41 protein-coding genes and 1 pseudogene are annotated in these 42,082 nt (G+C 68.3%); 24 read left to right on the top strand and 18 right to left on the bottom strand.

Annotation, left to right across the window (positions count from 1 at the left end):
- On the top strand, positions 1-93 hold a 93-nt coding region (locus tag ACFWAY_RS41100; RefSeq protein WP_378514571.1), incomplete at its 5' end, for a hypothetical protein.
- A gap of 67 nt (positions 94-160) precedes the next feature.
- Here the strand turns inward: ACFWAY_RS41100 and ACFWAY_RS41095 are convergent.
- The gene (locus tag ACFWAY_RS41095) at positions 161-793 is read right to left on the bottom strand and encodes a hypothetical protein (protein WP_378455393.1); all 633 of its coding nucleotides are present in this window, start codon (positions 791-793) and stop codon (positions 161-163) included.
- 184 nt (positions 794-977) lie between these two features.
- Here ACFWAY_RS41095 and ACFWAY_RS41090 point away from each other — a divergent pair, with 184 nt between their 5' ends.
- Entirely contained in the window at positions 978-2,753 is a 1,776-nt protein-coding gene (locus tag ACFWAY_RS41090) for a multicopper oxidase family protein (RefSeq protein WP_378514570.1), read from the top strand.
- Between the two features lie 4 nt (positions 2,754-2,757).
- Here ACFWAY_RS41090 and ACFWAY_RS41085 read toward each other — a convergent pair whose 3' ends face one another.
- From ACFWAY_RS41085 to ACFWAY_RS41065, 5 genes are all read right to left on the bottom strand, one after another.
- Entirely contained in the window at positions 2,758-3,906 is a 1,149-nt protein-coding gene (locus tag ACFWAY_RS41085; protein ID WP_378455479.1) for an MFS transporter, read from the bottom strand.
- 61 nt (positions 3,907-3,967) lie between these two features.
- Complete coding sequence (locus ACFWAY_RS41080) at positions 3,968-5,212, bottom strand: dihydrolipoamide acetyltransferase family protein (protein WP_378455392.1); 1,245 nt, start codon at positions 5,210-5,212, stop codon at positions 3,968-3,970.
- Between the two features lie 30 nt (positions 5,213-5,242).
- Positions 5,243-6,226 carry an alpha-ketoacid dehydrogenase subunit beta gene (locus ACFWAY_RS41075; RefSeq protein ID WP_378455391.1) on the bottom strand — a complete coding sequence of 328 codons (984 nt, stop codon included), beginning with the start codon at positions 6,224-6,226 and terminating at the stop codon, positions 5,243-5,245.
- A complete protein-coding gene (pdhA, locus tag ACFWAY_RS41070; protein ID WP_378455390.1) occupies positions 6,223-7,320 on the bottom strand; it encodes a pyruvate dehydrogenase (acetyl-transferring) E1 component subunit alpha in 1,098 nt (365 codons plus the stop codon). The genes ACFWAY_RS41075 and pdhA overlap by 4 nt, the downstream gene beginning before the upstream one ends.
- Positions 7,321-7,563: 243 nt before the next feature.
- Positions 7,564-7,932: a DoxX family protein gene (locus tag ACFWAY_RS41065; RefSeq protein WP_378455389.1), complete on the bottom strand. Its 369-nt coding sequence runs from the start codon at positions 7,930-7,932 to the stop codon at positions 7,564-7,566.
- Between the two features lie 115 nt (positions 7,933-8,047).
- Here ACFWAY_RS41065 and ACFWAY_RS41060 point away from each other — a divergent pair, with 115 nt between their 5' ends.
- The gene (locus ACFWAY_RS41060) at positions 8,048-9,076 is read left to right on the top strand and encodes a phosphotransferase family protein (RefSeq protein ID WP_378455388.1); all 1,029 of its coding nucleotides are present in this window, start codon (positions 8,048-8,050) and stop codon (positions 9,074-9,076) included.
- A 22-nt stretch (positions 9,077-9,098) separates the two neighbouring features.
- Here ACFWAY_RS41060 and ACFWAY_RS41055 read toward each other — a convergent pair whose 3' ends face one another.
- Complete coding sequence (locus tag ACFWAY_RS41055; protein WP_378514569.1) at positions 9,099-9,560, bottom strand: acyl-CoA thioesterase; 462 nt, start codon at positions 9,558-9,560, stop codon at positions 9,099-9,101.
- A 58-nt stretch (positions 9,561-9,618) separates the two neighbouring features.
- On the opposite strand from ACFWAY_RS41055, the gene ACFWAY_RS41050 reads away from it, so the two are divergent.
- The 3 genes from ACFWAY_RS41050 to ACFWAY_RS41040 are packed head-to-tail and all read left to right on the top strand — an operon-like array spanning position 9,619 to position 12,600.
- The gene (locus ACFWAY_RS41050; RefSeq protein WP_378455386.1) at positions 9,619-10,809 is read left to right on the top strand and encodes a benzoate/H(+) symporter BenE family transporter; all 1,191 of its coding nucleotides are present in this window, start codon (positions 9,619-9,621) and stop codon (positions 10,807-10,809) included.
- Positions 10,810-10,816: 7 nt separating this feature from the next.
- Entirely contained in the window at positions 10,817-11,326 is a 510-nt protein-coding gene (locus tag ACFWAY_RS41045) for an O-acetyl-ADP-ribose deacetylase (RefSeq protein ID WP_378514568.1), read from the top strand.
- Positions 11,323-12,600, top strand: coding sequence for a cation:proton antiporter (locus ACFWAY_RS41040; RefSeq protein ID WP_378455384.1), 1,278 nt, complete (start codon positions 11,323-11,325; stop codon positions 12,598-12,600). Before ACFWAY_RS41045 ends, ACFWAY_RS41040 begins: the two co-directional genes overlap by 4 nt.
- 57 nt (positions 12,601-12,657) lie before the next feature.
- Here the strand turns inward: ACFWAY_RS41040 and ACFWAY_RS41035 are convergent, their stop codons facing one another.
- The 6 genes from ACFWAY_RS41035 to ACFWAY_RS41010 all read right to left on the bottom strand — a co-directional run bounded on the left by ACFWAY_RS41035 (position 12,658) and on the right by ACFWAY_RS41010 (position 17,349).
- Positions 12,658-14,109, bottom strand: coding sequence for a nucleobase:cation symporter-2 family protein (locus ACFWAY_RS41035; protein WP_378514567.1), 1,452 nt, complete (start codon positions 14,107-14,109; stop codon positions 12,658-12,660).
- 10 nt (positions 14,110-14,119) lie between these two features.
- The gene (gene pucL / locus ACFWAY_RS41030) at positions 14,120-15,013 is read right to left on the bottom strand and encodes a factor-independent urate hydroxylase (protein WP_378455382.1); all 894 of its coding nucleotides are present in this window, start codon (positions 15,011-15,013) and stop codon (positions 14,120-14,122) included.
- A 2-nt stretch (positions 15,014-15,015) separates the two neighbouring features.
- Entirely contained in the window at positions 15,016-15,360 is a 345-nt protein-coding gene (gene uraH, locus ACFWAY_RS41025) for a hydroxyisourate hydrolase (RefSeq protein ID WP_378455381.1), read from the bottom strand.
- Positions 15,357-15,866 (bottom strand): 2-oxo-4-hydroxy-4-carboxy-5-ureidoimidazoline decarboxylase, encoded by a 510-nt coding sequence (gene uraD, locus ACFWAY_RS41020; RefSeq protein ID WP_378455380.1) that lies wholly within the window; start codon positions 15,864-15,866, stop codon positions 15,357-15,359. The genes uraH and uraD overlap by 4 nt, the downstream gene beginning before the upstream one ends.
- A gap of 198 nt (positions 15,867-16,064) precedes the next feature.
- Positions 16,065-16,532 carry a DUF6328 family protein gene (locus ACFWAY_RS41015; protein ID WP_378458245.1) on the bottom strand — a complete coding sequence of 156 codons (468 nt, stop codon included), beginning with the start codon at positions 16,530-16,532 and terminating at the stop codon, positions 16,065-16,067.
- Position 16,533: 1 nt separating this feature from the next.
- A complete protein-coding gene (locus tag ACFWAY_RS41010; protein ID WP_378458246.1) occupies positions 16,534-17,349 on the bottom strand; it encodes a shikimate 5-dehydrogenase in 816 nt (271 codons plus the stop codon).
- A gap of 85 nt (positions 17,350-17,434) precedes the next feature.
- On the opposite strand from ACFWAY_RS41010, the gene ACFWAY_RS41005 reads away from it, so the two are divergent.
- On the top strand, positions 17,435-19,009 hold the full coding sequence (locus tag ACFWAY_RS41005) for a molybdopterin-dependent oxidoreductase (protein ID WP_378514566.1): 1,575 nt from the start codon (positions 17,435-17,437) through the stop codon (positions 19,007-19,009).
- 20 nt (positions 19,010-19,029) lie between these two features.
- On the opposite strand, the gene ACFWAY_RS41000 is transcribed toward ACFWAY_RS41005, so the two are convergent.
- From ACFWAY_RS41000 to ACFWAY_RS40990, 3 genes are all read right to left on the bottom strand, one after another.
- On the bottom strand, positions 19,030-19,734 hold the full coding sequence (locus ACFWAY_RS41000; RefSeq protein ID WP_378514565.1) for an HNH endonuclease family protein: 705 nt from the start codon (positions 19,732-19,734) through the stop codon (positions 19,030-19,032).
- Positions 19,735-19,798: 64 nt separating this feature from the next.
- Positions 19,799-20,116 carry a hypothetical protein gene (locus ACFWAY_RS40995; protein WP_087558530.1) on the bottom strand — a complete coding sequence of 106 codons (318 nt, stop codon included), beginning with the start codon at positions 20,114-20,116 and terminating at the stop codon, positions 19,799-19,801.
- Positions 20,117-20,189: 73 nt separating this feature from the next.
- Positions 20,190-21,092: an NADP-dependent oxidoreductase gene (locus tag ACFWAY_RS40990; protein WP_378458266.1), complete on the bottom strand. Its 903-nt coding sequence runs from the start codon at positions 21,090-21,092 to the stop codon at positions 20,190-20,192.
- Between the two features lie 372 nt (positions 21,093-21,464).
- Between ACFWAY_RS40990 and ACFWAY_RS40985 the strand changes: the two genes are divergently transcribed.
- The 7 genes from ACFWAY_RS40985 (at position 21,465) to ACFWAY_RS40955 (ending at position 31,482) form a co-directional block, all read left to right on the top strand.
- A complete protein-coding gene (locus ACFWAY_RS40985; protein ID WP_378458251.1) occupies positions 21,465-24,296 on the top strand; it encodes a DEAD/DEAH box helicase in 2,832 nt (943 codons plus the stop codon).
- Complete coding sequence (locus tag ACFWAY_RS40980) at positions 24,293-25,066, top strand: SWIM zinc finger family protein (protein WP_378514564.1); 774 nt, start codon at positions 24,293-24,295, stop codon at positions 25,064-25,066. Before ACFWAY_RS40985 ends, ACFWAY_RS40980 begins: the two co-directional genes overlap by 4 nt.
- Before the next feature lie 59 nt (positions 25,067-25,125).
- On the top strand, positions 25,126-28,149 hold the full coding sequence (locus tag ACFWAY_RS40975; protein ID WP_378514563.1) for an ATP-binding protein: 3,024 nt from the start codon (positions 25,126-25,128) through the stop codon (positions 28,147-28,149).
- Positions 28,150-28,198: 49 nt separating this feature from the next.
- A complete protein-coding gene (locus ACFWAY_RS40970; protein WP_378514562.1) occupies positions 28,199-29,632 on the top strand; it encodes an FAD-binding oxidoreductase in 1,434 nt (477 codons plus the stop codon).
- Between the two features lie 10 nt (positions 29,633-29,642).
- Complete coding sequence (locus ACFWAY_RS40965) at positions 29,643-30,074, top strand: YkvA family protein (RefSeq protein WP_378514561.1); 432 nt, start codon at positions 29,643-29,645, stop codon at positions 30,072-30,074.
- Positions 30,075-30,121: 47 nt separating this feature from the next.
- Positions 30,122-30,625, top strand: coding sequence for a DUF1990 family protein (locus ACFWAY_RS40960; RefSeq protein WP_378458267.1), 504 nt, complete (start codon positions 30,122-30,124; stop codon positions 30,623-30,625).
- Between the two features lie 113 nt (positions 30,626-30,738).
- Positions 30,739-31,482, top strand: a complete 744-nt coding sequence (locus tag ACFWAY_RS40955; protein ID WP_378458256.1) for a GntR family transcriptional regulator — start codon at positions 30,739-30,741, stop codon at positions 31,480-31,482.
- 19 nt (positions 31,483-31,501) lie between these two features.
- Here the strand turns inward: ACFWAY_RS40955 and ACFWAY_RS40950 are convergent, their stop codons facing one another.
- A complete protein-coding gene (locus ACFWAY_RS40950) occupies positions 31,502-31,966 on the bottom strand; it encodes a PTS glucose transporter subunit IIA (protein ID WP_378458257.1) in 465 nt (154 codons plus the stop codon).
- A complete protein-coding gene (locus ACFWAY_RS40945; protein WP_005563039.1) occupies positions 31,963-32,193 on the bottom strand; it encodes a glucose PTS transporter subunit EIIB in 231 nt (76 codons plus the stop codon). The genes ACFWAY_RS40950 and ACFWAY_RS40945 overlap by 4 nt, the downstream gene beginning before the upstream one ends.
- 247 nt (positions 32,194-32,440) lie before the next feature.
- On the opposite strand from ACFWAY_RS40945, the gene ACFWAY_RS40940 reads away from it, so the two are divergent.
- From ACFWAY_RS40940 to ACFWAY_RS40895, 10 genes and pseudogenes are all read left to right on the top strand, one after another.
- Positions 32,441-33,700, top strand: coding sequence for a PTS transporter subunit EIIC (locus ACFWAY_RS40940; RefSeq protein WP_378458258.1), 1,260 nt, complete (start codon positions 32,441-32,443; stop codon positions 33,698-33,700).
- Entirely contained in the window at positions 33,697-33,972 is a 276-nt protein-coding gene (locus ACFWAY_RS40935) for an HPr family phosphocarrier protein (protein WP_378458259.1), read from the top strand. The genes ACFWAY_RS40940 and ACFWAY_RS40935 overlap by 4 nt, the downstream gene beginning before the upstream one ends.
- Complete coding sequence (gene ptsP / locus ACFWAY_RS40930; RefSeq protein WP_378514560.1) at positions 33,972-35,651, top strand: phosphoenolpyruvate--protein phosphotransferase; 1,680 nt, start codon at positions 33,972-33,974, stop codon at positions 35,649-35,651. Before ACFWAY_RS40935 ends, ptsP begins: the two co-directional genes overlap by 1 nt.
- The gene (locus tag ACFWAY_RS40925) at positions 35,648-36,832 is read left to right on the top strand and encodes an N-acetylglucosamine-6-phosphate deacetylase (RefSeq protein WP_378458261.1); all 1,185 of its coding nucleotides are present in this window, start codon (positions 35,648-35,650) and stop codon (positions 36,830-36,832) included. Before ptsP ends, ACFWAY_RS40925 begins: the two co-directional genes overlap by 4 nt.
- On the top strand, positions 36,820-37,599 hold the full coding sequence (gene nagB / locus ACFWAY_RS40920) for a glucosamine-6-phosphate deaminase (protein ID WP_378458262.1): 780 nt from the start codon (positions 36,820-36,822) through the stop codon (positions 37,597-37,599). Before ACFWAY_RS40925 ends, nagB begins: the two co-directional genes overlap by 13 nt.
- Positions 37,600-38,313: a copper homeostasis protein CutC gene (locus ACFWAY_RS40915; protein WP_378514559.1), complete on the top strand. Its 714-nt coding sequence runs from the start codon at positions 37,600-37,602 to the stop codon at positions 38,311-38,313.
- Between the two features lie 79 nt (positions 38,314-38,392).
- Positions 38,393-39,708, top strand: a pseudogene (locus ACFWAY_RS40910) (HNH endonuclease).
- A 36-nt stretch (positions 39,709-39,744) separates the two neighbouring features.
- The gene (locus ACFWAY_RS40905; RefSeq protein ID WP_378458264.1) at positions 39,745-40,236 is read left to right on the top strand and encodes a pyridoxamine 5'-phosphate oxidase family protein; all 492 of its coding nucleotides are present in this window, start codon (positions 39,745-39,747) and stop codon (positions 40,234-40,236) included.
- Positions 40,237-40,474: 238 nt separating this feature from the next.
- Positions 40,475-41,977: a CoA-acylating methylmalonate-semialdehyde dehydrogenase gene (locus ACFWAY_RS40900; RefSeq protein ID WP_378458265.1), complete on the top strand. Its 1,503-nt coding sequence runs from the start codon at positions 40,475-40,477 to the stop codon at positions 41,975-41,977.
- A 10-nt stretch (positions 41,978-41,987) separates the two neighbouring features.
- Positions 41,988-42,082 (top strand): acyl-CoA dehydrogenase family protein (locus ACFWAY_RS40895; protein ID WP_378458268.1); only part of this gene is annotated, 95 nt, incomplete at its 3' end.

The raw sequence follows: 42,082 nt of genomic DNA, 5'->3' as shown, positions 1-42,082 counted from the left end.
AACCCACTGTTCTTCGCCGACACCACCTCCATGCTGTTCGGGGACGCGAAGAAGTCGGTCGCCGAGGTCACCGAGGAACTCAAGGCCCTGTAGGCCCTCCGGCCCGTGCGCCTTTTTGGTAGCACCAACTACCAGAAAGGCGCACGGGCGGCGAAGCCGCCTACAGCCGCAGACTGCCGCGGTGCCGGGAGAAGGCGATGGCCGCGGTGTCGGGCCGTCGCTCTTCACGCTCGGCGGCGACGGGGGAGTACAGCATCAGGGTGGACGCCAGCGCCCACCAGATCGCCGAGATGATCAGGCTGGCCGCGAGGCCGAAGATGCCGATGGGCTCGACGAGCGCCGCGGCACCCGCGACACCGAGGACGACGGCGAAACCCAGGCCCGCGATGACGGGCCGGAACCGCGGCGCCGACACCAGCAGCGCCGAACCGTACAGCGCGGTGACGGCGACGACGTGCCCGCTCGGCAGGAGCACGGACGGCGCATCCGATTCCCAGGCCCGGACTGCGGCGCTGGTGAGATTCGCGCCGATACACAGCAGCAGTACCGCACCCATGCCGTACGAAAGTTTTCGCACCGCCGCGACGATGGCGAGGACGACGGTCGCTGCGAGCACCGTGGTGACGTCGATCGCCTGGATCACAGGATCGGCGACGGGTCGGAGTGCCTCCGGGAGGACGAGACCCGACGATTCGGGGCGGATGAGGTAAAGCGCGCACAGTGCCACCACACCCGCCGCGGCGAAGGCGAGGCGACGAACACTGCGACGCAGCCTGCTAGTCGATTCGGTCACGACACACAGTGTGCCAACCGACGCTGAACGATCGATGAGAGGCCGCTGTGAGGTCGGTGAACGGTCCTGTTCGTGCGTCGAGCGTGTGCCCCGATATCGGGTGGGTGCCGCGTCCCGCGGAGTAACGTGATGGTCGACCGATCTCGAATCGTCTTTCCGCGTGAACACACACGATGTGACCGATATGAGTGGACGGATCTCGCGCCGATCGTTCCTGCAGGCGGTGGCGCTCGGCGGTGGGCTGGGCGCGGTGTCGGCCGGTTCGGCGAGCGCCTTCCCCTTCGACATCGATCCGCTGCGACCGTTGATGTTCTCCTCGCCCCCGCTCGAGCCCTATCGTGATCGGCTCCCGATCCTGCCGACGATGTCCGGGACGAGGGTCGACGTCCATGCGAGCAGCACGGTCCATCAGTTCCACGCCGATCTGGCGCCCTCGCCGGCGTTGGCATACAGCGGCGCGGACTATCTCGGCGCGACGATCGAGGCGCACGTCGATCAGCCGACGACCATCGCGTTCCGGAACAGCATCACCGTCCACCCGTTCGCCGTCGATGTCGATTCGTCGCTGCACGGGCTGAGCGAACGGGACCGCACGCAGGTGCCCACGGCGACGCATCTGCACGGCGGGGTGAATCCGCCGCAGTTCGACGGGCACCCCGAGCAGGTGTTCCGGCCGGGGCAGGAGTACCTGCACCACCTTCCGAACCGGCAGGACGCGGCCACGCTCTGGTACCACGACCACGCCATGGGGGTGACCAGACTCAACATCTACGCGGGCCTCGTCGGGCTGTACCTGCTGCGGGACGACTTCGACACCGGGCGCGCCGACAACCCGCTGGGTCTGCCGGCCGGGGAGTTCGAGGTTCCCCTCGTGCTGCAGGAGAAGATGTTCACCGCCGAGGGCAGGCAGCGGATCCGCTCGACGCCCACCGTGCCGCAAGGGAGCTGGGAAGGGGGCGCGGTCGGCGACGTCGGGGTCGTGAACGGCAAGGTGTGGCCGGAACTCGAGGTGGCCCGCGGGTTGTACCGACTGCGACTCGTCAACGCGGGTTCACTCAGTGTGTGGAATCTGTACTTCGGCAACCGCATGCCGTTCTGGGTGATCGGCGGCGACAACGGGCTGCTGGACGCCCCGGTCGCGGTGACACGGGTGCGGTTGAGCCCAGCCGAGCGTGTCGACCTCCTCGTCGACTTCGGCTCCCTGGAACCGGGATCGACGGTGGAACTCTGCAATGACGAGCCACCGCCGTTTCAGGCGGCGCTGATCGGCGAGCGCACGATGCCGAGGTTCTGTCGATTCCGGGTGGGCACGGCCCGCGGATTCGCCGGTGCGCCGCCGGCGACACTGCGCGGAGGACGGGGCCAGCCGGAATTGCTGCCGCCGATCCCGCGGCCCGAGGTCTTCCGGGACGTGACGCTCAGCCAGCCGAGCGACGTGCGACTCCCGCCGTCGATCATGTCGCTGAACAATCTCCGGTATTCGACCGAGGACATCGAGTTGCCGCGCCAGGGCGCGGTGGAGCAGTGGAACATCGTCAACGCGACCAATGATCCGCATCCCGTGCATCTGCATCTCGCGAACTTCCGGGTGCTGGGGCGTCAGGTCATCGAGACTCTGCGATTCGCATTTGCCGCCCCGCAACCGCCGCTCGGCATCCGGTGGACCCCGTCGGCCGACGCGTTCACGACCTCTCCGCTCATCCCCCCGGAGCCGTGGGAGCGGGGATTCAAGGACACGGTGCTGGCGAACGCCAATTCCGTCACCAGGATCGTCGTGCGGTTCCCCACCGCGGAGGGGTTGGGCTTCGATCCCGACGCGGTGTTCGGGAACGGATCACACGACGTCCACGGGCACGGACCCGGCGGAGGTCCGAGACCGCTGCAGGGCTACGTGTGGCACTGTCACATCCTCGATCACGAGGATCACGAAATGATGCTGAGGTACCGCACGCCGGCCTGAAAGGTCAGGTGCGCCGGACCGCCCCCGCGAACGTGGCCGCCACCAGCACGCAGACCAGGGGCACCACCATCGCGACGGTCAGCGGAACCACCTGGGTGATCCAGCCGATGGTGGCCGGGCCGGCGAGGAATCCCACGTACCCCAGCCCGACCACCCGGGACATGTTGGTGCCCGCGGAACCCGCGCCGAGGTTGCCCGCGGCGGTGAAGATCTGGGGGACGCAGCCCGACAATCCCAGGCCGAACAGCGCCCAGCCCAGGATGGTGAGCGGGAGCAGCCCCGAGACGACGACGAGCAGCATTCCGAGGGCCGCGATCAGGGTGCCGTAGCGGACGACGGCGACGGGACCGAGCGCGCCGCTCACGCGGTCGGCGGTGAACCGGCCCACCGTCATCATCACCGAGAAGGCTCCGAACGCGAGGGCGGCGACGGAATCCGACGTTCCGAGGTGTTCCTTGACTTGCAGGGTGCTCCAGTCGTTCGCGACACCCTCCGACAGCATGAGGACGAAGGCGATGCCACCGAGCGCGAGGACCCGGGTGGACAGCCGGCCGTGTGCCTTCTCGGCGGGAGCGGTGTCGTGCCGAGAGCGGGGACGGTCCGCCATCAGCCACTGCGAGCCCGCGGCGACGGTGACGACCCCGACTCCGCCGGCGGCCAGCAACGCCGTCGCGGGTGCCCATCCGGCGGCGAGCGTCGCCGCTCCGAGCAGCGATCCCGCCACCCCGCCGACGGAGAACAAGGCGTGGAACGCCGACATGATCGGCCGTCCGTACCGCTGCTCGACTTCGACGGCCTGCGAGTTCATCGACACGTCCAGTGCGCCGTTCGCGAAGCCGAACACGAGCAGGGCGAGACCGAGCTGCCAGGCCGCGGAGGCCAGCCCCGGACCCACGGTGGCGACCGACAGTACGAGCCCGGCGACGATCACCATGCGCCTGCTGCCGAACCGGTCGGCCAGTGGACCGCTGACCTGCATGCCGCCGATCGCGCCGACCGCCAGCAGGAGCAGCAGCGAACCCAGCGTGGAGTGGCTGATGCCGGTCCGGTCCTCGATCGCCGGAATGTGCACGACCCACATGCCGAGCAGGAACCCGTTGATCCCGAATATCCCGAACGTTCCCGCACGAGCCCGGCGGAGCGGTTCGGCCACTGGTGCGCGCGTGTCGACCGCGGACGCTCGGGAAGTGCTCACCGACCAAACGTACCGAGGATCAGAGGTGCGCGAGCAGTGAGGCGGGATCGTGCAGCATCGCCGCGACGGACGACAGGAACCTCGACCCCTGCTCGCCGTCGACCACCCGGTGGTCGAACGACACGCTCAGGGTGGTGACCCACCGCACCGCGAGTTCGTCCTCGTGCACCCACGGTCGCTTGGTGACGCTGCCCAGGCACAGGATGGCCGATTCGCCGGGGTTGAGGATGGGCGTGCCCGCGTCGACACCGAAGACTCCGACGTTGGTGATCGACACCGTGCCGCCGGTGAGCTGCGCCGGCTCGGCCCTGCCGCTGCGCGCGGTCGCGGTCAGTTCGGTGATCGCACGGCACAGCTCGAGCAGGCTCAGCGACTGCGCCTCCTTGATGTTGGGGACCACCAGACCGCGGGACGTGGCCGCGGCGATGCCGAGATTGACGTAATGCTTGGTGACGATCTCCTGGTTCTCCTCGTCCCACGAGGCGTTGAGGCTCGGGTTCTCGCGCAGCGCGACGATCATCGCCTTCGCGACCAGGCTCAGCGGTGTCACCGACAGTCCCGCGAATGCGGGAAGGTCCCGCAGGCGTTCGAGCAGTTCCACCGACCGGGTCACGTCGACGGTCACGAATTCGGTGACGTGCGGGGCGGTGAACGCGCTGCGGACCATTGCCGCCGCCGTCTGTTTCCGGACACTGCGGATCGGGGTGCGGGTCTCACGCTCCGACGGCTCCGGCGAGTCCGGTGTCGACGGCACGGACTGCCCGGCCGCACCCGCATGGGATTCCACGTCGTTCCGGGTGACGGCACCGGACGGCCCCGTCCCGGCGACGACGGCGAGGTCGACCCCGAGTTCACGTGCGGCCACCCGGGCGGCCGGGGACGCGTCTGGGCGCCGACGGTCCGGGGCGGACGTGCCGGTCTCCGGAGCTGTCATCAGCTTCCGCCGGGCGCGTTTGCTCTCGGCAGCGGCCTCGGGCCCGTACCCCACTAGAACGGGCGTGCGCGTCGGAGGTTCCTCGGTGGCCGCATCCGTCGTGATCCGGATGATCGGTGTTCCGACCGGCACCGTCGCGCCCGCCGGAACCAGCAATTCCTCCACGACACCCGCGTACGGCGAAGGCAACTCGACGAGCGCCTTCGCCGTCTCGACTTCTCCGATCACCTGATTGAGTTCGATCGTCTGGCCCACCTCGACGGCCCAGGAGACCAGTTCGGCCTCCGTCAGCCCCTCTCCGAGATCGGGTAGGCGGAATTCCTGCGCCAACGGACGGCTCCTCTCCTCCGATGAGTGCGATCAGGCCGCGAGGCTGCGATCGACCGCGTCGAGCAGACGGTCGGCGTCCGGCAGGTGGTGCAGTTCCAGCTTCGCCGGGGGATACGGAACGTCGAATCCGCCGACCCTCAGGACGGGCGCGTCCAGTTGGTAGAAGCAGCGCTCGGAGATGCGGGCGGCGATCTCCGCACCCAGGCCGAGGAACGTCGACGCCTCGTGCGCGACGACGAGCCTTCCGGTCTTGCGGACCGACTCCTCGATGGTGTCGAAGTCGATCGGCGAGAGGGAGCGCAGGTCGATCACCTCGAGCGAGTGCCCCTCGTCGGCTGCGATGGCCGCGGCCGACAGGGCCGTCGGCACGACGGAGCCGTACACGACGATGGTGGCGTCCGTGCCCTCCCGGGCCACCCGGGCCCGATGCAGCGGCAGGTCCGGTTCGGCGTCCACGTCGAACTCGGCCTTGTCCCAGTACCGCCGCTTCGGTTCGAAGAACACCACCGGGTCGTCCGCCGCGACAGACTGCTGGATCATGTGGAACGCGTCCGCCGGGTTGCTGGGCGTGACGACGCGCAGTCCGGCGGTGTGGGCGAAGTACGCCTCCGGCGACTCCGAATGGTGCTCGACCGCGCCGATGCCACCGCCGTACGGGATCCGGATCGTGAGGGGCGCGGTGACCCTGCCCTGTGTGCGGTAGTGAATCTTGGCCACCTGCGACACGATCTGGTCGAACGCGGGGTAGACGAAGCCGTCGAACTGGATCTCGCAGACGGGCCGGTAACCGCGCAGCGCCATGCCGAACGCGGCGCCGATGATCCCCGATTCGGCGAGTGGGGTATCGATGACCCGGTTGTCGCCGAAATCCTTCTGCAGGGTGTCGGTGACGCGGAAGACCCCGCCGAGGCGTCCGACGTCCTCACCCATGATCACGACCTTGCGGTCGTGTTCGAGAGCGCGCCGGAGGCCTGCGTTGAGTGCGGCGCCGAGCGACAGCGTGGTGGTGGTCATGACAGTGCCTCCTCGATGCCGGCGAAGCCTGCGAGGTACGCGGCGTACTGCTCGCGTTCCTCGTCGATGAGTGGGTGGTCGGTGGAGTACACGTGCTCGAACAGATCGAGTGGCTCGGGATCGGGCGCACCGATGGTCCCGGACCGCAGTCGCGCCGCGACGTCGTCGGCGGTGGCCTGCACCCCGGCGAGGAACGTGTCGTCGAGCAGGCCCTCCCGGTCGAGGAGGCGCCTCATCCGGTCGATCGGGTCGCGGGCCTTCCAGACCTCGGTCTCGGCCGCCGCCCGATACCGGGTGGGATCGTCCGACGTGGTGTGGGGACCCATCCGGTACGTGATGGCCTCGATGAACGTCGGCCCACTGCCTTCGCGGGCTCGCTGGGTGGCCTGGCGGGTGACCGCGAGGACCGCGAGGACGTCGTTGCCGTCCACCCGGAGGGCGGGCATGCCGTAACCGGCGGCGCGCTGCGCGATGGGGACGGGACTCTGCAGGCGGACCGGTTCGCTGATCGCGAACTGGTTGTTCTGGCAAAAGAATACGACCGGCGCGTTGAAGCTCATCGAGAAGCCGAGAGCCTCGGCGAGGTCGCCCTGGCTGGTGGCGCCGTCGCCGAAGTAGGCGATCGTCGCGATCTCCGCGCCGTCCAGATGGGCGCCCATGGCGTACCCGGTGGCGTGCAGCCCCTGGGAGCCGACGACGATCGCCGGATTCGTCACATTCACCGAACTCGGATCCCACGCGCAATGGGCGCATCCCCGCCACATGCGGGTCATCACCCCCGGGTCCACGCCCCGGCAGTAGGCGACGGCGTGCTCGCGGTAGCTGATGAACGCGTAGTCGTCGGGACGGAGGGCGCGGGCGGAGCCGACCTGTGCGGCTTCCTGCCCGAGCATCGGAGCCCAGAGTCCCAGTTCACCCTGGCGTTGCAGGGCGACCGCTTCGACATCCATCCGACGCGCGACCACGAGGTCCTCGTAGAGGCCGCGCAGTTGGTCGGGTCCGATGTCGCGGACCAGGCTCGTGTAGTCGGGTCTGAAGACCCGTCGGCCGTCCGGCTGGATGAGCTGGACCGGATAGGCAATCTTGTCGACCATCGGGGTCACCTCGCGTTGTCGAGTCCGTGAACCTTGTGGGTTCGTTGGAGACGGGTACTGCGGTAGGGCAGGTGTGTGTCCTACTTCACAGCATCCACGGGAATGCGAAGTGCGCAAGTGGCACCGACGGCATCGAGCAGAATGCCCAGTTTTGGGGGTCCCACCAGTGTCATGCTGCGTCTAATGACCAATTCGGACACAACCGACGCCAGGTTGTTGCTGCAATTGTCCGAGAACCCCGGATCACCCCGCGAACACGAACCCGATCGAGGCGAGGACGGCGAGCATCGCGAGGTAGACCGCGGGCATCGCCACGGCCCGGGTGTCGGGATTGCCGTAGTCGCCGTGCCGGACGTGAAAGGCGATTGCACACAAGAGGAGAATCAGCAGCGCCACCGTCGCGATCACTCCCAGCGGAGTCCAGTAAAGGCCGACGAGAACGCCGACACCGCCGGCGAGTTCCGCCGCCCCGATCAGCCGGACCTGCTGCCTGCTCAGGCCTCGTGATTGCAACCCCGTCCACGCGGTTCCCTTCAGCCTCAGCTTGGGGATGCTCACGGCGACGGCACTCACGGCGAGGAGCACGCCGCACACGATGAGGAAAACTTCCACGTCGGTCCCTCCAGTTCCGGCCGAATCGGCCTCACTGTTGCCACCCTAGGGCCGCGACCTGCGGTGCGGACCGCTTCCCTCCGCATCGGGCCTCCGAGCGGTTAGCATCGAGCGCGTGAATGCTGTGGGGCTGAACGAAGATGCCGTCTCTGCGTGGATTGCCGGACTCGGTGTGGGAGCGATCGCGCCGCTGAGCTTCGAGAGGATCGGGAACGGTCAGTCGAATCTCACGTACGCGGTCAGCGACGCGGGTGGTGGACGGTGGGTGCTGCGGCGGCCACCGCTCGGACATCTGCTCGCGTCGGCGCACGACGTCGTTCGCGAACATCGGATTCTGTCCTCTCTGCAGGGATCCGACGTTCCGGTGCCGAAGATCCTCGGGCTCACCGACGATCCGGAGGTCACGGACGCGCCGCTCGTGCTGATGAGTTTCGTCGCGGGGGTGGTGATCGACAGTATCGGCGTGGCGAAGAAGCTGACACCCGAGCAGCGGAATGCCGTCGGACTGGCGATGCCGAAGGCTCTCGCGAAGATCCACGCGGTCGATCTCGGAGATGCCGGGCTGGAGGATCTGGCCAGCCACAAGCCTTACGCGGCAAGGCAGTTGAAGCGCTGGACGGATCAGTGGGAGAAGTCCCGTACCCGTGACGTCCCGGCGATCGAGGACGTGGCGGGCATCCTCGAGCGCAACATGCCGGAGCAGGCCGAACTGTCGTTGGTGCACGGTGATTTTCACCTGAGCAACGTCATCACCTCGCCGGAGGAGGGTGAGGTGGTCGCGGTGGTCGACTGGGAACTGTGCACGCTGGGCGACCCCCTCGCCGACGTCGGCGCGCTACTGGCCTACTGGCCCGAGGCGGGCGACGAGGACGCCGGACCGTTCCCCGCCTCCACGCTGGAGGGATTCCCCACCCGGGCCGAACTCGTGGAGGCCTACGTCCACCACACGAAACGCGATGTCACGCATGTGGGGTACTGGCACGTCCTGGCGTTGTGGAAGCTGGCGATCATCGCCGAAGGCGTCCTGCGCCGGGTGATCGACGACCCCCGGAACAAGGCCGAGACCGGTGCGCCCACGGTTGCGTTGATCGACGGCATCATCGCCCGGGCGGTGGCCACGGCGGAGGCCGAGGGCCTGCGCTGAACCATCTGGTGGTGCCGGACGTTCAGACGGCGTCCGGCACCACCAGAAGGGTTGCAGCGCTCCGAATTTCGGCAGGAATCGGCACCGGCCTCCGGGTTTTCGCGTCCACGTACACGTGAACGAAGCGGCCGAGAGCCGCGAGTTCGAGTGCGTCGTCGTTCTCGCGGAAGATCGCGAGCGCGTACACGATGCTCCGGGTGCCCAGCTTCTGAATGGACAACCCCACCTGCAGACGGTCCGGGAACGACAGTTCGCTGACGTACTTGCAGGACGTCTCGGCGACGACGCCGATGGCGGGCAGATCACGGATGTCGGTGCCCGTCGTCGCGATCAGCCAGCCGTTGACGGCCGTGTCGAAGTACGAGTAGTACGTGACGTTGTTGACGTGCCCGTAGTGGTCGTTGTCTTCCCAGCGGGTCGGCACCGGCCACAGGGCGGGGAAGTCGGCGGCGGTCGGCAGGGCGGGGGCGTCGTCGTGTTTCACCGTCCCGACCCTAATGCCACGGATTACCCGGACCACGGGTCGGGCAGAATCGCGTCCTATGTCTGTGCCCGACAGTGATGTGCGTTCACCCGATTCCGCCGCCCAGCCGATCAGCGCCGGAATCGTGACCGCCCTGGTGGGCTTCACCAGTTCGTTCGCGGTCGTACTCACCGGGTTGACGGCGGTGGGCGCGAACTCCGCCCAGGCCGCGTCGGGACTGCTGGCGCTGTGTGTGACGCAGGCGCTGGGCATGTTGTGGATGTCGCGGCACTACCGCATGCCGATCACGCTGGCGTGGTCGACGCCGGGTGCCGCTCTCCTCGCCGGTGCGGGGACGGTGAGCGGGGGCTGGCCGGCCGCGGTCGGGGCGTTCGTCGTCGTGGGGGCGGCGGTGATCCTCACGGGGCTGTGGCCGCGGCTGGGACGGCTCATCGCGGCCATCCCCTCGGCGTTGGCGCAGGCGATGCTCGCGGGGGTGCTGTTGCCGCTGTGCCTGGCGCCGGTGCTGGCGCTGCGTGATGCCCCGCTGGCCGTCGCGCCCGTGGTTCTCGTGTGGCTGGTTCTGCAGCGGTACTCGCCGCGGTGGGCGGTGCCGGCCGCGTTCGCTGCTGCCGCAGTGGTGATCGCGGTCGGTCTCGCCTCCGGCAGCGACGGACTGGACACGAGCGCGCTCCTGCCGAGACTCGACGTCACCGCACCGGCCTGGACGTGGCAGGCGATGATCGGGATCGCGATCCCGCTGTACATCGTGACGATGGCGTCCCAGAACATCCCCGGGACCGCCGTCATGAATTCGTTCGGCTACCGGGTGCCGTGGCGGCCGGCCATGCTGGTGACCGGTGTCGGGACCCTGGTGGGCGCGCCTGCGGGTGGACACGCCATCAACCTCGCCGCCATCAGCGCCGCCCTCGCCGCCGCGCCGTCCGCGCATCCCGATCCCAGGAAGCGCTGGGTCGCGGCCTTCACGGCAGGCTGGGCCTATCTGGTGCTCGCCGCGTGTTCCGCCGCGGTGGCCACGCTCATCGCCGCGGCACCCGAGGGCGTCGTGGAGGCGGTCGCCGGTCTCGCCCTCCTCGGGACCCTCGGCGGGGCGCTGGCCTCCGCCCTCGACGACGTGCGCGAACGGGAAGGCGCCGTCGTCACCTTCCTGATTGCCGCGTCGGGGGTGAGCATCCTCGGCATCGGGTCCGCGTTCTGGGCGTTGGTCGCCGGACTGATCGTGCGGGTGGCGGTGACCTCGCGGCGATAATGGGATGATGACCACCATCGAGGTAGTGAAGGGTGACATCACGACGGTCGAGGTCGACGCGATCGTCAACGCCGCCAACTCCGGACTGCTCGGGGGTGGGGGCGTGGACGGCGCCATCCACCGGGCCGGTGGTGCCGAGATCCTCGCCGAATGCAGGCACCTGCGGGCCACCACGCTGCAGGACGGGCTCCCGGCGGGACAGGCGGTCGCGACGACGGCGGGCCGGTTGCCGGCTCGATGGGTGATTCACACGGTCGGCCCCGTGTACTCCGCTTCGGACGATCGGTCGGCCACTCTGCGCAGCGCCTACACCAGCAGCCTGGCGGTGGCCTCCGACCTCGGCGCGCAGTCCGTTGCGTTCCCGTTGATCTCGTCCGGGGTGTACGGCTGGCCCGCGGACGACGCCGTCCGGCAGGCGGTCGGTGCCGTCCGTGAGTCGGACTCCGGAATTCCGAGGGTGCTGTTCGTGGCGTTCGACGCACGGATGGCGTCCCTGCTCCGCGGCGAGGTGGGGTGATCGCGCTGAACACCGATCTCGTGTATCTGACGGCAGGACTGGCTCTTCTGCTGGCTGCCACCGTTCCACGCCTGTTCCAGGACCGTGCCGTCTCGGCGCCGCTGATCGTCCTGGCGGTCGGAGCGGGGGCCGGCCTGTTTCTCGGCGAGTCGGGCACCGACACCCTGTCCCCGGCGCTGCATCCCGCCGTGACGGAACACCTGAGCGAAACCTGCGTCATCGTCGCATTGATGGGTGTGGGACTGGCGATCGACAGGCCCCTGGGCTGGCGGACGTGGAATTCGACGTGGCGTCTGCTGCTGATCGCGATGCCCTTCGGTATCGCCGCTGTCGCGGTGCTCGGCTGGTGGGTGGCGGCATTGACCCCCGCCGTCGCGATCCTGCTCGGGGCCGTCCTCGCGCCCACGGACCCGGTTCTGGCGTCCGACGTGCAGGTGGAAGGTCCCACGTCGGGCGGCGAGTCCCATCGGGAGGACGACGAGGTCCGGTTCGCGCTCACCTCGGAGGCCGGGCTCAACGACGCTCTCGCCTTCCCGTTCGTGTATCTGGCACTGTTCATGATCGGCAAGGGGCCGATCGAGCAGTGGATCGTGCAGTGGGTGGCGTGGGAGCTGATCGGCAAGGTCGTCATCGGCGCGGCCCTGGGGTGGATTGCCGGTGATCTGTTCGGTCGCGCGGTCTTCCGCTTCCCGATCGCACACATGCGCCTCGCCGAACGCAGCGAACCCATCTTCGCGCTCGCCGCCACGTTCGCCGTCTACGGACTCACCGAACTGGCCGGGGGATACGGGTTTCTCGCCGTCTTCGCCTGCGCCGTCGCCATCCGTCGGACGGAGCGGGCCCACGAGTACCACGCCGAGATGCACAGCCTGATCGAGCAACTCGAACACGTGCTCACCCTCGCCGTCCTGCTCCTGCTGGGCGTGGCACTCACCTCCGGTCTGCTGACCGAACTGACGTGGGGCGGGGTTCTCGTCGCGGCAGCCCTCGTGTTCGTCATCCGGCCGGTGGTGGGATGGGTTTCGCTGCTGGGCTGCGAGGAGATGTCCGGTCCCGAGCGCCGGGTCACCGCATTCTTCGGGGTTCGCGGAATCGGGTCGATCTACTATCTCGCCTACGCCGCTGCGGAAGCCGGCGTGGACGACGAGAAATGGTTGTGGTCGACGGTGGCCTTCACGGTCGTCCTCTCCGTCCTCGTCCACGGGGTGAGTGCGACGCGGGTGATGCGCCTGCTCGATCTTCGTCGGGAAGGCGGTGCAGTCGCGGACCGTTAGCGTCGCGACTGCACCGCTCGACCAGGGAGTTGCTCCGGCGTGTGCTGGTTCGGTCCTTCACTCGTTGCGCACGGCGGAGGTGCGCGCCGGGTCTGCGGGATGCCCCGTGTCTGCGGGATGCGTCGGGTCCTCGGTTCGGTGGACGAGGACGGGTGGCGCCGCCGAGACCACCGAGGGAGTGGGCCGGTTGCCGGCCTTGATCTCGTTGAACAGGATGTTCAGCAGCACCGCGACGATGCTCGCCGCGCTGATCCCCGAGTCGAAGACGATGTGCACCCATTCCGGGAAGGCCGAGTAGAACTCGGGCACCGCGATCGGAATGACCCCGAATCCGAGGGCCACCGCGACGATCACCAGGTTGAGGTTGCCGTCGTACGACACCTTGGACAGTGTCCGGATTCCGCTCGCGGCCACCGAACCGAAGAGGACGATCCCCGCACCGCCGAGGACGGGCAGCGGCACGGAGGCCACCAGCCGCCCGAGGACGGGGAACAGTCCGAGAGCGAACAGAACCGAACCCCCCGCCGCGACAACGAATCTGCTCTTGATCCCCGTGATCGCGACGAGCCCGACGTTCTGAGCGAACGCGCTGGCCGGGAACGTGCCGAACACCGGTGCCACGGTGGTGGCGAGCATGTCGGCGCGGAGACCGTCGCCGACCCGGCGAGCATCGACCTTCGTTTCCACGATCTCGCCGACCGCGAGGATGTCCGCCGTCGTCTCTGTCATGATCACGAGGATCACCACGGTCATCGAGATGATCGCGCCGATCTGGAACAGGGGAGTGCCGAACGAGAACACCTGCGGCAGTTCGAAGATCGCGCCCTTCCCGACGGCGCCGAAGTCGGCCTTGCCGATCAGCGCGGCGAACAGGGTTCCCACGACGATGCCGATCAGGATGGACAACCGCGACAGGGTTCCCTGGACCAGCCGGCTCACCAGCAACACGATGAACAGGCTGAATCCGGCGAGCCCGATGTTGGACATCGACCCCCAGTCCGGGGCCTTGGCGTTGCCGCCCATCGCCCAGCGCACCGCGACCGGCAGGAGGGAGATGCCGATGACCGTGATGATCGATCCGGTGACGACGGGCGGGAAGTAGCGCACGATCCTGCAGAAGAACGGGCTGACCAACAGTCCGATCGCGCCGGCGACCATGATGGCTCCGAAGACCGAGCGCAGTCCACCCGGCCCGCTCGCCACCGCCACCATCGTGGACACCGAGGCGAACGAAATTCCCTGCACCAGGGGAAGTTTTGCCCCGAAATAGGGAACGCCGAGGGTCTGCAGCAGTGTGGCCGCCCCGCTGACGAACAATGCCGCCGACACGAGCAGTCCGATCTCGACGCCGGTCAGTCCGGCGGCGCCGCCGACGATCAGGGGAGGCGCGATCACGCCGCCGTACATCGTCAGGATGTGCTGCAGCCCGTAGACGTACGACTTGCCGAGCGGCAAACGCTCGTCCTCGGGTCCGGGAGCTCCGGCAACCCGGTGTCCGATCCGCTTCATCGCCGCGCTCCTAGCAGAATCCGGGAACGGAATCCCAGGCGCGGCCGGCGTCGGGAGCGTCCTCGCGCTCGACGGTCGCCTCGATCAACCCGTAGGGGCGGTCGGCCGCGAAGAACACCTCGCCCGGGTTGTCGAGTCCGAACGGTTCCAGGTCGACGAGGAAGTGGTGTTTGTTCGGCATCGAGAACTTCACCTCGGCGATTTCGGGGTGCGCCTCGAGTACCGCCGAACCCATCTGGAACAGGGACTGCTGCAGCGCGAGCGAATGCGTCGTGGCGAACGCCTCCAGCATGATTGCCCGCACGTTCTCGAAGGTCTTGTCGAAGTCGACGTCGGTGGTGAGGTACCGCCACCGGGCGCTCACCGACGTCGCGAGGATCCGGTCCGACGTCTCCTGCAGGGTGGTGTACTTGTCCTTCGGGTACCCGCGGAACTCCGAACCCGTCGACTTCAATACCACCATGTTGCTGAGGCCGGACACGATCCACGTCCGATCGCCGTCGATGGTGACCACGGTGTTCCGCCGTTCGTCGCTCGATCGGACGAAGGAATGGTCGTGGCCCTCGCCGTCGACCGGGATCCGCGCCCACGAGTACTGCTCGATCTCCCATCGGCCGCCGGTGATCCACTCGAATTCCCCGGTGAAGTGCCGGCCGAGTCGCATGGCGAACGTCTCGATCGAACCGACGCCGTCGCGGGCGAACGCGTACACCGTGTTCTTCTGGGTGTCCGTGGCCACGACGTGCGCGTTGTCGCCTTCGGTGTGCACCGCGTCGAGGTCGCCGCGCAGTTGCGATGTCACGGTGACGTCTTCGATGTCGTGTCGCTTCGTGTCCCGGGTGATCTTGACCAACCGGACTTCTGCCTTGCCGTACTGGTTCTGGCCGAGCACGATCTTGCTCATGATTAGCTCCCTCGGTAGGTCGAGTATGCGAACGGGCTGAGAAGGACTGGTACGTGGTAGTGCTGTTCGCTGTCGGTCAGGGCGAACGTGATGGTGATGTCGGGGTAGAACGCCGGACGTCCCTTCGCGGCGAAGTAGCGTCCGGTGTCGAAGACGATCCGGTAGGTGCCCGGATCGAGTCGGGCGGGGCCCAGGGTTGTGACGCGGCCGTCGTCGTCGGTGACGGCGTCGGCCACGGTGATCCAGGCGGACTGCCGCTGGACCGTCAGCGTGACCGGCACCTTCTGCGCGGGCATGCCTTCGGCCGCATCCAGCACGTGGGTGGTGACCTGGCTGACGTCGCTCATGTGTCCAGCATCCCGGCGAGTCGGCGCGCGGCGATGTCGCGCAGTTCCTCTGCGACAACGGCTAATTCGCTGGCCTCGTCGTTGAGTAACCGGCGGTCGAGTGCGGTGAGGATGTCGGACGTGCTGCGGCCGGCGGCGCGGACGAGGAAGACCCTTCCGAACTTGTCCTCGTAGGCACGGTTGCCGTCGGTGAGCCGTTTCTGCGCCCCCGCGTCGGACGAATCGACGTTCGACTGCTCCGAGCGTGCCAGGAGCGCCTCGGCGTCGTCGCCGCCCGGAGGTTCCCCGATTCGGGGATGGCGCGCGAGGGCGTGCTCGATCTCGTCCGCGGAGAGCGGGCCGGCGCCCGTCCTGGCCGCGGTGAGAAGTGAGGCGCGATCGGTGTACGGCCGGGCGGACACGAGTTCGTCTGCCCACCGGGGAATATCCAGGCAGATCCGCGCCAGTTCCGTTGCCTCGGACTGTGAAGCCTCGTTGAATCGGTGGAGTCCTGCATCGAGATCCATGCGACCCTTCTTCCACAATGCGAAATAATGATTCCGTATAGAGAAGCGTGACAGGGGTCACAATTCATGTCAAGGCCCAAAATTGAATTGATCCAGATTCGGATGCGAGCGCGATCCGCGGCGTGCTGGAATCACGACATGGGAAAGCTGTTGTAGAACAACAGGTTATGATCGAACGGCGCGCCGAAGTGCGGGTCCCTAGTCCTCGCCGCCGGGATCGTGATCGAAAAGGCGGGGAAACGCGAACCACAGTGTCGCGAACATCAGCGCGGCCACCACGCCGATCACGATCGCGACCGGACCGCCCACTGCCACTTCGGCAATCAGGAGCACGGTGCCGGTCATGGCCGCGGCGAGAAATCCGACACCCCACAGTGCGAACAGGTTGGCCTTCCGCAGGATGTCGACCCGGCGGCCCTGACGGAACAGCACCCGGTGCCAGACCGCCGGGGCGATGAGCAGGGCCGAGGACACCGTTGCCAGGAGCACCGTGACGAGATGGAGCATGCGCAGGCCGAACGACTGCTCCTCGTACGCCTCGGTGAACGCGACCGCGAGGAGGAAGGCGAACAGGATCTGCACGCCGGCCTGCGCGACACGGAGTTCCTGCAGCAGCTCGCTGAAGTTGCGTGCGAGCCGTTGCGCGGGTGTCTCCTCGGTGCTCACCTCACGACCGTGAGTACTCGGAGGCCCTGCGGATCTCTTCGGGGGACGGACGCACACCGGTGTAGAGGACGAACTGCTCCGCGGCCTGCAGTGCGATCACCTCGGCACCGGTGATGACGGTCTTGTGGCGCTCGGCCGCGGCACGGATCAGCGGCGTCGCGGCGGGCATGGCAACCACGTCGAACACGGCCTCCGCCGCGTCGATCGCGTCGAGTGCGAACGCCAGATCGTCGGCTTCGGGTCCGCCCGCCATGCCGACCGGGGTGGCATTGATCAGGAGCCCCGGCCGTGCTGCGCCGAGTTCGGGTTGCCAGTCGAATCCGTACTGCTTCGCGACGGCGCCGCCCGTCGTCTCGTTGCGGGCGACCACGGTGACGTCGGTGAAGCCGTAGTCGCGCACGGCGGCGACCACAGCTTTGGCCATTCCGCCGCTCCCGGCCACCGCTACCGACAGCGAGTGGGGCAACGCGTTGTCGCGCAACAGGTTCGCGATGGCCTGATAATCGGTGTTGTAGGCGTGCAACACCCCGTCCTCGTTGACCACGGTGTTGACGGACTCGATGACCGACGCCGATTCGTGCATCACGTCGACGTACTCGATGATCTGCTCCTTGAACGGCATGGAGACGCCGGCACCGCGGATCCCCAGCGCGCGGATGCCGCCGACCGCGGCCTGGAGGTCGTTCGTGGTGAAGGCTTTGTAGACGAAATTGAGGCCCAGCTCGCCGTACAGATAATTGTGGAATCGGGTGCCGATGTTGCTCGGTCGGCCGGACAGCGAGATGCAGAGAAGGGTGTCTTTGTCGAGCTGGTTCATCCGGTAAATACTAGTAGTGGGCTCCCATCCGTGCGCGTTCTCAGCTCCGAATACACGGTGACGACGGCAAAGGAGCAGGGCTGCGATGACTACGACGATCGGTGACCGGCACGAGGCGGCGCGGACGCCCCGGAGACGGCGGCACCTGTTCTCCCGCGCGCTCGCCGGAGTGATCGCCGCCGGCGTCGTGCTCGGGGTGGGCGAACTGCTGTCGGTGCTGATCGACCCGAACTCATCGCCTTTCTATGCGGTCGGATCGACGACGGTGGACCGCAGTCCCGCCTGGGCTCGCGAGTTCGCGATCGACACGTTCGGCACCAACGACAAACCCGCTCTGTTCGTCGGCATGACGATCCTCATCGTGGTCCTTGCCGCGATCGCGGGCATCGTCGAGCGCCCCCGCGCCCCGTTCGGCAGCGCGATCCTCGCGGTTCTCGGGCTGGCGGGAATCTACACCTCGACCCAGCGTCCCAGCGCCACGTGGATGTTTGCGTTGCCGACCGTGGTGGGGGTCGTCGCCGGAATCGCGGTTCTGCGGGTGCTGACGACCGCCGCGCGGGCGCCCGAGGATTCCGATGCCGAGGATTCGTGGTTGCCGCGCCGGACGTTTCTTCTGCTGGCCGCGGCCGCCGCCGCGACGGCCGCGGCCGCGGGAGCCGCCGGCCGGTACCTCGGGCAGCAAGCCGCGGGAGCTCTGGACAACCGCCGCGCCTTCGCCGTTCCCGACGTGACGGACCGGGCGGCCCCGATCTCTCCGGGCACCGACATCGACGTGCCGGGCGCCACCCCGTTCGTCACGTCGAACGAGGAGTTCTACCGGATCGACACCGCACTGCGGGTCCCGCGGTTGACGACGGACGACTGGCAACTGCGCATCCACGGCATGGTCGACCGCGAGCTGACGCTGACGTGGGACGACCTGGTCGCGAGGACGCCCGTCGAACGGGTGATCACATTGACGTGCGTGTCCAACGAGGTCGGCGGAAACCTCGCCGGCAACGCGACGTGGATCGGCTACCCGATCAAGGACATCCTCGACGAGGCCGGCGTGCACCCCGACGCCGACATGCTGCTGTCCACGAGTAGCGACGACTTCACGGCGGGCACCCCGGTCGAGGCGTTGCGTGACGGACGCGACGCGATTCTCGCGGTGGCGATGAACGGTCAGCCGTTGCCGTTCGAGCACGGCTATCCGGTCCGGCAGGTCGTCCCCGGTCTCTACGGCTACGTATCGGCGACCAAATGGGTGGTGGATTGGGAACTCACGCGATTCGACGAGGCGGAGGCCTACTGGACCAAGCGCGGATGGTCCGCGAAAGGTCCGATCAAGACCGCGTCCCGGATCGACGTGCCCGCCCCGTTCGCGCCCACCGCGCCGGGGCCGGTGCTCGTCGCCGGAACAGCATGGGCGCAGCACCGCGGCATCGAGAAGGTGGAGGTGCGGGTCGACAACGGCGAGTGGCAGACCGCGACCCTCGCCCCGCAGTACACCATCGACACCTGGCGGCAGTGGACGTGGGAGTGGCAGGCCACGTCCGGCCTGCACACCCTTCAGGTGCGGGCCACGGATCTGGACGGCAACGTTCAGGTGGAGGAGCGGACGCCGCCGATTCCGGGTGGCGCCACCGGCTGGCACACGCGTTCCTTCACCGTGGCCTGAGGCGCCGTCGCCGGGGGCGCTCACGAACACTTCTCCGCCACTTCCGCGAGCGCGTCGCGGTCCGCCAGCGTCACCGGAAGCCCGTACTCCACCGCCACTGACAGGTACTTGCCCGCGTAGAAGCAGTGGTATGCCGGATTCGGCGGCAGCCAGTCCTGCGGGGTCTGGTCGCCCTTGTCCTGATTGTCCGCACCGTTGACGGCCAGCAGATTGAACGTGACGTCGTTGGCGAACCGGAGCCGACGCACGGGCGACCACGTCGACGCGCCCATGTCCCACGCCGCCGCCAGTGGGTAGACGTGGTCGATCTGAACGGCTTTCGCGTCAGCTCGGTCGAATGGGAACACCTCGCCGGAATACGGATCGGCGAGGATCCCGCTCAGCACCACGCAGTCGCGGGTGCCGTCGCGGAACGCCACCGAGCGGAGATCGAGCGCGAGAACGTTGTTGCGGGTGTCGCACCCGTCGTGGCCGGCCGCGGCGTCCTGGTCGTCGGTCCAGGCCGGGCCGAATACACACAACTCCTTGCCGGAACAGCCGCGCTGGTATCCGCCGGGGTGCGGACGCGACTCGACAGTCGCGACCCGGCCGAGCAACTCCTCGATATGTGCGCGGGGCGGACTACCCGGCGCAGGGCCGGGGCCGCTGAGGTCGAGAAGCGACACCCCGCAACCGCAGACCGTCAGGATCGCCGCCAGCCACGCGGCCACGTACAGAAGTCTCATGCGTCCCCCGGCGCTCGACCGATCTCCCCCTACCACCCGGAGTATGCACCGGGCCCCCGACAGCTCAGCTGAAGGGCAGGCGCACCGCGGCGATCGAGGACACGTGCATGCCGTCGTGTCCGATCACCCAGGAACCTCCGCTCTGCCTGCACTCGGCGAGCAGGTCGAGGGTCCGGAGGAGGAAGAAGATCGCCTCGCTGGCGACGGGGGTGACCGCAAGTCGGTGTGCCTCACCGTGTTTCATTCCGTCGAGCCACACACCCGACTGTCCGTCCAGTCGAATCGTGACGATGTGCGTGGCATCGACGAAGGCGTACTTCCGTTGCTCCCACGGGGTGGTGAGCGCGTACCCCTGTTCGAGAACCTGGATCAGGATGCTCATGGCCGACTCCCGAGAGTTTCCGGCAGCTACGTCTCTCCAGCATCTACCTCGGAACGGGTGAAAGCCAGACCTGCTAACCGATCTCGATCACGACCTTGCCGCTCGTGTGACCGGACTCGACCATCGCGAGAGCGTCACCCGCATGTGCGAACGGGAATCGGTGGGCGACCCGCGGGTCCAGGGTTCCGTCGGCCACCAGCGCGGCCACCTCCGCGAACACCGCGGACGTTCGGCGCCGTTCCACTCCCGCGCCGCCGAGATCGCGCGCCGCGAGCGGGTCGCCGACGCTGATGATCGCCGCCGGATCCGTGACCACCCGCGCCGCCTCGGCGAGCGCGTCACCGCCGACGAGGTCGAAGACGGCGTCGACCGGGCCGGGTAGGCGTGCGGCCAGTCCGTCTCCGGACGCGACCCAGGTGGCGCCGAGGGATTCGACGACCTCACGCTTGCTCTCGCTCGCGACGCCGATCACCATGACGTCCCGCGCCGCGGCCAACTGCAGCGCGGCCACGCCCACGCCGCCGCCCGCGCCGACGACGAGCAACCGACTGCCGGGCGCCAGGTCCAGGGTGGTCAGCGCGTCGTACGCGGTTCCCGCCGCAACGGGGAGCGTTGCGGCGTCCGCGAACGAGACCGGGTCCGGCTTGTGCGCTGCCGAGGCCGTGTTGACCAGGGTGTACTCGGTGTATCCGCCGAAACCGGTCGCGGTCGCGCCGAACACGGCGTCGCCGATCGCGAAACCGGTCACCCGGGGGCCGACCTCCGCGACCACACCGGCGACCTCCCGGCCGAGAACCGCGGGAAGGGTCACGGGCACGGTGTCCTTGCGCGTGCCCGCCCGCACCTTCCAATCGGCAGGATTCACGCCGGCCGCGTGGACGGCGACCAGCAGCTGTCCGGGGCCGGGGGAGGGAACGGGGACGTCGAAGAACTGCTGCGTCTCGGGGCCGCCGTACTCGCTGAAGCCGTATGCCATGCTCACGCCCACAGTCCTATCACGAACCGGGGCCGGGGTTCGGGCACGAAGAAGGCCCACCGAACCGGTGTCGGTGGGCCTTCTCGTGAGAACTCAGGAGCCGAACAGGCTGCCCAGGGAGCCTGTGCCTCCGCCGCCTCCGCCGCCACCCATCAACGGTCCGAGGACCTGAATGAGTTGAACGAGAACCTGCAACATCTGTGCCATGTCCATTTGTCTTCCTCCGATCACTGCGATCACGTTCGGCAGCGATCCCGGTGAGTTACCGGCGTGGACAGCCGCCACCTCGTTCATCGGTGGAATATCGTCGAGGGTTACATGTCTCGAGCAGGGACTTGTCCCGCTGTCGGTGGCGCCTGATTGGATGGGTGCATGCTGCACGGCCTCTGGACACCGGGTTCGGGCCTCATGCTGTGGGTGGAGGACCGGAATCCGGCCGCCGAGGAGCCGACGGATGCGGTCGGGCGGGTGCTGGCACGGAAGTTCCGGCATCACGTGAAGGTGCCGATGCCGACGCCGTCGGGGCCGGAGATGCTCGAATGGGCCGCGGTCGCTCTCGCCCCACCGGATGCGACGGAGTTCCTGCTGTCGGTGTCGGCCCGCGACCCCCGGATCGCCGGAGATCTGCGCTACCTCGCCCACGTCGCCCGCGGTGTCGAGCGGTGGGCTCGGGCCGGCCGGGTGGTGCCCGAGGTACACCGCGCGGAGGGCGGTTGGTGGCCGCGCTGGCGGCTGCTCGGCGGAGAGCGGCAGCGTGCATGGCTCACGGAGCTCGCCGTCGCGATGCCGCCGGTGCAGCGTCACGGCACGACCCCCCGGGCCGTGCTCGACGACATGGTCACCGAGCTGACCGACCCCGTCGCCCGCCGTGTCCTCGACCGCAGGCACCCGGACGATTCCGGCAGCGACCCGGACCATCCGCTGATCGCGGCGCTCGTGCGCGGCGACCAGTTCGACGAGGGCACCGCCCAGCTGTCGGGATCGCTGGACGGTTGGCGCGACAGCCTCAAGGTGGACGAGCCCGAACTGGTGCTGCGGCTCCTCGAGCCGGAAGACGTGGACGTGGAGGGGGATTGGGATCCGGACACGGTGCTGTGGCGACTGGAGGTCTGCCTTCGTCCGGAAGGCGAAGCGCCGGTGCCGATTCCCTTGCACCGCACGGACGCGAGCCGCCTGCAGATCGGGGTGCGCAAGCTGACGGAGGCCGTGGCCGCCTACCCGCGACTGCAGGACGTCCCCAGTGACCCCGACAGCCTGGACCTGATGTTGCCCACCGCCGTGGTCATCGACCTCGTCGGGCACGGTGCGGTGGCGTTGAAGGAGAAGGGCATCAGCCTGCTGCTGCCGCGGGCGTGGAGTGTGGCGTCGCCGTCGATGCGTCTGAGAGTGAGCTCGCCGAGCACTCCGGCGAGCGCGGAGAACCGGGCCGTCGGCAAAGACCAGTTGGTGCAGTACAACTGGGAGCTGGCACTCGGCGACACGGTTCTCACCGCCGCGGAGATGAATCGGCTGGTCAACTCGAAGAGTGACCTCGTGCGGTTGCGCGGTGAGTGGGTCCGGGCGGATCAGGAGGTGCTCTCCCGCGCCGCGCGCTACGTGGCGGAGCGGCACGCCAGCGGCGACCGGGCCATCGTGGACCTGTTGAAGGACCTGATCGCGGACGATCTGTCCGATCTTCCCGTCGAGGAGGTCACGGCCACCGGCTGGGCGGCCGCGTTGCTGGACGGCGACACGAAGCCTCAGGACGTGCCGACCCCGGACGGGTTGGACGCCACGCTGCGGCCCTACCAGAAGCGGGGTCTGGACTGGCTGGTGTTCATGAGCCGCCTCGGCCTCGGGGCGGTCCTCGCCGACGACATGGGTCTCGGCAAGACGCTGCAATTGCTCGCGCTGCTGGCACACGAGAACGCCGCGACGCCCACCTTGCTGGTGTGCCCGATGTCGGTGGTCGGCAACTGGCAGCGGGAGGCGGCGCGCTTCGTTCCCTCGCTGCGGGTGCTCGTCCACCACGGTCCGCAGCGGCTGAGCGGTGACGACTTCACCGCCGCCGTGACGCAGAGCGATCTGGTGATCACCACGTACGCGCTGCTGGCCCGCGACGTCGCGCACCTGAAGGAACAGGACTGGCGGCGCGTCGTGCTGGACGAGGCGCAGCACATCAAGAACGCGAAGACGTCGCAGGCGCGGGCGGCGCGGAGCATTCCGGCGGCGCACCGGGTCGCGCTGACCGGGACGCCGGTCGAGAACCGCCTGGACGAGCTGCGCTCGATCCTCGATTTCGCGAACTCGGGCATTCTGGGCTCGGAGGCGATGTTCCGCAAGCGTTTCGTGGTGCCGATCGAGCGGGAGCAGGACGAAACGGCCGTCGCCCGGCTCCGCGCGGTCACGTCCCCGTTCGTGCTGCGCCGCGTCAAGACCGATCCCGCGGTCATCGCCGACCTCCCCGACAAGTTCGAGATGACGGTCCGCGCCAACCTCACCGCGGAGCAGGCCGCGCTGTACCGGGCGGTGGTCGACGACATGATGGCCCAGATCAAGGACAAGAAGGGGATGAAGCGCAAGGGCGCCGTCCTCGCCGCCCTGACGAAACTCAAGCAGGTGTGCAACCACCCGGCGCATTTCCTGCGCGACGGGTCGGCGGTGATGCGGCGCGGGCAGCACCGCTCCGGCAAGCTGGGGCTCGTCGAGGACATCCTGGACTCCGTGGTCGCGGACGGCGAGAAGGCGTTGCTGTTCACCCAGTTCCGGGAATTCGGCGATCTCGTCACCCCGTACCTCGCGGAGCGTTTCGGTACCCCCGTGCCGTTTCTGCACGGGGGTGTCTCCAAGCAGAAACGCGACGACATGGTGGCCTCGTTCCAGGGCGACGACGGGCCGCCGATCATGATGCTCTCGCTGAAGGCGGGCGGGACGGGCCTGAACCTCACCGCGGCCAATCACGTCGTCCACCTCGACCGGTGGTGGAATCCGGCGGTCGAGAACCAGGCCACGGACCGGGCGTTCCGGATCGGTCAGCGGCGGGACGTGCAGGTGCGCAAGCTCGTGTGCGTCGGCACCCTGGAGGAGCGGATCGACGCGATGATCGCCACCAAACAGGAACTGGCGGATCTCGCCGTCGGGACGGGTGAGAACTGGGTGACGGAGATGAGCACCGAGCAACTGGGTGAACTGCTGCGACTCGGCGACGAGGCGGTGGGCGAATGACGAATCGGCGACCGGGGCCGAACTTCGGCCAGTACGGCAAGCGTCGACCGGTGACGGGCGGGCTGGAGGCACGGTCCCAGCGCGGATCGTTCGGGCGCACGTGGTGGGGCCGCGAGTTCGTGGACATCATCGAGTTCGTCGCCGACAAGGGCCGGATGAGCCGCGGGCGGAGCTACGCGCGCAGCGGACAGGTGATCTCGCTCGAGATCGCCGGTGGGATGGTCACGGGCGAGGTGCAGGGCAGTCAGCTCCAGCCGTTCGTCGCGACCGTCTCGATCGATCGCCTCGACGACGCGGAGGTCGCGGAACTCGTCGCGCTGGTGCGTCGGCAACCCGGCAGCCTCGCGATGCTGGCGGGCGGCGGAGTCCCGGAGGTTCTCGGGCCCCTGCTGCTGCCCGCCGGGGCGTCCGCGCTGAACTACGACTGCACCTGCCCGGACGACGGCTGGCCGTGCAAGCATGCGGCGGCGGTCGCGTACCTCACCACCGAACGCATCGACGAGAACCCACTCGAAATCCTGACGCTGCGCGGCGTCGACCTGGACATGCTGATCGACGGCGTCGGCGGCGACTCCTCCGACGCGGACGTCGACGACTGGTTCGGTGACGAGTCCCCGCTGCCCGCCCTGCCCGACGCCGACTTCCGGGCGGCGATCGACGACCTCGACCCGATGCTGCTGCGGAAGGCGATCCGATCGGTCAGTGCGGACGAGCGTGCGGTGGACGCCGCGATCCGGGAGCTGAAAGCGCTGTACCAGCACTTCCGCTGACCGTGCGATGATGAGGGCGCGGAAGCTCGCCTCGTTCCGCGACCGGGAGCTGGTCAGTCATGTTGACGGTCTACCTGCTCGGCGAACAGCGTGTATCGAACCCGGAGGATGTCAGGGTCGGGCCCATCTCGTCACGGGCGATCGCGCTGCTGGCCTATCTCGTGCTGCATGCCGGTCTCGCTCAGTCCAGGACCCGTCTCGCGGGGCTGTTCTGGCCCGAGTCGAGTGAGCAGCAGGCCCGCACCAACCTCCGGCGGGAACTGCACAACCTCCGCGGCCTCCTGGGCTCGGACGGTGCGCTCGCGGCAGACGGACCGACGCTCACGTGGACGGGCTCGCCGTCGTGCCGGGTCGACGTCGACACGTTCCGGAGTGAGCGTTCGGCCGCCTTCGCGGCGCTCGCCGACTCCGATCCGGGGGCCTCTCTCGATCACGCAGAGACGGCCCTTGCCGCCTATCGCGGCGAGCTCATGCCCGGAACGTACGAAGACTGGGTCCTCGAGCACCGCGAGATGCTGCGCAGGCAGTGCGTCGAACTCTGCGAGACGACGGTGCGGGTGCTGCGAGAGTCGGGTGATGTCGAGACGGCGACGACGTGCGCACGCCGGCGTATCCAGCTCGACCCGCTGGCGGAGGTCGGGTACCGGACGCTCATGGAACTGCAGGTCGCGTCGGGCGACCGGGCGGCGGCGATGACCACCTACCACCGATGCGCGGCCGTTCTCGAGACCGAACTCGGGGTCACGCCGAGCGCGACGACCGGCAGGCTGTTCGACAACCTGCTGGGGGAGCACCCGAGGGCCGGTGCCGCCGCTGCTCACCGACCCGAACGTGTCCGGACCGCGGTGCCCGCTCTGATCGGGCGGGAGCGTGAACGCGGGGAGCTGCAACGGCGGTGGCGGCAGTCCCTCGACGGCAGGCAGGGACTGCTGCTCGTCTCGGGAGACGCGGGGGTCGGCAAGACCCGGTTGACCACCGAACTCGCCGAGATCGCCCGCGCCGACGGGGCGGTGGTGGCGACCACGCGGTGTTTCGGACTGCCGGGCCGCGTCGCGCTGGCTCCCGTCGCAGAGTGGCTGCGCAGCCCGGAATTTCGGTCCGCGATCGGCTCCCTGAATCCGTTGTGGCGGGCCGAGGTCGAACGGCTGGTTCCGAGCGCCGAGTCCGGACCGCGTCCGTCGACGTCCCGGGCGATGGTCGACGCCTGGCAGCGTCACCGGTTCTTCGAGGGAACGGCGCGTGCGGTGCTGTCGTCCGGCCGACCGGTCCTGCTGGTCCTCGACGATCTGCAGTGGTGCGACGCCGAGACGACGGCCTGGCTGGCATTCCTGCTCTCACTCGACACCCAGATGCGGGTATTGGTGGGCGCGACCGCGCGCACGGACGAGGCGCGGTCGCGCCACGATGTGCGGGAAGCGCTGCGGGCCCTCCGGTCGGCACGACTGGTCACGGACGTCGAGGTGGACCCGTTGACCGCGGACGGGACGGCGGAACTGGCGCGGTCGCTCGGCGGCCGGGCGCTGAACCCCTCCGAGGAGGCGGTCCTGTACGCCGCGACCGGGGGCTACCCGCTGTACGTCGTGGAGGCCGCCAGGATGGTGCCGGGCACGGATGCTACCGCGCGCGGCGGGGGCGCCGACGACCTCGGCGAGGTGCTGCAGCGGCGGCTCGAACAGTGCTCGGAACCCGCGCGGGACGTCGCCGGCCTCGCCGCTGCGCTCGGCACGGATTTCGATCTGGACCTGCTCAGCGAGGCGAGCGACCTGGACACGGATTCTCTCGTGCAGGCGGTGGACGAATTGTGGCGGCGGAGGATCGTCCGGCCGGCGGGCACCGGCTACGATTTCGTGCACGATCTGGTCCGGGAGGCCGCGTACCGCTCGATCAGCCCGCCGCGACGCTGGCTCCTGCATCGGCGCCTGGCACAGGGACTCGAACTTCTCCACGCCGGCCGCACCGACGACGTGGCAGCGCAACTCGCCGAGCAGTATCGGCGCGGCGGCCGCCCCGACCGCGCGCTCCACTATCTGCAGCGCGCCGCCGAGGTGGCAGCCAGCGTGTTCGCGAACGCGGAAGCTCTGCGGCACTTCCGGGACTGCCTCGATCTCCTCGAGGCGATGCCGGTGGGCCGCAACCGGGACGCTCACGAGGTGGACGTGCGGCAGGGCATGTCGGCGCCGCTGACCACCCTGTACGGGTACTCCTCCGCCGAGCTCGAGCAGACCCTGGACCGCACCGTGGAGCTGGGGCAGCGTCTGCGCCGCCCGAAGGTGGTGCTCGCGGCTCTGATCGGATTGTTCGCGGTGCACTTCGTGCAGGGGCACACCGCGCAGGCCCACGGTATCGGCGTGCGTGCCCTCGAACTGTCCGCGGCCGATCCCGAATTCGAGGGTCAGGCGCAATTCGCCGTGGCGGGGGCAGCCCTCGGTCTCGGCCGGCCGAGGGAAGCGATCGAACATTTCGACGTCGCACAGGGATCGTTCTCCGACGACTATTCCTTCATCCTCGGGACCAGGCTCGAGGTGCATGCCCATGCCTGGAAGTCGCACGCGTACTGGATGATCGGTGACGAGCAGGCGGCCGCGCAGTCGTGTGCGGATGCGCTTGCACTCGGCAGAACCTGCGGTCACCCCTACAGTCTCGCGGTGGCGTTGGGATACGCGTCGGTGCTACACCAGTTGAGCGGTGACGACGTCGCGCTGCTGGCCTCGCTCACCGAGTTGCGGGAGCTGTGCGAGCGCTACCACTTCGCGTACTACAGCCAGTGGGCGCAGATACTCGAAGGCCGGCTTCTCGGCGGCGAACCGGGAATCGCGAAGATCCGCGAGGGGCTCGCCGAGTTGCGGCGGCAGCGGGCGTTCGCGCGCACGCCGTACTGGCTCTCGCTCCTGGCGGAGGTGCAGATCGGCGTCGGGGACATGGATGCGGCGCGCGCGACGCTCGATGCCGCCCGGATCGCCGCCGAGCAACACGACGACCGCGGATGGTTGCCGCAGGTTCTGCGACTGCGTGCGGTTGCTGCACCGTTCGCGTGTGGGGCGTCGGCGCGAACGGTGCGCGAACGCCGGATTCCTACGGTGTGAAGTACCAGGTTACGCCCGTTCCGGGGCCTGCCGATCCGAGGAGAAGGCCATGAGCACCACCACCACGAATTCGACACCGTCGACGACGACACCGCCGCCCTACGCGGAACTGGCCGCGTCTCTGCGCGGAGAGTTGATCACCCCCGACGACGCCGGCTACGACGACGCGCGTGCGGTGTACAACGCGATGATCGACCGTCGACCCGCGGCCATCGCGCGATGCGCCAACGCCGCGGATGTCGTCGCGTGCGTGCGGTTCGGGAGGGAGCATCACGTCGAACTCGCGGTTCGCGGCGGCGGGCACAACGCAGGAGGTCTCGGCGTGTGGGACGACGCCCTCGTGATCGATCTGTCGGGGATGCGCGCAACCACGGTCTCGCCCGCCGACCACACCGTGCGGGTGGACGGCGGATGCACCTGGAGCGACGTCGACCACGCGACGGTGCCGTTCGGCATGGCCACCCCGTCCGGGTTCATCGCGTCCACCGGGGTCGGCGGGCTCACGCTCGGCGGCGGAATCGGCTACCTGACACGCCGGTTCGGTCTCACCGTCGACAACCTGCTCAGCGCCGACGTCGTCCTCGCCGACGGCACCCTGGTGACGGCGAGCGAACGATCGCACCCGGACCTGTTCTGGGCGCTGCGCGGAGGCGGCGGAAACTTCGGTGTGGTCACGTCGTTCCAGTTCGCGTGTCACGACATCGGCGACCACGGCACCATCGTCGGAGGTCCGGTGTTGTACGACCTGGAAGACACCCCCGAGGTGATGCGCTGGTATCGCGAACTCCTGCCCTCGCTGCCCGAGGAACTCAACGGCTGGATCGGGCTGCTGACCATTCCGCCGGCGCCGCCCTTCCCCGAGGAACTGTGGGGACGCAAGGCGTGCGGCATCATCTGGTGCTACACCGGCGACCCGGGCAAGGCCGACGCGGTACTCGAACCGATCCGCGACTTCGGAAACCCACTGCTGGTCGGACTCGGCGAAATGCCCTTCACCGCATTGCAATCCGCCTTCGACGCACTGTACCCGGCCGGGTTGCAGTGGTACTGGCGCGCGGACTTCATCCGGGAGATCTCGGACGACGCCATCGACATCCATCTGGAGTTCGGCCGTCAGCTGCCCACCGGTCATTCGACGATGCACATGTATCCCATCGACGGCGCGGCGACGCGGGTCGCCGAGGACGGCACGGCGTTCGCGTACCGGGACGGCGGTTGGGCCGGCGTGATCGTCGGTGTCGACCCCGATCCGGCCAACGCCGAGGTCATCACGGACTGGGCCAAGCAGTACTGGGAGGCCCTCCACCCGACGACAGCGGGCGGGGCGTACGTCAATTTCATGATGTCGGAGGGCGAAGACCGCGTGCGCGCCTCCTACCTCGGCAACTACGACCGGCTCGCACAGGTGAAGACGAAGTACGATCCGGACAACCTCTTCCACGTGAACCAGAACATCCGTCCCGCGGCCCGGTCGGAGCAGTAGGCGCGGCCGTATGGATCCGGGGCAGGTCTTGGCGGCGGCATGGCCCGTCCTGATCGGCGCGGCAGCGGGCCTGCTGACCGTCTGGGTGGTGCTGGCGCTCGTGCTGTGGCGATCGAGCCCCGACAGCACCCGGATCGGGGAGACGGCCCGGGTGCTGCCGGATCTGCTCCGTCTCCTGCGCCGGCTCGCAGCCGATCCGGACCTGCCCCGGGGTGTGCGCGTCCGGCTCGCTCTGCTGCTGGTCTATCTCGCGGTTCCGATCGATCTGATCCCCGATTTCGTCCCTGTCATCGGATACGCCGACGACGTGATCATCATCGGCCTCACGCTTCGTTCGGTGATTCGCCGCGCAGGTCCGCAGGTCGTTGCTCGGCACTGGCCGGGCACCCCTGAAGGCCTCGAGGTCGTGCGCCGGGTAACGTGCCTTTCCACCTGCTCGTGACTTCCGGACCGAGAGGATCGACCGCCATCAGTGCCTCCCGAGACGACCTGCCTGCGTTCACATACCCCGAGGTGGGTGCGAGCCGCGACGTTCCATTCCCCGCGGGATATCACCATCTGACCGAGCAGAAGGTGATCGGTTACGGCGCAGACGCATTCGACGCAGCCGCCACCCACCTCTGTGCGTGGGGGATGCACCGCGGCGCCGGGCTGGACGTGCGGGCCGACACCCCGACGGCCGCGCCCGGTACGTCGGTCGAACTGCGATGGGGCATCGGTCCGCTTCGGCTGACGTTCTCCTGCCGGGTCGTCTACGTGCTCGACGAACCGCATCGCAAGGGATTCGCCTACGGGACGCTGCCGGGTCACCCCGAGCGCGGCGAGGAGAGGTTCGTCGTCGAACAGCGGCCGGACGGCACCGTGCTCGCGACCATCTCGGCGTTCTCGAAACCGGGTCGGTGGTTCACCCGGCTCGGCGGACCCGCGGGCCGGGTCGTCCAGAGGGTGATGACGCGCAGGTACCTCGAGGCGTTGGCCGAGGTAACACGGTAGGCCGGAACGTCCGGATCACGTATTCTCGAGGTTGGACCGGACCGGACGGGACCTTTGGGTTCGACTGACCGATCCGATGTGTCCCCACCCATGACTGAGCTGGAGCCGCCGGAATGATGCCCGTACATCTACGCGACAGCGTGATTCCGAAGCACGAGCAACTCCGTGCCATCCTGCTGCACAAATGCACAAAGGAACTCCAGCCCGGCGATCTGATGACGAGTGAACGAAAACTGATGCAGGACTACGGCGTCAGTCGCATCACCGTTCGTGAGGCGATCGGTCAGCTCGTCAACGACGGCCACCTGGTCCGGGTGCGTGGCAAGGGCACGTTCGTGGCGCATCGTCCGGTGCAGTCGAAACTCCACCTGGCGTCGTTCACGGAGGAGATGCGGGCGCAGGGGCACAAGCCGACGACGGTGGTGCTCCAGAGCGAAGAGGACGCCGCCCCTGAGGCCACCGCGAAGGTGCTGCGTATCGCACCGGACACGAGCGCGTATCACGTCAAACGGCTGCGGCTGGCCGACGGCGAACCGGTCAGCGTCGACGACGGCTGGTTCAACGCCGCACTGCTTCCCGGCCTGCTGGACCTCGACCTGACCGGCTCGATCTACCGGGCGACCGCCGACAAGTACGGCATGCCGATCGACCGGGCGGAGCAGACCGTGAGTGCCGACGGGGCGAGCCAGGAGATCGCGACCCTGCTCGGCATCAAGAAGGGCGCACCGGTGATGTACTTCGACCGGGTGTCCTTCAGTGGTCCCACACCGGTCGAGCACACCCGCAGCTGGTACCGGTCCGATCGCTATCAACTGCAGATGGAAGTTCAGGGGGAGCGGGCTCAGCGCAGCGTCTGAGCCCGGCTGCCCTCTGTTTCTACGGCGCCGTCCAGTCGAACAGGGCGTCGCCGGTGCTCACGTCGGATCCGATGGTGTCGGTGGACACCGAATCCGGCTTGGAGTCCATCACGACGATCGGGCAGATGGCGGAGTATCCGGTGCCGTCGATCTCGGTCGGATCGAACCGCACCACGGGGTCACCCGCGTCGACCCCATCGCCTTCCGCTGCCAGCAGGGTGAACCCCTCGCCCTTCAGCTTCACGGTGTCGATTCCCAGGTGCACCAGCACACCACCGCCCGCCGAGCCCAGGATGACGAACGCGTGCGGGTGCAGTTTGAGGATCTTGCCCGAGATCGGCGCGAGCACGTCGAGGGCGCCACGGTCGCGTGCCGGTTCGATCGCGACTCCGGAACCCACCATCTGTCCGGCGAACACGGGGTCGGGAACGTCGGCCAGGGCGAGCACGCGGCCGGGCAGTGGAGCCTGCACGGACAGGCTCACAGGATGTCCTCGATGTCCTCGGCCAGCGTGTCCGCCTCGGGGCCGACGATGACCTGGACGACGCTGCCCGCCTTCAACACGCCGTGGGCTCCTGCGGCCTTGAGCGCGGCCTCATCGACCTTGGCGCCGTCCTTGACCTCGGTGCGCAGGCGGGTGATGCAGGCCTCGATCTCGACGATGTTGTCGGCACCGCCCAGGCCGCTGATGATTGCGTCCGCTTTGGACATCGGTTCTCCCTCGTAGTTCGCGTTCGAGCTGCAGGTGATGGTGCCGGATGGGTTAGCTGGATCACATTTGCCTGTTGACATCCTGTGCTCACCTGGTCAAACTAGCAACTGGTTATGACCGGACAGTACCCGTTGGGGGTGCTGGTCCACAATAGTTTTCCCGAAGCCGGACGACGCGCTTGCCGCCGCCGGATTCGGGACTCACCAGACGCCGATTCGGCGACCGAAGCGCACAGAGAAGGCCGATATGACTGTCGTAGACAGCCCGAAAAAGGAATCAGCGGTGTTTGCCGGGTTACAGCGCCTCGGGCGCAGCCTGATGCTGCCGATCGCGGTACTTCCCGCGGCCGGCATCTTGCTGCGACTCGGCCAGGACGACCTCCTCGGCCGGTTCGACTCGATGCACACCGCCGCGTCCGTCATCTCCGCAGCCGGCCAGGCAGTGTTCACCTGGCTGCCCCTCATCTTCGCGGTGGGCATCGCCATCGGATGGGCCAAGAAGGCCGACGGTTCCACCGCCCTGGCCGCAGTGGTCGGATACATGGTCATCAACGGCGTGTTCGAGGCCATGTCGCCGGTCGTCCTCGAAGGCAAGACCGATCCGAACGGCGACCAGGCGCTGATCAACTACGGTGTGCTCGCCGGCATCGTGATGGGTCTGCTGTCCGCGATTCTGTGGCAGCGGTTCTACCGCACCAAACTGCCCGACTACCTCGGATTCTTCAACGGGCGCAGGCTCGTTCCCATTCTCACCGCCGTCACCGGTCTCGTCGTCGGTGTCCTCATGGCGTTCCTGTACCCGGCGTTCAATTCCGCGCTGACGTGGGTGGGCGAGACTGTCGCCGAGAACTCCGTCGTCGGTGGCGGCGTCTACGGCATGGCCAACCGCCTGCTCATCCCGACCGGACTGCATCACATCCTGAACTCCACCGTGTGGTTCCTCGTCGGTGACTACCAGAACGCCAGCGGTGAAATGGTCCGTGGCGACCTCAACCGGTTCTTCGCCGGCGACCCGAGCGCAGGCATCTTCATGACCGGCTTCTTCCCGATCATGATGTTCGCCCTTCCCGCTGCCGCACTGGCGATCTGGCGCAACGCCCGGCCGTCGCAGAAGAAGGTCGTGGGTGGCATCATGCTCTCCACCGCGCTGACGGCGTTCCTCACCGGCATCACCGAGCCCCTCGAATTCGCGTTCATGTTCGTCGCCTGGCCGCTGTACCTGATCCACGCGTTCCTCACCGGCACCTCGATGGCGCTCGTCAACGCGCTCGGCATCCACGACGGATTCACGTTCTCCGCAGGCTTCTTCGACTACGTGCTCAACTTCGGCAAGGCCACCAACGCGTGGATGCTGATCCCCATCGGGCTCGGGTACGCGGTGATCTATTACGTCCTGTTCAGCTTCGTCATCAAGAAGTGGAACCTGCGCACTCCCGGTCGGGAGGACGACGCGGAAACGAACGCCGACACGGAAACGAACGCCGACACGGAAAAGGCAGGTCAGTGAGCATGGCTACACGAACGGTCCTCATCGGTTCGAAGGTCGGACTGCACGCCCGCCCCGCTGCGAAATTCACCCAGGCCGCCGCGGCGGTACCGGTCGCAGTGCAGATCGCGGTCGGCGAGTCCGCGCCGGTGGACGCAGGCAGCATGCTCGCGGTCATGACCCTCGGCGCCGAATTCGGTACCGAGGTGACGATCACTGCGGAAGGGGAGGGCAGCGATGAGGCCCTCGACCGCCTTGCCGACCTGCTCGCCTCCGACCTCGACGCCGCCTGATGTCGACGGCTACGGAACAGGTTGTGCACGGCCTCGGGGTGAGTCCGGGGCTGGTCTGCGCACCCTGGCTCGCGTTCGGGACACCGGTCGCGACGTCGGCCGAAGACCCTGTCGGCGCATCGGTCACGGCGGAGTTCGCCCGTGTGCGGGATGCCCTCGCGACCGTGTCCGGCGACCTCGAAGCGCGCGCCGCGCAGGTGGACGGCGTCGCGTCCGAGATCCTGCTCATGTCGGCGGCCATGGCCCGCGACCCGGGGATCGTGTCCGCCGCCGAGGAGAACCTTCGCGCCGGCATGCCGACGGCACACGCGGTGAGCGTCGCGTTCGACGGCTACTGGGCCAAGCTCGAGGCCCTTGGTGGGTACCTGGCCGAGCGCGTCGCGGACCTGCGTGACCTCGGGCATCGTGCGGTGGCGGTGCTGCTGGGAGTGCCGATGCCCGGCATCCCCGATCCCGGGTACCCGTTCGTTCTCGTCGCCCGGGACCTGTCGCCCGCGGACACCGCGGTGCTCGGCGGCAGCGACGTGGTCGGCCTGCTCACCGCGGAGGGCGGGCCGACGAGTCACACTGCGATCCTGGCGAAATCGCTCGGCCTCCCCGCGATCGTGAACTGCGTCGACCTCGACCGGTTGGTCGAGGGAAGGCCGGTGGTGCTCGACGGGACGACCGGCGAGATCGTCGTCGACCCCAGCGACCTCCGGCAGGCAGAGGTGGCCGAGCAGGTCGCCGAGGCGCGAGTGCGGGTCGCGGGTTCACGGGGACCGGGTCTCACCCGGGACGGCGCACCCGTCGGGCTGCTCGTCAACATCGGCACCGTCGACGACGCCACGCGTGCCGCCACCGCCGATTCGGAGGGCGTCGGGCTGTTCCGCACCGAGTTCCTGTACCTCGGTAGGCAGATCGCGCCCACGCTCGACGAACAGATCGCCACCTACACCTTGGTGTTGGAGCAGTTCGCGGGACGCAAGGTGGTGGTCCGGACACTCGACAGCGGTTCCGACAAACCACTGCCGTTCCTCGACCTCGGCGCGGAGGAGAACCCGGCACTCGGCGTGCGGGGGCTGCGGGTCGGCACCGTCTACCCGGACGTCCTGGCCACCCAGTTGGAGGCGCTCGGCGCCGCCGCGGCCGCCACCGGCGCGGACCTGTGGGTGATGGCGCCGATGGTCGCGACTGCGGAGGAGGCGGAGGGCTTCGCCAAGCTCGCCCGCTCGCGCGGTATCGCCAAGGTCGGGGCGATGATCGAGATCCCCTCGGCAGCGCTGCGCGCCCGCGATCTGCTCGAGCACGTCGACTTCGTCAGTATCGGGACCAACGACCTGAGTCAGTACACGTGTGCCGCGGACCGGATGGCAGGCAGTCTCGCAGCACTGCTCGACCCGTGGCAGCCCGCGGTCCTGGACCTGATCGGCCTGGTCGGTGTGGCCGGAGCGGAGGCAGGCGCACCCGTCGGTGTCTGCGGGGAGGCTGCGTCCGATCCCGCGCTGGCGCCGGTGCTGGTGGGGCTGGGCGTCACCAGCCTGTCCATGGTGGTCCCGTCGCTGGGTGCCGTGCGTGCCCGTCTGGCCGCCACCGACCTCGACCTGTGCCGGGAGATGGCGGTCGCCGCGCGCGGCGCACGGTCCCCGCAGGCCGCACGATCGGCGGTCGCAGCTCTCGCGCCCGGGGCGCGTCGATGATCCTGCGGGGCAAGGTCGTCGTGGAGGACGGCGTCATCGCCGACGGTGTGGTGATCACCGACGGCGACCGGATCTCCTGGGTCGGCTCCGCGGCGCAGTACCGCGGACAGGTGCCGCTGCCGGAACCGACTTCGTCGATACTGTTGCCGGGCCTGATCGACCTGCACTGCCACGGCGGCGCCGGTGCGGGTTTTCCCAACGCCGACGCCGACGGGGCGAGGCGGGCCGCGGATCATCACCGCGAACACGGCACCACCGGACTGCTCGGCAGCCTCGTCTCGGCAGGGGAACAGGACCTGCTCCGGCAGGCCGGAATTCTCGCCGATCTGGTGGAACGAGGTGAGCTCCTCGGGATCCACCTGGAGGGTCCGTTCATTTCCGGTGCCCGGTGCGGTGCGCAGGATCCCGCGTCCGTGGTGCCGGGCGATCCCGGCCTGTTCGAGCGGATCTGCGACGCCGCGCGCGGCACCGTTCGGTCGATGACGCTCGCGCCGGAGACCGCGCACTTCGGCGAACTCTTCGCCGCGATGCGCCGGCGTGACGTGCTTCCCAGCCTCGGCCACACCGACACCGACGCGGCGACCACGTCCGCGAGGATCGCCGACGCCGCCGGCGGTCCACTGACCGCCACACACCTGTTCAACGCGATGCCGCCGCTGCACCACCGCGCGCCGGGGCCGGTGGCGGCGTTCCTGGCCGCGGCCGGTCGCGGAGACATAGTCGTCGAATTGATCGCGGACGGAGTGCATCTCGCGCCCGAAACCGTGTCGATGGTGTTCGACACCGTCGGTCCCGACCAGATCGTCCTCGTCAGTGACGCCATGGCCGCCGCCGGTGTCACGGACGGCGACTACCAGCTCGGGCCCCTGGACGTGCGCGTCTCGCACGGTGTCGCCCGGCTCGCGACCACCGACGGGTCCGAGGGGGCCATCGCGGGCGGCACCGCACGGCTGCTGGACGTCGTGCGCACCGCCGTCGTCGACAGTGGCATCGGACTCGTCGACGCCGTCGCTTCCGCCACCAGGACTCCGGCCCGGCTGCTCGGCCTGGAGTCCGAACGCGGCACCCTCGCCCCCGGCCGCCGCGCCGATATCGTCGTGACCGATCACCAACTGCGCCCCCGCGGCGTGTTCGTCGGCGGAATGCCCGCCGAAACGGAAGGACTCGCATGGAAATCGTAATCCGGCAGACGACGTCGGAGGTCAGCTCGACCGTCGCGGACATCGTCGAAGGGTACGTGCGACGCGGTCCGACGACGCTGGGCCTCGCCACCGGGTCGTCCCCGCTCGGCAGTTACCGGGAACTCGCACGCAGGCACCGTGAGTCCGGACTGGATTTCTCGGGCGCACGGGCCTTCCTGCTGGACGAGTACGTCGGGCTTCCGAAAAGCCATGACCAGTCGTACTTCTCGGTGATCCGCTCGGAGTTCGTCGACCACGTGAACCTCGACCCCCATCGCGTGCTCAGCCCGAACGGCGAATCGCCCGACATCGCCGAGGAAGGTGCGCGGTACGACGCGGCCATCGCCGAGGCGGGCGGCGTCGACGTGCAGCTTCTCGGCATCGGGACCGACGGCCACATCGGCTTCAACGAGCCGGGCTCCGCGCTGACCTCCCGCACCCGCGTCAAGACCCTCACCGAGCAGACCCGCCTCGACAACGCGCGGTTCTTCGACAGCGTCGACGACGTCCCGCACCACGTCCTCACCCAGGGTCTGGGCACCATCAGCGACGCCCGGCACCTGGTGATGATCGCGTTCGGCAAGGGGAAGGCCGAGGCGATCGCCGCCGCCGCGGAGGGGCCCCTGTCGGCCTTCTGCCCGGCGTCGGTGATGCAACTGCACCGGCACGTGACCGTCGTGATCGACGAAGCCGCGGCGAGCAAGCTGCAACTCGCCGACTACTACCGGTATGCGCTGGAACACAAGCCTTCCTGGCAGTCGTTCTAGATGACACCCGTACTCGAATTGGCGGTCCAGGACGTCGCGGGCGCCCGAATCGCACGACGCGCCGGAGCGGTGCGCGTCGAGTTGTGCACCGCACTCGGCGCGACCGGCGGGTTGACACCGAGCATCGGCATGATCGAAGCGGTCGCGGCCCAGGGGATCGCGGTGCACCCGCTGATCCGTTGCCGGCCCGGCGGATTCGTCTACGACGCCGACGAGATCGCGGTCATGGCCCGCGACGTCCGGGCCTCGGTGAGTGCCGGAGCATCAGGGGTCGTCGTCGGCGCACTCACGCCCGACATGTCCGTCGACCGAGATGCTCTGCGCCGCCTGCTCGACGGCATCGACCCCTACGCGGTGGAGGTGACGTTCCATCGTGCGATGGACGTCGTCGACGACAGGGCGACCGCCGTCAATGCACTAGCGCGGTCGGGCGTCATCCGGGTTCTCACCTCGGGCGGAGCGCCGCGCTGCATCGACGGCCTCGAGGCTCTGTCCGGCATGGTCGCCCACGCGCACGGCCGGATCCAAGTGATGGCAGGTGGCGGGATCCGTGTCGAGGACATCGCCGCGGTCGCAGGCACCGGCGTCGATGCCGTGCACCTCTCCGCCCGCCGCACCGTCGCCGACAGCGGCGGTCCCGGCGGCGGGTCCGGCGGCTACGACGCCGTCGACGAAAACCTCGCCCTGGCCGCCGCGGCGGCGCTGGGGCCGTGATTCCATCGGTTATTGCCGGTGGGGCAGTTCGGCTGCTAGAATCGAACAAAGTTTCGAATGACCTTGGGGGAGGTTGGTTGTGGGGGCAATACTGCTCGAGGATTTACGCGCATTCACGGCGCGGTTGCAATGTGCCGAGGCGGCGAGTGGCGATGCGGGATTGGGCGTCGATCTGCTCGATGCGATCGAGACGTTGAAGTCGGTCGGGTGTGCGGTGCAGGCGGTGATCACTGACGACGTGGCGACGAGCATCCGAGAAGATCGTAAAGCCCGGAGGCTTCCGCGATCCGAGTGGGGTCGCGGTATTGGGTCGCAGATTGCGTTGGCGCGCAGGGAGTCTCCGAACCGTGGCGGTCGACATCTGGGTTTCGCACAGGCGTTGGTGCACGAAATGCCACACACCCTGGAATTGTTGCGGTCGGGTCGGTTGAACGAATGGCGCGCGACGTTGTTGGTGCGGGAAACGGCATGTTTGTCGGCGGTCGATCGGGGAATCGTCGACCGCCGGTTGTGCTCGGACCCGGCCACTCTCGACGGGGTCGGCGACCGCGGTCTGATCGCGAAGGCGAAGGCGTTGGCGGTTGAACTCGATGCGGCCGCGGTCGTGGCGCGGCACCGCAAGGCGGTGTCGGAGCGCCGGGTGACGACGCCTCCCGCGCCGGATTCGATGGCCTATCTGAGTGTGCTGATGCCGGTCGAACAAGCCGTGAGCCTGCAGGCGACCCTGGGCCGGGACGCGGACAGTCTGATCGCGACCGGGAACAGCGGCAGCCGTACCCGCAATCAGCTGATGGTGGACTTGTTGTTCGCACGCGGCACCGGAGCCGAAGTGGCGTCGGGGGTGCCGGTGACGGTGAATCTTGTGCTCTCGGACGAAACGCTGTTGGCCGGCGGGCACGAGGCGGCGCAGCTGCAGGGTTTCGGGCCGGTGCCGGCGGGGATTGCGCGGCAACTGGTTGCCGACGCCATAGATGCCGACACCGAGACGTCGTTGCAGCGCATCTACGCATGTCCGCAGTCGGGGTCGTTGACGGCGATGGAATCGCAGTCCCGCACGTTCCCGAAAAGCCTGAGAAAGCTGATCGACCTCAGGGATCAAACGTGCCGCACCCCGTGGTGCGATGCGCCTGTCCGGCATCACGATCACATCCGCTCCCGCCGGCGGCGTGGTGCCACGACGGCGCACAACGGGTCCGGGCTCTGTGAGGCGTGCAATTACGCGAAAGAAGGCGACGGTTGGACGGCCCGCCTGCGTACAACCCCGGCCGCACCCACCTCCTCGACCTGGGCACCCCGACCGGGCACCACTACCGATCTGCGGCGCCGCCGCGCCCGGCAGCCGCACGACAGTCGGAAGTCGAGGCGGTACTGATCGCACAATTGCGTGCGTCTTGACCCGGCGGCCATGCGGATCGTCGTAGGGTCGTGTGCATGGCCAGCTGGAATGAGTTCGCCGAAGCTGCTCCGCGGATCGCCGCTATCTTCTCCCGCAGGCACGCGGCGACCGGAAACCTCTGCATGCTCGGCACGCTTCGTTCCGACGGATTTCCGCGGATCAGCCCGGTCGAGCCGAGATTCTTCGAGAACCAGTTGTGGATCGCCGGAATGCCGAACACCACGAAGTTCCGGGATCTGGCTCGCGACCCACGCTTCTGCCTGCACACGGCGACCGTCGACACCGAGGTCAAGGAGGGCGACGCGAAACTGTGGGGTGTCGTCGACGACGTCCAGGACAAGGCCCTGCATCAGCGTTTCGCGCAGGCACTGTTCGACGATTCCGGGTTCGACATCCGGGGGCAGGAGTTCGATCACTGCTACCGAGCCGACCTGGTCGGCGGCTCGGCGGTGGAGGTCGGCGACGGCCACATGGACATCACGATTTGGAAACCGGGCGAGCCCGAGCACGTCGTGCGAAAGCATTGACTGGGGCCATTCCTTCTGCCACCGGGCGGCTTTGGATTCGTACACCGCCCGCGGGGCGAGGGCGGGATTCGGGCGCAGGATTATCGGGTGGTCCGGAGGATGCGGAGGAAGTTCCTCTCCTCGGGAGAGTGGGCTGTATGACCCGATCGTACGGTCTGGACATACATGGACATCCAACTATAGGATGGGCTACATATTCGGAACTCCCTCATCATCGAGTAAGAAACGGGTCCGCACAATGGTTCAAGAGCTATCCCACTTCGTCGGCGGCAAGCGCGTCCCCGGTGCCTCCAACAAGTTCGGCGACGTCTACGACCCCAACACCGGTGAGGTGCAGGCGCGTGTGCCTCTCGCCGACAAGGCCGAGACCGAGGCGATCATCGCGAACGCGGTGGAGGCTCAGCGGGAATGGGCGCTGTTCAACCCGCAGAAGCGGGCCCGCGTCCTGATGAAGTTCCTCCAGCTCGCGCAGGAGGAGATGGATTCGCTGGCGCGCCTCCTGTCGTCCGAGCACGGCAAGACGGTCCCCGACGCGAAGGGTGACATCCAGCGCGGCCTCGAGGTCATCGAGTTCGCCCTCGGCGCCCCGCACCTGCTCAAGGGCGAGTACACGGAATCCGCCGGAACCGGCATCGACGTGTACTCGATGCGTCAGCCGCTCGGCGTCGTCGCCGGCATCACGCCCTTCAACTTCCCGGCCATGATCCCGCTGTGGAAGGCCGGTCCCGCGCTGGCCGCCGGAAACGCGTTCATCCTCAAGCCGTCCGAGCGCGACCCGTCGGTGCCGCTGCGTCTGGCCGAGCTGTTCCTCGAGGCCGGTCTGCCTGCAGGCGTGTTCAACGTGGTCAACGGTGACAAGGAAGTGGTGGACGTTCTGCTCACCGACGACCGCGTCAAGGCTGTCGGGTTCGTCGGCTCCACGCCCATTGCGCAGTACATCTACGAGACTGCCGCGGCCCACGGCAAGCGCGCGCAGTGCTTCGGTGGCGCGAAGAACCACGCGATCATCATGCCCGACGCCGACCTCGACGAGGTGGCCGACGCCCTCATCGGTGCTGGTTACGGCTCCGCGGGTGAGCGGTGCATGGCCATTTCCGTCGCGGTCCCGGTGGGCGAGGAGACGGCGGATGCGCTCGTCGCCAAGCTGACCGAACGGGTCGGCAAGCTCACGATCGGCCGCAGCGACGACGAGTCCGCCGACTTCGGTCCGCTGGTCAGCAAAGACGCCCTCGAGCGTGTGAACAACTACATCCAGATCGGCATCGACGAGGGTGCGGAGGCCGTGATCGACGGCCGCGGCTTCACCCTCGAGGGCCACGAGAACGGCTTCTTCGCCGGCGCGACCCTGTTCGACAAGGTCACCACCGACATGCGCGTCTACAAGGAAGAGATCTTCGGACCCGTCCTGCTCGTCGCCCGTGCCGCGGACTACGAGGAAGCACTCCGCCTGCCGACCGAGCACGAGTACGGCAACGGCGTCGCGATCTTCACCCGCGACGGCGACACCGCCCGCGACTTCACGAACCGCGTGAACGTCGGCATGGTCGGCGTCAACGTGCCGATCCCCGTGCCGATCGCGTACCACACGTTCGGCGGCTGGAAGCGCTCCGGCTTCGGCGACCTGAACCAGCATGGTCCCGACTCCTTCCGCTTCTACACCAAGACCAAGACCGTGACGCAGCGTTGGCCCTCAGGCAAGAAGGAAGAGACGAACCATTTCGTCATCCCCACCATGAACTGAACGGAACTCCATGTTCACCTTGACCGATGACGAGCGGGCGATCAGCGACACTGCCCGCGACTTCGCGGCCGAGCATCTCGCGCCGCACGCCGTGGAGTGGGATCA

It is taken from the genome of Rhodococcus sp. NPDC059968, assembly GCF_042738615.1.
In the GTDB taxonomy this organism is placed as follows: domain Bacteria; phylum Actinomycetota; class Actinomycetes; order Mycobacteriales; family Mycobacteriaceae; genus Rhodococcus_F.
This window is presented reverse-complemented; position numbering and strand designations above follow the sequence as displayed.

Coding starts and splice junctions, on each gene's coding strand:
- ACFWAY_RS41045 (WP_378514568.1), top strand. CDS start 10,817: ATGACCACCATCGAGGTAGTGAAGGGTGACATCACGACGGTCGAGGTC.
- ACFWAY_RS40965 (WP_378514561.1), top strand. CDS start 29,643: ATGGATCCGGGGCAGGTCTTGGCGGCGGCATGGCCCGTCCTGATCGGC.
- ACFWAY_RS40915 (WP_378514559.1), top strand. CDS start 37,600: ATGACACCCGTACTCGAATTGGCGGTCCAGGACGTCGCGGGCGCCCGA.
- ACFWAY_RS40945 (WP_005563039.1), bottom strand. CDS start 32,193: ATGTCCAAAGCGGACGCAATCATCAGCGGCCTGGGCGGTGCCGACAAC.
- ACFWAY_RS41075 (WP_378455391.1), bottom strand. CDS start 6,226: ATGACCACCACCACGCTGTCGCTCGGCGCCGCACTCAACGCAGGCCTC.
- pdhA (WP_378455390.1), bottom strand. CDS start 7,320: ATGGTCGACAAGATTGCCTATCCGGTCCAGCTCATCCAGCCGGACGGC.
- ACFWAY_RS40955 (WP_378458256.1), top strand. CDS start 30,739: ATGATGCCCGTACATCTACGCGACAGCGTGATTCCGAAGCACGAGCAA.
- ACFWAY_RS41010 (WP_378458246.1), bottom strand. CDS start 17,349: ATGAACCAGCTCGACAAAGACACCCTTCTCTGCATCTCGCTGTCCGGC.
- ACFWAY_RS40900 (WP_378458265.1), top strand. CDS start 40,475: ATGGTTCAAGAGCTATCCCACTTCGTCGGCGGCAAGCGCGTCCCCGGT.
- uraD (WP_378455380.1), bottom strand. CDS start 15,866: ATGGATCTCGATGCAGGACTCCACCGATTCAACGAGGCTTCACAGTCC.
- uraH (WP_378455381.1), bottom strand. CDS start 15,360: ATGAGCGACGTCAGCCAGGTCACCACCCACGTGCTGGATGCGGCCGAA.
- ACFWAY_RS40995 (WP_087558530.1), bottom strand. CDS start 20,116: ATGAGCATCCTGATCCAGGTTCTCGAACAGGGGTACGCGCTCACCACC.
- ACFWAY_RS40975 (WP_378514563.1), top strand. CDS start 25,126: ATGTTGACGGTCTACCTGCTCGGCGAACAGCGTGTATCGAACCCGGAG.
- ACFWAY_RS41000 (WP_378514565.1), bottom strand. CDS start 19,734: ATGAGACTTCTGTACGTGGCCGCGTGGCTGGCGGCGATCCTGACGGTC.
- ACFWAY_RS41005 (WP_378514566.1), top strand. CDS start 17,435: ATGACTACGACGATCGGTGACCGGCACGAGGCGGCGCGGACGCCCCGG.
- ACFWAY_RS40990 (WP_378458266.1), bottom strand. CDS start 21,092: ATGGCATACGGCTTCAGCGAGTACGGCGGCCCCGAGACGCAGCAGTTC.
- ACFWAY_RS41050 (WP_378455386.1), top strand. CDS start 9,619: ATGTCTGTGCCCGACAGTGATGTGCGTTCACCCGATTCCGCCGCCCAG.
- ACFWAY_RS41090 (WP_378514570.1), top strand. CDS start 978: ATGAGTGGACGGATCTCGCGCCGATCGTTCCTGCAGGCGGTGGCGCTC.
- ACFWAY_RS40985 (WP_378458251.1), top strand. CDS start 21,465: ATGCTGCACGGCCTCTGGACACCGGGTTCGGGCCTCATGCTGTGGGTG.
- ACFWAY_RS40905 (WP_378458264.1), top strand. CDS start 39,745: ATGGCCAGCTGGAATGAGTTCGCCGAAGCTGCTCCGCGGATCGCCGCT.
- nagB (WP_378458262.1), top strand. CDS start 36,820: ATGGAAATCGTAATCCGGCAGACGACGTCGGAGGTCAGCTCGACCGTC.
- ACFWAY_RS40940 (WP_378458258.1), top strand. CDS start 32,441: ATGACTGTCGTAGACAGCCCGAAAAAGGAATCAGCGGTGTTTGCCGGG.
- ACFWAY_RS40980 (WP_378514564.1), top strand. CDS start 24,293: ATGACGAATCGGCGACCGGGGCCGAACTTCGGCCAGTACGGCAAGCGT.
- ACFWAY_RS41035 (WP_378514567.1), bottom strand. CDS start 14,109: ATGAAGCGGATCGGACACCGGGTTGCCGGAGCTCCCGGACCCGAGGAC.
- ACFWAY_RS40970 (WP_378514562.1), top strand. CDS start 28,199: ATGAGCACCACCACCACGAATTCGACACCGTCGACGACGACACCGCCG.
- ACFWAY_RS40925 (WP_378458261.1), top strand. CDS start 35,648: ATGATCCTGCGGGGCAAGGTCGTCGTGGAGGACGGCGTCATCGCCGAC.
- pucL (WP_378455382.1), bottom strand. CDS start 15,013: ATGAGCAAGATCGTGCTCGGCCAGAACCAGTACGGCAAGGCAGAAGTC.
- ptsP (WP_378514560.1), top strand. CDS start 33,972: ATGTCGACGGCTACGGAACAGGTTGTGCACGGCCTCGGGGTGAGTCCG.